We start from the raw sequence: 56,630 nt of genomic DNA on the forward strand, positions 1-56,630 counted from the left end.
GGAAGATCTTGCGGCCCAACTCCTTGACTGCGCCCGAGATACTCGTACGTTCGTCAATGTAGTTGGCGGCGGAGGCGGTGAAGCCACCGGCTTTCTTCACCCCGACGCCCTGGTCCTCAGCGGATTCGCGGGTGATTATCGTGGTCATGCTCGCTCCCAGAAGCTCGGGCCGACTGGTTCAGTGAAATCGCTTTGCGCGATCAGGTATCCCTCAGCGTCCACGGCGATCGGGAGCTGGGGTAGTGCCCGTTTGGCCGGACCGAAGATGACCTTGCAGTGGTTCTCAACGTCGAACTGCGACTGGTGGCACGGGCAAAGCAGGTGGTGCGTGTGCTGTTCATAAAGGGCAACCGGGCATCCAACGTGGGTGCATATCTTAGAATATGCCACGATGCCGTCATAGGACCAGGACTTGCGGTCTTCCGTTTCGATCAGATCGTCCGGATCCATTCGGATGAGCAGAACGGCTGCTTTCGCCTTCTCTTCCAAACGGCCGTGGCCCATTTCGGACAGGCCTTCGGGAATGACGTGGAACGACGAGCCAAGCGTGACATCCGCTGCCTTGATCGGGGTTCCGCTCGGGTCCATGGTGAGGCGAACGCCCTTTTTCCACATGGTCTCGTTGAGCAAGGCCACCGGATCCTGGTCCATCGGGCCGAGGCCACGAAACAGAACGACCGCCGGGAGCGGGAAGACGACGAGCGCGCCGATGAGGCTATTGCGAATGAGTGTGCGGCGGCCGAAGCCCGATTCCTCATTGGCCTGCTGGAAGATTTCTACGGCACGGGCCCGAACTGGCTCGGTCCCACGCACGGGGTGGCGTTCGTCAACACCCTCATGATCGCTCATGAGCGCCTTGCCCCAGTGAACAGCGCCGATACCGATGGCGAGCAACGCGAGGCTGAGGCCGAGACCAATGAAGAGGTTGTTCAGTCGAACCGACCCCGGATCCTCGGCCACGATCGGAAAGGCCATGTACGCGGCAATCGCGAAGACACTACCCACGATGGATACATAGAACAGCGTATAAACGGTGCGCTCAGCCTTGCGCTCTTCCTTGTGTTCAAGGTCGGTGATGCGCGGACGGTGCGGCGGGAATCCTGGGTTAGCCAGGGCATCCCGTGTAACGACGGCTGTGCTTGCGGCGGATGTCGCGAGCTGCGCGCCAGGCGAGTCGGCGGCGGTTACGTCCTCCGCGCCGTTATCGTCCTTGGCCATGGGTCTCCTTTGTGGGTGTAAATACTGTGCACTGTGGTGCTACGCGACGTTCAATCGGTACCGAATGAAGTGTCAAGACCGGATACCGACTCTTAGTTTGATTTTGCCGTGATCCACACGGTGAGGGCCACGATTGCGCCCAGTCCGAAGATCCAGATGAAGAGTCCTTCAGCTACCGGCCCCAGAGAACCGAGAGCTAGCCCGCCCGGTGACGGGTTGTCCTCGACGTACTTGAGATACGTGATGATGTCGCGCTTGTCTTCGGGCGAGATGTTCATGTCGTTGAAGACGGGCATGTTCTGCGGGCCGGTGATCATGGCCTCGTAGATGTGCTGGGCAGAAACGTTCTCGATGGCAGGAGCAAACTTGCCCTCGGTCAGTGCGCCACCGGCACCGGCGACGTTGTGGCACATAGCGCAGTTGATGCGGAACAGCTCAGCTCCGGTTGCGGCATCGCCGGCAGCGTCCAGCAGCTCGGCGGCGGGAATACCCGGACCGGGAGCCAGCGAGGCCACGTAGGCCGCAAGCGCTGCAGTCTGCTCGGCCGTGAACTGCACCGGCTTCTTCTGCGCTTGCGGACCCTGCATCTGCATCGGCATGCGGCCGGTGCCGACCTGGAAGTCGACCGAGGCAGCGCCGACTCCGATCAGGCTGGGACCTTCTGACGAGCCCTGAGCGCTGAGGCCGTGGCAGGTGGCGCAGTTTGCCGCAAAGAGTTTTTCACCCTGGGCGATTGTCTGCTGGGAGGAAGCATCCGTTGTCGCAACGGCAGTGCTGCTGCTGAAGGCGACATAGGCGCCTCCCGTAAAGAGCAGTCCGATGGCAATGAGCGCAACGCTGGCGAGTGGATGGCGACGCCCGGTCTTGCGTGGCCGGCGTGCGCGAGGGGTTTTGATCGTGGTCATGCTGAAGTAGTCCGCTCCCGTTTCTAGGTATGTACTTCTATTTGAGAACGTAGATGACCAGGAAGAGCCCGATCCAGACGACGTCGACGAAGTGCCAATAGTAGGAAACCACGATCGCGCTGGTGGCTTCTTTATGGCCGAAGTTCTTGACCGCGAAGCCGCGCCCAATCACAAGAAGGAAGGCCAGCAGGCCAGCGGTCACGTGAATGCCGTGGAAGCCGGTCGTGATGTAGAACGCTGAGCCGTAGGCGTTGGAGGAGAGTGAAATACCCTCCGACACCAAGGTGGCGTATTCAAACACCTGGCCGGTGACGAAGATTGCGCCGAGAGCGTAGGTCAGGAAGAACCACTCAACCATGCCCCACTCACTCGGCTTCCAGCCGGTTGAACGAGCCTGCAGCCGTTCGGCGGCGAATACTCCGAACTGGCAGGTCACCGACGACGACACCAGCACCAGAGTATTGATCAATGCGAAGGTGAAGTTGTGCTTGTCGGCCTCAAAGAGCCACAGCTCGGGGGAGGTTGAACGGAGCGTGAAGTAGATTGCGAAGAGCCCCGCGAAAAACATCACCTCGCTGCCCAACCACACAATGGTGCCTACAGCCACGCTGTTGGGCCGGTTCACGACGGGCGCACTCGCCGTCTGAGTAATTGAGGTGCTGGTCACCCTTCTATTATGGCCGATATTCCCACAGTTTTTTCTCAAACAGGCGTGCAAGTGAGAGTTTCTACCCCGTCGGGGTGGGTAAATTCAGCACTTACAGGCCGTGAATTCGGGGGAGTTGGGCCCGTTCTCCTATGATCGGAATCATGCTTGAATCGCAGTCTTGGCCCAACATATTAAATTCTCTTCTTTCCGGCAGGGACCTGAGTGTGGCAGACGCCGCCTGGAGCATGGAACGCATCATGCTCGGCGAGGCCTCTCCTTCCCAACTGGGCGCTTTTCTCGTTGCCCTTCGCGCCAAAGGGGAAACCGTCGATGAGATTGTCGGATTCCGGGATGCGATTCTTGAACAGGCCATTGTGCTGCCGGTCAATCCGATGGCACTCGACATTGTCGGGACCGGTGGTGACCAGTTCGGCACCGTGAACATCTCGACGATGGCGTCTATAGTCTGCGCAGCGGCCGGTGTTCCGGTCGTCAAACACGGCAACCGGGCCGCCAGTTCCGCATCCGGGTCATCCGATGTACTCGGCGAATTGGGCATCGATCTGTCCCGAGACGCGACCCGGGTCGCCCAGGTCTTCAAAGAAACCGGGATCACTTTCGCCTTCGCGGCTGCTTTTCATCCCGGATTCCGCCACGCGGCCCTCACCCGCAAGGAGTTGGGGATCCCCACCGTGTTCAACTATCTCGGCCCGCTGTGCAACCCGGCGCGGCCGGAGGCATCCGCTGTGGGGGTCGCCGACCTCGATCGAGTGCCGCTCTTCGTCGGCGTCTTTCAGACCCGAGGCGCGACGGCACTGGTCTTTCGCGGGGATGATGGGCTCGATGAAATGACGACCACCGGGCACAGTCACGTCTGGGAGGTCTCGCGCGGCCTCGTGACCGAACACGACATCGACCCGCGGGATCTCGGCCTGAAGCGAGCGCACATCAGCAAGCTGGTGGGCGGTTCGCCCCAGCACAACGCGGATATCGTGCACGCCGTGCTCGCCGGCGAGCCGGGCCCGATTCGTGACATCGTGCTGCTGAACGCCGCGGCCGGACTGGTTGCGTTCGACCTGGCCAATGATGCGTCGCAGGTGCAGATCGCCATCCTGGACCGTTTTCGCAGCAAATTGGCGGTGGCTGCCGAGGCGATTGATTCCGGGGCGGCCACGGCCAAGCTGGCGTCGTGGATTGCGGCGACCCAGGTCTGAGATCGGGCCGCCGCAGTTTTGGGCTGTTCGTTAGAGGACGTCCTCGTCGACCCACCCGAAGGTCTTCGTGACCGCCTTCTTCCAGTTGCGCAGCTGGCGGCTGCGTTCGGCTTCGTCCATCTGCGGCGTCCACCGGCTGTCTTCCTGCCAGTTGGTGCGCAGCTCGTCCAGGCCGCTCCAGAAACCGACGGCGAGGCCGGCAGCGTAGGCTGCGCCCAGCGCCGTCGTTTCGGCGACGACCGGTCGGACCACTGGAACACCGAGGATGTCGGCCTGGAATTGCATGAGCAGATTGTTCGCGATCATGCCGCCGTCGACCTTGATCTCGGTGAGGGGGACACCCGAGTCGGCGTTGACCGCATCGATGACCTCCCGCGTTTGAAAAGCCGTCGCCTCGAGTGCCGCTCGCGCGATGTGCCCCTTGTTCACAAACCGGGTGAGCCCGACCAGGGCCCCGCGGGCGTCTGAACGCCAGTACGGCGCGAACAGTCCCGAGAATGCGGGAACGAAATACGCTCCGCCGTTGTCGTCGACTGTTTTCGCGAGGGCCTCAATTTCTGAGGCTGAGCTGATCATGCCGAGGTTGTCGCGCATCCACTGCACCAGCGCACCGGTCACCGCGATGGAACCCTCCAGGGCGTAGTGCGGGGCGTCATCGCCGAGCTTGTACCCAAGGGTGGTCAACAGGCCGTTCTTGGAGTGCACAATTTCGGTGCCGGTGTTGAAAATCAGGAAGTTTCCGGTGCCGTAGGTGTTCTTGGCCTCGCCCTGATCGAACGCTGCCTGACCGAAGGTCGCGGCCTGCTGGTCGCCGAGGATACCGGCGACGGGGACCTCGCGCAGCAGGCTCGAGGTGTGCGCAGTGCCATAGATCTCCGACGAGGAACGGATCGACGGCAGCATTGACTTCGGAACGTCAAAGATGGCTACGATCTCATCGTCCCATTGCAGGGTTTCAAGGTCCATGAATAGCGTGCGACTGGCGTTGGTGACGTCGGTGGCGTGCACTCCGCCGTCAACGCCGCCGGTGAGGTTCCACAGGACCCAGGAATCGGTGGTGCCGAACAAAAGGTCGCCGGCATCCGCTTTGGCGCGAGCGCCCTCGACGTTTTCGAGGATCCAGACGATCTTGGTGCCGGAGAAGTAAGTCGCCAGCGGCAGCCCGACCTTCTTCTTGAACCGTTCGACCCCACCGTCAGCGGCGAGGCGGTCGACGATGGGCTGGGTGCGGGTGTCCTGCCAGACGATGGCGTTGTAGACGGGGACTCCGGTTGTCTTGTCCCAGACCACCGCGGTTTCACGTTGGTTGGTTATTCCGATGGCTTTGATATCGTGCCGGGTGAGGTTGGCCTTGGAGAGCGCCTGCCCGATCACTTCGCGGGTGTTGTCCCAGATTTCCTTCGGGTTGTGCTCGACCCAGCCGGCTTGCGGGAAAATCTGCTCGTGTTCGAGCTGCCCGGTCGACACGATCGATCCGGCCTTATCGAAGATGATGGCCCGGGAACTGGTAGTTCCCTGGTCGATGGCGAGAATGTAGTCAGTCATTGGTGCGTGTCCTCCTAGTGAGTGTGCTTGGCGTTTGCGCGTGTGCAGATCTGGTCGCACGACAACGGACCGGTCCGCGGGGACCGGCCCGTTTGTTCAGGTCAGGTGAGCAGGGGAAGGAGCGGGATAGCCACCCAGCCGGCGAGCAGACCGCCGATGACGGGCCCGACTACGGGTACCCAGGAGTAGGCCCAGTCGGAGCTGCCCTTGCCCTTGATCGGCAAGATGAAGTGCGCGATGCGCGGACCAAGGTCACGGGCCGGGTTGATGGCGTACCCGGTGGGCCCACCGAGCGAGGTACCGATGACGATGACCAACAGGGCCACGGGAAGCGCTCCGAGAGACGCCAGACCGCCGTTGGCGCCCTGCCGGTCTCCACCGAAGGCGATGACGACGAAGACCAGCACGAACGTGCCGATGATTTCCGTGACGAGGTTCCAGCCGTAGGAGCGGATGGCTGGTCCGGTGGAGAATACCCCGAGCTTGTTGGCCGGGTCGGGTTCGGCGTCGAAGTGCTGCTTGTAGGCGAGCCAGCAGGCGACAGCGCCCAGGATGGCTCCAATCAGCTGCGCCCCGATATACGCGAGCACGGACACCACGTTGACGGGGACTCCCATCCCGAATTCCTTGGCTCCGTTGGCGACGAGCCCCAGGGTAACGGCGGGGTTGAGGTGTGCCCCCGAACGGTAGGCGACCACGACTCCGGCAAACACTGCGAAGCCCCAGCCGATGGTCACCATAAGGAACCCACCGCCAAGGCCCTTATTCTTGGCCAGGGCGACGTTGGCGACGACGCCGGTTCCGAGGAGAACCAGCATTGCAGTGCCCACGACCTCCGAGACGAATACAGCTCCGATATTTTCCACGAGAACCTTTCTGATCAGGTCGGGGACGCCGAAGCTGCCCCTCTGCGGCGAGCGGTTGGCAATAACATAGCGCGCGGTGTCGTGGAGGGGAATGGGCTGGCGGGGTTCATTGGGCCCCTTTCCGGGCGTGGTTTCAGCGCGTATGGTAATTTTTGGAAGACGGCTGCCCCGGGCGGTGCTGCCCGGGCCTTGCCGTGGTCCTCTCTCTGTCGAACCGTGGCATCACCGAGTGAATGGATGGTCATGAAGAAGCTCATCAACGATCCCAAGAACGTGGTCAACGACGCCGTCGCCGGATTCGAGGCGGCGCACGGTGACATTGTGCGTATCTCGCACGATCCGGTCTACATTGTGCGTAACGATGCCCCGGTGCAGGGAAAGGTGGGAATCGTCAGCGGTGGTGGAAGCGGGCACGAACCGCTGCACGGCGGTTTCGTCGGCTACGGCATGCTGGATGCCGCGGTGCCCGGAGCTGTTTTCACCTCACCGACTCCCGACCCGATCCTCGCGGCAACCCAGGCCGTCGATGGCGGCGCCGGCGTGCTGCACATCGTGAAAAACTACACCGGGGACGTGTTGAACTTTGAGACGGCGGCCGATCTGGCATCCGCTGAGGGTATCGACGTGCGCGCGGTCATCATTAACGACGATGTCGCCGTCAAGGACTCGCTCTACACGGCAGGTCGCCGGGGCGTGGCGGGCACGGTTCTGGTCGAGAAGATCACCGGGGCCGCCGCCGAACGCGGCGATGACCTCGATGCCGTGGTTACCGTCGCCGAAAAGGTGAATTCCCGCGTGCGCACAATGGGAGTCGCGCTCACTCCCTGTGTGGTGCCGCACGCCGGGGAGCCGAGTTTCGTGCTCGCCGACGATGAGATCGAGATCGGCATTGGAATTCACGGCGAGCCGGGGCGGGAGCGGATCAAGCTCGAGCCCGCCGACGCGATCGTGGACCGGCTGCTCGGCCCGATCCTTGAAGACCTGCCCTTTGTAAGCGGCGACGAAGTACTCCTGTTCGTCAACGGCATGGGCGGTACACCGCAGATCGAGCTCTACATCGTCTTTCGCCGGGCCGCCGAAGTGCTCAAAGAGAAGGGAATCACGGTCACCCGGAGCCTCGTCGGCAACTACACGACCAGCCTCGAGATGGCGGGAACGTCCATCTCCGTTCTGAAACTCGACGACGAGCTCACGGGGCTGTGGGACGCCCCGGTGCAGACTGCGGCGCTACGGTGGGGACGGTAGAAGGAGATTCGATGACCCTGAACGATCAACCAGACTCCGTTTTCGCTGACGCCGCGCCAACGCTGGACACGGCCTGGACTGTGCGCTGGATTCGCCGGAGCGCTGAGGTGCTCGCGGCCAACCGTGCCGCCCTGAATACCCTCGACCGGGAAATCGGCGATGGCGATCACGGTGAGAATATGGATCGCGGTTTTCAGGCGATCCTGCCGAAGCTCGACGCTCTGCCCGACGAGACAACGCCCGGAGCGGTGCTGAAACTGGTCGCCACGACGTTGATCTCAACGGTTGGCGGTGCTGCCGGTCCGTTGTACGGCACGGCTTTTCTGAAGGCCTCCGGTGCTGTCGGGGACGCCGAGTGGGTGGATGCGGCCGCTCTGGTTTCCCTTCTGGCTGCAGCCCGCGACGGCATCGTGCTGCGTGGCAAAGCGGATGAGGGCGACAAGACCATGATCGACGCCTGGACACCGGCCGTGAACGCGGCGTTGTCTGCGCAAGCGGCCGGTACCGGGGTCGACGTCGTCTTGCTGGCCGCAGCGGATGCCGCAGCGCGCGGCGCGCAAGCCACCGAGCCGTTGGTGGCACGCAAGGGACGGGCGAGCTATCTCGGCGAGCGGGCGATCGGCCACCGGGATCCGGGTTCTCAGTCGACGTCGCTGCTGCTCCGCGCCGCTTTCGACGTGCTGGCGACCGCGTGATGGTCCGCGAGTGAGCGCGGCGGTATCCGCTGACCGCGTTGGCCTGGTTTTTGTCTCGCACAGCGAGAAAATCGCGGCGGGGCTGGTTGAACTTGCGCGTCAGATGGCGCCGACGGTGCAACTGGTCGCTGCGGGAGGAACGGATACCGGGGGGATCGGTACCAGCTTTGAGAAGATCAGCGACGGCATCACCGCGGCGAACGGCGGCGTCGGCGTGGTGATTCTGTGTGATCTGGGTTCGGCGATTCTGACCGCGGAAACCGCGCGTGATTTTCTTGACGATGCCGAGCAAAATCAGGTGCGAATTGTGGACGCGCCGCTGGTCGAGGGCGGGGTGGCCGCAGCCGTGGCCGCAGAGATCGGGGGAGACCTCGATGCGGTCGTGGCGGCCGCGCAGTCAGCGCTGCACCCGTCGAGTAGTACCCCAACGGCCGCTGAACAGCCCGCAGCGGCCGGGGTCTCGCGCACCGTGATCCTCGTCAACAAAGACGGATTGCATGCACGACCCGCCGCAGAATTCGTGAATCTGGTGAGCACGTTCTCGGTTCCGATCACCGTGAACGGCACGGACGCCAGCAGCCTGCTGAGCATCATGTCGCTCGGTCTGGCTCGGGGAAGCAGCGTGCAGCTGTCGTCGACTGACCAGTCGGCCGGCCCGGCAATCACCGCCCTCGCAGAACTGTTGGAATCAGGTTTCGGGGAAGAGTAGGCCAGACTCCAGAGGTTTGCCGCAAAGTCGCAGAGCGGTTACGTGCCTAATTGTCCAATTCGGCGTATCGTAATGGCATGATTCAGGACAGGAAGACCCCACGAGGCCCGGAACAGTGGGACGCGACCGATTTTCGGTCATGCCCGATCTGCTCACACGCCATGCGAGAACACGCCATCGACCATTCATCGCGAAATACCGTGGTCGACTGCCCGGTTCCGCACCCCGGAGCCTGGGACCGAGACGCTTTCGAGCCGGTCAATGAATTCGGAATGGTGATTCACCACTCGCACGCCTAAGTCGTCAGGGCGAAGTGGCGCTGAGTGGATGCTTCCGCATTCGCGGGTCTGGCCTGTGTGCACGGGGGTGCCCAGTGGGTCTGCTCATAGTCGAGGAGGCCGTGGAATGCGACCCCGGACGGTGGATCAGCCCCGGAGCACGACAAGACTGGCCGAGGAGTGACAGTCATGTCGTGGATCGTACTTATCGCGTCCGGAGTGCTGGAGGCCGTCTGGACGACCGCGCTCGGCAGGTCCGTGGGTTTCACCAAATTGTGGCCGACCGTCATTTTCGGTGCAGGGCTCGCGCTGAGCATGGGAGGCCTGGCCGGGGCAATGCGCGAAATCCTAATTGGGGAGGCTATGCCGTCGGGGTTGGCATCGGCGCACCTCTAACGGTGATCGGGGCGATGGTCAGCGGGACACCAGCATTTTCTGGCTGTAGATCGCTTTGCTTGTCGGGCTCATCGGCTGCGTCGTTGGCCTCAAGCTCGTGCACGCCCCTACCGAGGCTACACCCTCGGGGACACATCTCGAGGCGCGTCGACGAGCTCGCGCTAACCGAGGAGCTCGTCAACGTAACACCAACGCCACAATTCCCTCGGCTCGGCGCTGCACATGATGGGGTGGCCGGACTCTTGGAAATGCCTGGTCGCGTGCTGACCGACGGATGAATCGCAGCACCCCACCTTGCCGCACAGTAGGCACATCCGAAGGTGTACCGGGGTAGTGCCTTCGCGTACACAGTCGTAGCATTCCGAGTCCGGTGGCACTGGATGCTCACCGACGGCCCGTAAATGCTCGCAGCCGCCGGCGCCCAGGGGGACTCCAGCGGTGTCGGGCCGGATCGCGGCAGGAGCTTCGGCACTGAAGGTGCTGCCCGCGTCGTCAGGCGAGGTGTCCAACATAGATTCTTCAACATCGAGCATCTCAAGCACTTCGCTGATTACCTCGTGGGCGTATTCTCCCGAGCGGCGCAGTTTCAGAACCCGGGCGCGCTCCGCATCGAGCATAGCCAGCCGCAACTGTACGTAGCGTTTACTGGGAGTGCGGTCCGCGAACTCCGATCGTCCGAGGCGTTCCCAGGCCGCCCGGTTGCGTTCCTGGGTGCGGCGTTCGAGCATGTCGAGCACCTCAGGCGGATCGTCGGGCCGAGTGTGCCGCCGCAAGTTTTCTATTCCCGCAGCGGTGGCCTGATCCATTAGCGCAGCCTGGCTGAGCGCATCCGCTTTGGTATCAGGACCACGTACCCCCAGCAGGCGAACGAGCCGCGGCAAGCTCAGGCCCTGCACAACCAGGGTTCCGGCCACCACTCCTAGGGCGGCGAGAACGAGGACTGGACGGTGGGCGACGCCTTCCGGTAGGGCGAACACCGCAGCCAGGGTGACGACACCGCGCATGCCAGCCCACGACACGATGGTGGGCAACTGCCAGGGCGGTGCGGGGTCGACCTGTCGAATTTTGGGTATCAGCCGAGGGAGATAAATCGCTGGGAACACCCAAATCGGGCGCAACAGGAGAACCGCAACGAGGATGACAGCGCAAGCACCCCAGATACGCCCGGCACCGAGCGAGTCGCCTGAGGTCGCCTCAATTATCGACCGTACCTGTAATCCGATCAGAAGAAAAACGGAGTTCTCGAGCAGAAACTGCGCCGTCGCCCAGTTGCTGCGCTGACTCAATCGCGACGCGCCGCCCGGCATAGCTGGCGTTCTTGTACCGATCACGAGGCCGGCGACAACGACAGCCAACACGCCAGATGCGTTGACTCCCTCAGCAGGAATATAGGCCACAAACGGGGCTGCAAGAGACATAGACGTGTTTATGGCCACGTTGCGAACCCGTTTTCGGATCTGCAGCAGGAGCCACGCCGCGACCAAGCCGATCACTACAGCCCCACCGGCAGCAAAAGCGAGGTCTGACGCCACTTGCCAGACGGTGACGCTCCCGCCAATGGCGACGATCGCCGTGCGAAGAAGCACCAGCGCGGTCGCATCATTGACCAGCGACTCACCCTCCAAAAGGCTCACAACCCGCCGCGGGAGCCCAACTCGGCGCGCGATCGTGGTCGCCGCGACTGCATCCGGCGGAGCCACCACCGCACCCAGGGCAAATGCAGCAGCCACGGGAATTTCTGGGATCAACCACCAGACGATCAGGCCGATCGCCACGGTGCCAAAAATGACATATCCGACCGACAGCAGGCCGATAGACCGCAGGTTCGTGCGAAATTCAACCAGGGAGGTACGGATAGCGGCCGCGTACAGCAGTGGAGGAAGAATTCCCACCAACACCAGTTCCGGATCCAACTTCACCGCTGGAATAAACGGCAGATATGAGCCGATGACACCGACCACAACGAGCAGCAGTGGAACAGACAGGTTCAAGCGTCTAGCGAGTGCGCTGGCCGCGCAGACGACAACGACGAGAGTGAGAAGACCGAGTGATACGTCCATCCTTTACCGCCAAGAGTTTAAGGTGCCTGACTACGGCAAGATATGTCCAGCGGCCGTGAAGAGTCGGTACCACTCTTCGCGCGTGAGGGCGATATCAGACCCCGCGGCCGAATCGATCAGATGGTGAACGCTGGTCGTGCCGAGTACAACCTGCATGTGGGCGGGATGACGAGTGATCCAGGCTACGGCGATGGCAGCCGGGGGAGCATCGTAGGTTCGAGCAAGGTCCTCGATGACGTTGTTCAACGCGGCATAGTTTTCTCGATCGTTCAGGAAAATACCGTCGAAGAAACCCTTCTGGAACGGCGACCATGCCTGCAGGGTGATGTTGTTCAGTCGGCAGTAATCGAGAATGCCGTTGTCCCGGTCGATGGACTGGTCCAGGCCAACCATGTTGGCCGAGACGCCGGCGGCAATCAGGGGCGCATGCGTGATGCTCAACTGCACCTGGTTGACGATGAGCGGCTGGGCCACCGAGCTTTTCAATAGCTCTACCTGTCCCGGAGTGTGATTGGAGACGCCGAAATTGAGTACTTTTCCCGCATTGTGCAAAATGTTGAACGCCTCCGCGACCTCGTCGGGTTCCACCAGGGCGTCAGGGCGGTGCAGCAGCAGCATGTCGAGGTAATCGGTCTTCAACGCCGTGAGCGACTCGTCGACCGATCGAAGGATGTGCTCCCTGGAGAAGTCCCAGAAGCCCGATCGAATGCCGACCTTTGACTGGATGGCGACACGTGCCCGATCTTCTGCCGAAAACGATACGGCGTCGCCAAAACGCCGCTCACATTCGTGGGGTTCGCTGCCGTACACGTCGGCGTGATCAAAGAAATTTATGCCGGCCTCTCTGGACGCTTCAACCAAGGATCGGATCTCTTCGTCGGCCAGGGGAACGATCCGCATCAGCCCCAGAATGATGTTGGAGACCTCGAAGTGTGTATTCGGTAACGTCATTGTCTTCATACCTCCAGTCTGGGTGCAGACGGGCCAGAACAACACCCCGGTCTATTACTTTTGGAAGGGAACGCTTTCTGTGCGTCAGGCGGACCGGAGTAGGGGAAAAATCCTATATTCCGGACCTCTCATCGATCTGGGTTGCCCCGTCTCATCTAAAGTGAGGCAGAGATGGCCGGAATTTCGCCGCTACCTCATTTAGGGCAAAGGGCTGTTACGGTTGACGCCCGGTCATTGGGCATAATTTCGGGACAGTCAAACGGGCGCCGCCGCCTCCCAGCACGGTCAGAACCGCCAACTTTCGGGGGAGCGTCCGTAGGAGGTCCCACTAGCGGGCGCTCCCGTTTCGTCCCTCTGATCTCGCTCGGTGTCAGCTGAAAACATGCACCGGTAGCGACTGTCAACGATGTCTTCACGGCTCAGGAGATTGAGCGCCCAGCAGGGCACGCGTTTACACGTTGCTAGGGATAGCGTCGCTGCCGATGAGGCAATCAGCGCAGCAGCTTTCGGGAAATAAGCGGGTGGGGCGCGGCTCTCCGATATCGCTGGTGAGCGTGCCGCGAGATCGCAAGTTGAAGGTGCTGACGTTGACCACTTTTCGCGGCGTCGCTTGGAACACTTGTAGCCGAGCGCCGGTGTCAGTTAGATGGCTGGGTGCGAGTCATTCTGGTCTCGGAGCCCCTGCGCGGCACAGCCCTGACCGGCTGTCGCAGGCCGTGAATACGGCGCCATTGCAGATGCTTGTCCGCTCGGTTCACGGGGCAACCTAAACCGGGCGCGTGCTGCGCGCCGGGCGATGTGCCGCAGTGCAGCAAGCCCGTAAATCACAAAGATCACACACGTGACGGCCACGACGAGATCGCCGTAAGAAGTGCGCGCGAGGATCGACGTGAAATCCGCGAGTCCGTGAATGACTATCAGCGGCCAGATCCACGAGAAGCGGTATTGAAACGCGGCGAGAGCGAAGCCGTAGGTCGCTGAGGCGAGCACGTTCGTCAGGACGTCGTACGTTTCCCTGTCCGTGGTGGCGAAGGCGGACAGGTGTTGCAACCCGAATAGCGCTGCTGTGACCGCAACGGCAGGAATGGCGGTGAAGCTTCGGCTCAACCGACTGAGCACGACTCCACAGCTGATGAGTTCTTCATTGAATCCAACCAGGAGGAGCGTGAGAGTCCAGAGGCCGAAACCTGGTGGCTGATCCGTGAGACCGTTCGGCACTACCCGGAACACCGCCTCGGCAAACGGGACGGGAAACGGTTAACACAGTGCGCACGAAACGGCCCCAACATCGAAAAAGCTGCGGCTTGTTCAGGGCGCAGCGTGCGTATTTCGCAATACGCTCAACGTATGGACTCGCGAAGGCGGAGGAGGCCCCCGACGCGCCGATTGCTTGCAAGGTCCGTGTGATTTTGTTCGCATCAAAACTTCGCTGCTGGGAGTCTCCTCGTCGGCGTCAGTATGCCGAACACCGCCACCTCAGAGGGTTGTAAAGCTCCTGCATCGTTGGGAATACCATCAAGAATCTCGGCGATGTGAATTTCACGCCCCGGACTCGTGTCATACCTCGGTATTGACATAATGTGCATTATCGGTCATGCGCCCGGGCGTCCGAGAGGGGTGCCTGATGCGCCGTCCGCAGCTTCCACCCGGCCTGAACCCGGCTTGAATCAGCCAGGAGTCGCAGAGAACTCGCCTGACGGGGTGGGTACGAACAGCATGGTCGACCGCATCACCCCCGAACCACGGATGCCGACCGCGCCCTGGTCGCCGATACCATCTGCGTGTGCAACGCCTGGCCCGTGGTCTGCGAACCCTTCTTCCAGTGGGTATCGCAGGACTTCTTCGCTGACGCACGCCCGCCCTACGAACGATTGCGCACCCAGCTCGTCGCCGAAGTCGAGCCCTACGAGCTGATGAAACTACGGTTGTTGTATGCCAGCCACCAGGGCCTGTGCTATTTCGCACATTTGATGGGATACCGGCTCGAGCGCGATGCCGCGGTCCATCCGCTGAACGCCGCGTTCCTTCGGGCCTACATGGACGAGGAGGGCTCCCCCACACTCAAGCCGGTGCCCGGCATCGACCTCGACGCGTACAAGAGCGAGCTCATCGCGCGCTTCTCCAACCCGAGCGTGCGCGACACCGTCCCCAGGCTCTGCAACGAATCCTGCGACCGAATTCCCAAGTGGCTCGTGCCGGTGATCTTCGACCAACTCGCGGCCGGGCGTTCGATGGCCCTGTCGGCGGCCATCGTGGCGAACTGGGTCCGCTACGCCGAGGGCACGGATGAGCTGGGCCAGCCCATCGACGTCGCCGACCGTCTCAAATATCCCGTCATGCAGAACGCCGCCGGATTCGCCGCCGACCGGAATTCCTTCCTGCAGGACTGCGACCGGTTCGGCGACCTCGTCGACGAACCGACGTTTGCCCGGGCCTACGACCGGGCGCTCGAGTTGCTGCACACCGTCGGTGCGCGAGCGACTCTGGTCGAGTTGCTCGCGTAGCCGGCTGCCGGGTCAGGCGTCGACGTAGGCCGCGAGGTGTTGGCCGGTGAGTGTGGCTCGACTGGCCACAAGGTCGGCCGGCGTTCCCTCAAAGACGATTCGGCCGCCGTCGTGGCCGGCCCCTGGACCCAGGTCGATGATCCAGTCGGCGTGCGCCATCACCGCCTGATGGTGTTCAATCACGATGACCGACTTGCCCGAGTCGACGAGCCGGTCCAGCAGGCCGAGCAGATTCTCCACGTCGGCAAGGTGCAGACCGGCGGTCGGCTCATCCAGAACGTACACCTCACCCTTGTCGGCCATCTGGGTGGCGAGTTTGAGCCGCTGGCGCTCACCGCCTGACAGCGTCGGCAACGGCTGGCCGAGTCGGAGATAGCCGAGCCCCACATCGGACAGGCGCACCAGAATGGCATGAGCGGCCGGAATTCGAGACTCCCCCGCTCCGAAGAACTCCTCGGCTTCGGTCACCGACATCGCCAGCACCTCGCTGATGTCGCGTCCATTCAGGTGGAAGTCCAAAACGGATGCCTGGAACCGCTTCCCTTCGCAGACCTCGCAGGGAATGGCGACGCCGGCCATGATTCCAAGGTCGGTGTAGATGACGCCGGCGCCGTTGCAGCTCGGGCAGGCGCCCTCGGAATTAGAACTGAACAGGGCCGGTTTCACCCCGTTAACCTTCGCGAACGCCTTGCGGATCGGCTCGAGCATGCCCGTGTAGGTTGCGGGGTTGCTGCGCCTGGATCCCTTGATCGCACCCTGGTCGACTGATACCACGCCGTCCAGCCCCGAGACTGAGCCGGTGACCAGTGAGCTTTTCCCCGACCCGGCGACGCCGGTCAGCACCGTCAGCACGCCCAACGGGATGTCGACGTCGACGTTGGTCAGGTTGTGTGCGCTCGCACCGCGCACTGGCAGGACACCCGTGGGTGCACGCACGCTCGGTTTCACGGTCGCGCGATCATCCAGGTGCCGACCGGTCAGCGTGCCGCTACTACGAAGCCCGGCGAGGGAACCCTCGAAGACCACCTCGCCGCCGTTCGTTCCCGCGCCGGGGCCGAGATCGATGATGTGGTCGGCGATCTGGATCATCTCCGGCTTGTGCTCGACAACGAGCACGGTATTGCCCTTGTCGCGCAGCTGTATCAACAGCGTGTTCATACGCTGGATATCGTGTGGGTGCAGCCCGATGGTCGGTTCGTCAAAGACATAGGTGACGTCGGTGAGCGAGGATCCGAGGTGACGGATCATCTTTGTGCGCTGCGACTCACCGCCGGAGAGAGTGCCGGAAGCACGGTCGAGGGACAGATACCCCAGCCCGATCTGCACAAAGGAGTCCAACAGCAGCCGCAAGGCAGTGAGCAGGGGCGCAACGGACGATTCGTTCAGGCCGGTGACCCATTCGGCGAGGTCGCTGATCTGCATGGCACAGGCATCCGCAATGCTGATCTCGTTGATTTGCGACGACCGGGCACCCTCATTGAGTCGGGTGCCGGTGCAGTCGGGGCAGACCGTGAACGTGACCGCCCGCTCGACAAACGCGCGAATATGCGGCTGCAGGGTGTCGACGTCCTTGCTGAGCATCGATTTCTGGATCTTCGGAATCAGGCCTTCGTAGGTGAGGTTGATTCCCTCGATTTTGATCTTGGTCGGCCCCTTGTGCAGAAGGTCGGCCAGTTCCTTCTTGGTGAAATCCCTGATCGGCTTATCGGCGTCGAAGAAGCCACAACCGTTGAAAATGCGACCGTACCAGCCGTCCATGCTGTACCCGGGGATACTCAGGGCGCCACCGTTGATGGACTTGCGCTCGTCGTAAAGCGCGGTCAGGTCGATGTCGGTGACCGAACCCCGCCCCTCGCAGCGGGAACACATGCCCCCGGTGATGCTGAAGGTGCGGCGTTCCTTCACGGTCGTTCCGCCGCGTTCGATCGAGACCGCGCCCGCTCCGCTGATCGAGGCGACGTTGAACGAGTAGGCCTGCGGCGAGCCGAGGTACGGCTGACCGAGTCGGCTGAAGAGGACGCGCAGCAGCGCGTTCGCGTCGGTGGCCGTGCCGACGGTGGAACGCGCGTTGGCGCCCATCCGCTCCTGGTCGACGATGATAGCCGTCGTCAGCCCGTCGAGCACATCGACATCCGGCCTGGCCAGTGTGGGCATGAAACCCTGCACAAACGTGCTGTAGGTTTCGTTGATCATGCGCTGGGATTCGGCAGCGATGGTGCCGAACACGAGGGAGCTCTTTCCGGACCCGGACACGCCAGTGAACAGGGTCAGCCGGCGCTTGGGAATCTGAACGCTGACATTCTTGAGATTGTTTTCGCGGGCGCCCTGCACGCGGATCAGGTCATGGCTGTCTGCGACCTGGCGTTCAGCTGACGGGATGTTCGTGGTGAGGGTCTCGGTCATCTTTGCTCCTGTGATTAGTGGCACTGGGCAGGTGTCGGGCCCACCAGTCCAGAATAATCTCGAACCGTTGCAAACGGTGGCGGGGGTGACCGGTGCGGCTGAGGTCGTGGTTCTCCCCCGGAAAAACGACCAGTTCGGACTCCACTCCCCCACGTTTGAGCGCAGCGTAGTAGCGCTCGCCCTGCGACAGCGGGCAGCGCAGGTCCTGCGCTGAGTGCAGCACCAGGGTCGGGGTCGTCACCCGGCCGACCAGAAACTGTGGGCTCTGTGCCTGCAGCAGGGCGGCATCTGTACCGGCGTATTCGTCGCCGAAGAAGTCGCCGATGTCGCTCGTCCCGACGAACCCTTGCGGATCCAGAAAGCCGCGTTCCACGATGGCCGCCGCGAACCGGTGCTCGTGCGCGATCGTCCACGCGGTCAGATAGCCGCCGTAGGATCCACCCATGATACCGACACGGTGGGCGTCGAGGGTGGGCTCGGCGCTGAGAGCGCCAGCGAGAAAGTCCAGCACGTCGGCCAGGTCGAGGGTGCCCATGCGCTGGCGGATGGCGCGCCCGTGGGCCTGGCCATAACCGGATGACCCGCGCGGGTTGCAGAGAACCACCGCGTAGCCCGCGTCGACGTAGACCTGGGTCTCATCGAGGAGCGCACCGGTGTATTGAGCGAACGGTCCTCCGTGAATGGTCAGAAGCACCGGATGCGGTCCCGGCCCTGCCGGAGTGTGCACCCAGCCGTGCACCGGATAGCCGTCTCGTCCGGTGACCGTGAGCTCGATTCCGGGGATCAGTCCGGTGGCGCGCAGGGCCAAGGAAAAATCGGTGAGGCGTTTCGGCGGGGTCTCCGAAGCGTGACTGCCGGTGAGGCCCGGGTGGATGAGAACGAGGTCACCTGTCGTGCGGGCGGACTGCACCGCGACAACGACGGCGTCGCCGCAGGCATCCATTGAGGCGGCGACGGTGGCTCCGCAGTCGAGTGACTGCACCCGCCCCTCGCGCTCTACCCGTACCAGCTCGACCCGGCCACGACGACCCGTGAGCACGAGCACGGAGCCGTCCGTCAACAGACAGATTCCCCCGGTGGCATCGAGGTCGAGCAGATCCTGGTCGGTCTGGTTCGGGTCGGTCACCCGAATGGGTGCTGAACCGTCAAGCGAGACACCACTTCGGTAAAGAGCGGTCACTCGGCCGACGAAGTCTCGCCCGCTCGCGCCCACGTCGGTTGCGAGCAGCCAGAGGGTACCGTCCTCGGCAGAGGCCAGCGCCGAGATACTGAGGTTTTGGGCCGCAGGCACGACGGTGCGAAGCGGCGCGATGGTCTCGTTTGAAGCGGTATCGGTGCTGTCGCGGAGTGTGAGTTCGACCACTTCACTGCGGAGGTCGGTGTACCGTTCGGCCTGACGGGCCGAGATGGTCAGGAGCCTGGAACCGTCGGGCGAGAAGGCCAGCCCGGAATGATCGAAGTCTCCCTCGGTCAGCTGGCGGGCGACCGGTACTCCACTCGCGAAGCTGGCCGGATCCAAAAGGTCCGGTGTTGGCGCGCTACCCGGCGGGTTGCCGGACTGCGCCTGCGGTGCGTCGGTCACGGACGGCGCTACGGCGGGGGTCGGTTCGCCCCAGACATCGGGCACGACGGCGAGAAACACGTGTACGCGACGGTCACTGGTGTAGCCGACGCCGTTCGAACGATAACGCAGGGTATCGAAGCGGCGGGCCGGTTCCGAGTCGGCCGACAGACCCGCAACCGTGCCATAACGACCCTGCTCGGGGACCCGGGCCAGGAAGGCAATCCGGTCACCGTCCGGATGCCAGCGAAAGTCGCTCACGCCGAGAACCGCGTCGGTGACCGTCACGGGCTCGCCGCCGGCCGCATCAACAACGTGCAGCTGCGCGGCGCCGCCGGCATCGGCGCGCAGAAACCCGATTAGGCTGCCATCCGGAGAAAACCGGGGCGCCGAGTCACGAAAGCCGCGCGTGATGCGGCGCGGAGCCGGCTCCCCTGCCAGCGCGACGGTAAAGAGCTGGCCGACGTAATCATCCGCTGAAAAGTCGGCGTGTACCTGGGAGAACACCGCCCGCGACCCATCGGGATGGATCGTCGGGCGTGACAGTGACCCGAGTAAGGGAAGATCGGCAGCCTTCATCGCTTGGTCGCCCGCTATTCGCCGGCGAACCCGGACGTGTCGCCGACCAGGCGAGTGTTGCCGGCCGGGACCGGCGAGGTCGCGGCCAGGACGATTTCCGCTGCGAACTCGCTCACGTTGTACAGGCGACCGGCCGCCTCCTTGCGGGCGCTCAGAGCGCCAGGGTTGGACCGTTCGAGCAGCGTCGCCGTGATGGTGCCCTCGATCATGTCACCGGACACCACGACGAATCCGATACCGGACTTTTCGAGCTGGGGAATGACGGCGCGCAGGGCGTCTTCGCCGGCGCGCTTACTGCGGGCGACCGGCTCATACTCCGGCATGGTAGGTGTGGTCTTGATGAAGTGTGCCTGGTGGCTGGTGACGTAGACCACCCGGGAATCGTCACCGAGCAGGGGTACGGCGCCGTTGAGTAGATTGACCTGTGCGTCACGATTGAGCTTGATGGCGTAGTCCGCCGCCATGCCGCTCTCCATGCCGCCAGATGCGTTCATCACAAGAATGTCGAGGCCACCGAATTCGCTCGTGATGGTCGCGAACATCGCGGCGACCGATGCCGGATCGGTCAGGTCGGCACCGACGGTGATGGCGTCTCCCCCGGCGGCGCGAATGGCGTCGCGAAGCTTGTTCGCGCGTGCCTCTTTATTGCGGTAGTTGATGACGACGCGCGCTCCGGCCTCGGCGAAATAGCCGACAGTGTCGGCGCCGATGCCACGGGACGAGCCGGTGACGAGTACACGCTTGCCCTCGAGTGATCCTGCTGCAAGTGGATTGGTCACGCGTGCTCCTCAAGAATTCGGTCTGTTTGTGTCCGTGATGAAGTGTGGCCTGATCGGCCACTACCTACGCTTTCGACCTTATCAACAAGCCTCGGCCGCTCCCCCGGCGTGTTGTCGTCGGTACCTGCTAGTTTCGAGGTGAACGAAATGTGGAAGGTGTCACGCATGGTCGACCTGACCGATTATCTCTGGATTTTGTGGCTCGTGTTCATTCTCGTGGCCATCACCATCGAATTGCTGAGCCTGGAATTCACGTTCCTGATGATCTCCATCGGCAGCCTGGGCGGTTTGGCCGCCAATTTGCTCGGCCTGGACTGGTGGCTTCAGATCGTCGTTGCCGGCGGCTTGTCGGTGCTGCTGTTGCTGACGATTCGGCCGTTTTTGCTGCGCGCCCTGCGCAAGGGCGGCGATCCGGCGCTTTCCAATATCGATGCCCTGATCGGCATGAGTGGTCGTGTTCTCTCGACCGTCACCGAGACCGGCGGACTGGTGAAGCTGGCCAACGGCGAAACCTGGACTGCTCGTCTGGTGCTGCCGGGTGGCGGCACCGCAGCACCCGCTGAACCGGGCGAGCGCGTCACCGTGCATCTCATCGAAGGCTCCACCGCCATCGTCATCCCCGCCGAAAGGACCCAGAACAATGCTTGACCCCGCAGCTTTCATCGGTCAGATCTTCGTGATCGCCCTGCTCGCCGTGTTGGCGGTGTTCGTCATCGTCATTCTCGTGCGCGCCATTCGCATCATTCCGCAGGGTAACGCCGGGGTGGTCGAGCGCCTCGGCAAGTACCACAAGACGCTGCTGCCCGGTCTGAACCTGCTCGTGCCGTTCGTCGACCGGGTGCGGCCGCTGCTCGATATTCGCGAGCAGGTCGTCTCGTTTCCGCCGCAGCCCGTGATCACCGAGGACAACCTCGTGGTCTCCATCGACACCGTCGTTTATTTTCAGGTGACGGATGCCCGCGCCGCCACCTACGAGATCAACAACTACCTCGGCGCGGTCGAGCAGCTCACCACGACCACCCTTCGTAACGTGGTCGGCGGGTTGAACCTGGAAGAAGCGCTGACCAGTCGCGACAATATCAACAGCCAGCTGCGCATCGTGCTCGACGAGGCCACCGGCAAATGGGGTATCCGCGTGGGCCGAGTCGAGCTCAAGGCCATCGAGCCGCCCCACTCCATCCAGGACTCCATGGAGAAGCAGATGCGCGCCGAACGTGACCGTCGTGCGCTGATCCTCACCGCCGAGGGCACCAAACAGTCCGCCATTCTCACCGCTGAGGGCGCTCGCCAGGCGGCGATCCTCGAAGCCGAAGGTGATGCCAAAGCTGCCGTCCTGCGCGCGCAGGGTGAGGCGGAAGCCATCACCACGGTGTTCAAGGCCATTCACGATGGAGACCCCGACCCGAAGCTGCTCGCCTACCAGTACCTGCTCACACTTCCCAAGCTGGCCGAGGGCAGCGCTAACAAGCTGTGGATCGTGCCGAGCGAACTGACCGAGGCCATGAAGGGTATCGGCAGCGCCTTCGGCGCGAACGCCCACAACCCGGCAGCCGCGCCTGCCGCCTCCGCAACGCCCGCAACGCCCGCAACGCCCGCAACGCCCGCAACTCCGCAGGCCTAGGCGGTGGCCGAGAACGCCCCGTCAGTATTTCTGGACGCACCGTATCCCCGGGTCTTCGCCCACCGCGGTCTGGCGCATGAAGCGCCGGAAAACACCCTACTCGCCTTCGTGAAAGCGCTGGCGGGCGGGGCCACCCACCTCGAGACCGACGTGCACGTATCGCTCGACGGTGTGGCCGTGATCAGCCACGACCCCGATCTCACCGCCCTCGAACGGGACGTGCGCATCGACCAACTGACTATGACCGAACTGAAACGCATCAACCTGGGCTTCGGGCAATCGTTCACGTCCCTCGCCGATGCCCTCGAGGCCTTTCCGACGGCGCGGTTCAATATCGATATCAAAACGGATGCCGCCGCCGAGCCCGCCGCTCGGGCCATTCGTGACCAGCGAGCCACTCCCCGGGTTCTCGTGACCTCGTTCAACGAACCGCGCCGCCAACGGATCGTGGATCTGCTGCCCGGTGTGGTGTCGTCCGCCTCGTCACCGCTCGTGGCCCGGGCCTTAGCGGCGGCGAATTTGGGCCTTCCTGCGCTCGTTCGCCGTACCCTGGCGGGCTGCGTTGCCGTGCAGGTACCCGAGCGTGCCGGAATGATTCGTATCGTGACACCCCGTTTCATCGCGATGATGCACCGGGTGAATGTCGAGGTGCACGTGTGGACGGTGAACGACCCGGCAGACATGATTCGACTGCTTGATCTGGGTGTCGACGGCATTGTCACGGATCGCACCGATCTGGCTGTGGCGGCCCTTACTCGCCGAACCTGAGAATTACCTCCCAGAACGGGGGGTTCGGGAAGGTTAACACCCAGCTTGATGGTTTACAAATGTGAAGGCATCGTGATCGATCTGTGATCGCGAGCGAGAGGAGACCACACTATGGCTGACCGCAGTTTGCGTGGCATGAGATTAGGCGCACAAAGCCTACAGAGCGAAGAAGGCGTCACCTTCTCCCCCCGGGTACAGCACACCTACCGGTGTGAAACATGTGGGCGCGAGACGGTAATGATTTTTTCGGCCGAAGCCGAGGCACCAGACGAATGGGAATGCAAATACTGCGCACGGACGGCGACCCGACTGGTCGATTCCTTGCCGGTGATCGTTGACCACTCCGACGAGAAGATTCCTCGGACCCACTGGGACATGCTGCTGGAACGTCGCACCAGGGATGAACTCGAAGAGTTGCTCGAAGAGCGCCTCTCCGTGTTGCGCCTGCGCCGTGGTGGCCAGCAGAAGATCGGCGCTTAACCGCCGGTTCCACCCCAGACGACCCCCGCACGTGTGTGCCGGGGTCGTTGTTGGTTAACGCTGTGTTCGCGAAGCGGTGCGCGCCAAGCGGCGACGTTGGCCTCCGGCGGCGCCGAAACAGAGCGCCAGACCGGCCAGACCCAACCCGGAGACGAACCATTCAATGCCTCGCCCAGCCACCATCGCCGGCGTAATGATGTCGCTGAGCGGCACCGTTTGCACCATCGCGCCAGCCGTGAAGGTCGGCAGGCTGTCCTGAGTGTGCCCGTCGGGAGTGATGATGGCGCTCGAGCCGACCGTGGAGATGTTCACCACCGTACGACCCGTCTCGATCGCGCGCAGCCGGGCGATCGCGAGCTGCTGCACGCTCTCATCGGTGTGACCGAAATCGGCATTGTTGGTTTGAGCGAGGATGATCTGGGCCTTGTCGTCGATCATCTCGTGCACGAGTTGATCGTCGGCGATGTCGAAACAGATCGCGATCCCAGCCGGGATCCCGTTGATGTCGAAGGTATTGTCCCGGGTACCGATGCCGTAGTCCCGGCCGATGAGGTCGATCAGCTCCGGGGCGAACGGACGCCAGAAGGCGCGATCCGGCATATATTCCGCGAAGGGCACCGGGTGCACCTTGTCGTACACGTCAACGGCTCCGCGCCCGGCCTCCCAGAGCAGCGAGCTGTTGTAGAAGGTGTCTCCCGGCTTCGTGATGGTGCCGGTGATGAGCGGGGCATCCATTTCGGTGCTGACGTAGTCGAGCACCTGCGCGGCCGCTTCCGACCGGGCGGGGTCGATATCGCTCGCGTTCTCCGGCCAGACCACGAAATCGATTTTCTGGCCGATCAGCGGCAGCGTGGCCGAAACGTGGTCCTGCAGGATCTGGCCCGGAGAATATTCAGCAAAGAGCCCGGCGTCAGCGTTGCCCTGCACTGCGGCGAGGCGAACCTCACCGCTGGGGATGGTCGGCCACGCGGGCACGGCGAGCACCAGCGCAACGGCACCGACAGCGATGCCGGTGCGCAGCCTGCGCTTCAGTTCGGGTTCGCGGAGCAACTGTACGGCCAAGGCGCTTAGCCAGACCATAATGAAGCTGAGGCCCGACAGTCCCACCCAGGCCACGAGCGGGCCGAACGGACTCTCGGACTGGGAGAGCGCAACGCGGCCCCAGGCGAAGCCGCCGTAGGGCCAGACGGCGCTGATTGCCTCCCTGGCCGTCCACAACCCGGCGACGATAACCGGCACCACACCGAGGCGACCCCAGATGCTCGGCCAGACCCGAGGACCGTGCCGTAGCACGACCGCGGTGAGCCCGAGCCCAACGGCGAAGAACAGGCTCTCCAGCCCGCCGAGCGCGAACCACGGCACGAGACCGAGATACAGGGTGATCCAGTAGATGTGAATCAGCCAGAACGACAGGCCCGCGACCAGGCCAACGAGCAGTCCGGTCGCGAGGTTTCGACCGAGCAGCGCCAGGAGCATGAGCGCGACCCCGACCGGCGCGAGAAACCACCAGTCGCGATCCGGGAAACCGGCATCGAGAACCGCTCCCGCACCGGCGGCGACCAGAACGGATGCCCACAACGGCAGGCTGAACGCACGCTCACTCGCCCACATGGCGGGTTCAGGCCACCGAAGAGTAGGCGACAATGCCGCGACGGATGGCGTCCATGGCGCTCCGAGCGGTTGATCCGACCTGGGCGTCGCCGGCGATGGACAGTTGGTCAAGCAGATCGATGGTCTGTTTGGTCCAGCGCACGAAATCGCCGGCCGCCATCTCGGCCTCGTCGAGCACGTCGGCGAGCGATGCGCCGCGGGCCCACTTCCACATGGCGAGGCTGAGGCCAACGGCGAGCGGATTAGTGCCGGGGAGCTTGTGGTCACGCTCGAGGTCGTCGATGCGATTCCACAGCTCATGGGTGTCGTCCAACGCCGGGCGAAAAGGCCCCTTCGGCAGGTAGCGGGCATCGATGAGGCCCTCTTCACGTCGCGGCTCGAAGACGAGCGCGCAGGCCATCGCAGCGAGACTCGCGGCGTCGAGTTCGTTCCACAGGCCGCGGCGCAGGGATTCAGCAACCAGCAGGTCCCGTTCGGCGTAGATGCGGCGCAGAATCCGTCCGCTTTCGCTGAGCGCGATCGCACCGCTGGCATCGGATTCGAGATAGCCGTAGCCGAGCAGCACGTCGGTCACCCGGTCGAAAACGCGGGCGATCGCCCCAGTGCGTTGCGAGATTTGCTGGTTGAGGGCATCCGTCTGGCGTTTGAGCTTGAACCAGCGTTCCGCCCAGCGGGAGTGTGCCTCGCGATCTGCGCAGTGGTGGCAACCGTGGGCACGCATCTGTTTGCGGAGGCTGGCGACCTCACGCTGGCGTTTGTCGCGTTCCCCTCGCTGGGAGTTGTCGGCCTTGGTGCCCTCGCGCTCCACCTCGGTGAGACGCCGACGAATGGCCGAGTACTGCTCAAAATCTCCGAGGTGGCAGGTCATGCTGGTCTTGAACCCGGCCAGAGATTCCTCCTGCTGGCGCACGGAGCGGGCCAGATCGACGACGGCGCGGTCGGCCTGGAATTGGGCGAACGACGACTCGAGCACGCCGCGCGTTCGCGTGACCCCGAACTGGTCGATCAGATTGACGGCCATGTTGTAGGTTGGTTTGAAACTCGAATTCAGCGGATAGGTGCGCCGAGAGGCGAGCGAGGCGACGGCCTGCGGGTCGAGTCCCTGGGCCCACTGGATGACCGAGTGCCCAAGGGTGTCGATTCCGCGGCGACCGGCCCGACCGGTCAGCTGGGTGTACTCCCCCGGTGTGATCGGCACGCGCGCCTCACCGTTGAACTTCTCCAGTTTGTCGAGCACGACCGTGCGGGCAGGCATGTTGATGCCGAGGGCAAGCGTTTCGGTGGCAAAGACGGCCTTGACCAGCTTCTTCTGGAAGAGCTCCTCGACGACCTCCTTGAAGGCCGGCAGCAGACCAGCGTGGTGGGCCGCGACTCCGCGTTCGAGCCCGTCCAGCCACTCGAAGTAGCCAAGCACGCCGAGGTCTTCGTCCAGTAGGGTACGGCATCGATCGTCGACGATCTGGCGGATTTCTTCACGCTCGTGTTCCTGGGTCAGGCGTACCCCCGAACGGAGCACCTGTCGCACGGCCTGGTCGCAGCCGACCCGGCTGAAGATGAAAAAGATGGCCGGCAGCAGATGTTTACCGTCGAGCATACGCACGATGTCGCCGCGGTCCATCCGGCCGGCATCGAACTGAGGACGCTGCTTGTCATGACCCCGGTAGCCCCCGGATTGGCCGCCCTGACGACCGGAACCTCGGCCGCGCCCGCCGGCCGAACGTCCGCCGGCGTGTGCCAGACGCACGAGTTCAGGATTGACCCGATGCGTACCGATCAGTCCGGTGGAGTCGAACAGATCGAGCATATTGTTCTTGACCAGCACGTGCTGCTCGAGCGGAACTGGTCGCTCCTCAGACACGATCACGTCGGTCTCACCGCGCACTGCCTGCAGCCAATCGCCGAATTCTTCCGCGTTCGACACCGTCGCGCTGAGCGACACCATGCGCACCTGCTGTGGCAGATGGATGATCACTTCTTCCCAGACAGCTCCGCGAAAGCGGTCAGCGAGGTAGTGCACCTCGTCCATCACCACGAAGGCCAAGTCGGTCAGCAGATCGGAATCGGCGTAGAGCATGTTGCGCAGCACTTCTGTGGTCATGACCACGATGCGCGCCCCCGGGTTGACGTTGCTGTCTCCGGTAAGCAACCCGACCTGGTCAGCGCCGTACTCGGCCGCGAATTCCTGGAACTTCTGGTTGCTGAGCGCCTTCATCGGGGCCGTGTAGAACACCTTTGCACGGGACCGCTGCATCGCCAGGTAGATCGCGAATTCGGCCACGATCGTCTTGCCGGCTCCGGTCGGCGCCGCAACGAGCACGCTGTTGCCCGCCTCCAGGCACGCGCAGGCTTCACGCTGGAACGGGTCGAGGTCGAAGCCCAGGCCGCGCTCGAACCCCTGCAAGAGTGGCTGGGCGGCCCGGATGCGCGCAGCCGAGTACCGTTCGGCCGGCGATTGCGTGTGAGTCACGTGATCCTAACAATTACTGCAACGAGTCTCAGGTGAGACTAAAGCGCGAATTCTTTTTCGAAGGCGAGCACTTTTCTGGCCGCGCGCCGATCGTGCAGCCAAGCGATACCGTAGGCGGCAAAATACAACATGACCATGGGAATGGCCAGCAGGAACATTGACACCACGTCGGCGGCCGGGGTGGCGATCGCCGTGAACAGCACAATGACCAGAATCGCGATCCGCCAGGACTTGATGATCGACGCTGCGCTGATGACCCCGGCGAAGTTGAGCAGCACGATGAACACGGGCAGCACGAACGCGATACCGATCGCCACGACGAGCTTGAGCACAAAATCGAAGTAGCCCTGAGCGTTGATGAACGCCGAATCCTCCGTGGGGGCGAAACTCGTCATGAGCTCGACTACGTGCGGCAGGACGATCCAACCCGCGGCGCAGCCGGCCAGGAACAGCGGAATGGCCGTGAAGAGAAACCCGAAGGTGTATTTTTTCTCGGTTCGGGTGAGCCCCGGTACCAGAAAAGCGAAGACCTGATAGAGCCATACCGGGCTGGACACAATCAGACCGACGTAGAGCGAAATCTTCAGTTTGAGGTCGAAAGCGCTCGTGATGTCGGGGTAGTTGATCTGGGCGTTACGATGCTGGGCGTTGATGATGGCGTAAATGGGTTCACGCAGCTGATCCCAGACGAAGTCGGAGAGGAACCAACCCGCAATGGCCCCGATGAGGAGCCCGGCAGCAGCCAGGTAGAGGCGCTTGCGCAGTTCGATCAGGTGCTGCCCCAACGACATCTTTCCCGCTTTGGTCGCACTCCGCTCGGCGCGGACCATGCGGCGCTAAGGCTTCGCGGCGGGGTCGGTGGGGCCGACCGCGGTGGAGCCGGACGTCGTCGACGCGTCGTCGCCCGTGGTGCTCGTTGAGCGAGCAGGCGCGTTCGGATCGGGGTCGACCGCGTCGCTCTTGATCTCACTCTTGAAAATTTTCATCGACTGCCCCAGGCTGCGGGCGAGTCCCGGAAGCTTGGGCGCACCGAAAAGAAGCAGGACGACGACAAGGATGATCAGGAAGTGCCATCCGGTCAGGTTTTGCAGCATGAGGGTGTGTCCTCTGTGTCAGCGAGTATTGCAGCGGGCGTGGCGGTTAACGGGCGTGCCGCATCAGTTTACCCCGCACGATCCGCGCGTCGCGACGCACCTGGTTTCGGTGGGTGCGTTCTGCACGCAGTTGCTCGACCCTTCCCAGCAGCACGGCCGAATCTGCGAACACGGCCGGGATACCGACAGCAGAAGCCGCCAGCCCATCGAATTCGCCCGTGGGCAACTGACCGCGGAGCGATTCCAGCGCCTGCAGGGTGCCGCGAGCCTTCCGAAACAGCGAGAGGGCAAACCAGCTGAGCAGTGCGAGCAGTCCCAGTGTTAGACCAGTCCAGATGAGCAGCCACGACCACCACGGCATCGGCTACTCCTCCTCCGTCGGGCGCTGGCGGTCGGCGGCGTACTGGGCGAACCCGGCTGCGGCCCAGTCAGCGACCGCCTGGCGTGATTCGGCAGGTTCGAGAACGGTGACGATGCCGGCCAGGCCGGTGACCAGACGCTTGAGCGCGTGGGAATGGGCGACGCGCAGTGTGGTGCGAGTGCGTTCGCCTGATCCGACCGGCTCTGCGCGTTCGGGGCGGTAATCCGCCAGCAACGGCAGTGCCGTGGTCGGGAGCTCGAGTCGCACATCGACGTCTGTGGTCGACGCCTGAAACAGGGTATCGGGCAGAACCAGGTCGGTCGGGCGCGTGCTGCGTGGCACGTCCGTCACGCGCGGTTCGCTCATGCGGTCCAGTCGGAACGTTCGGACGGCTTCGCGGAGGTGGCACCAGCCGCGCAAGTACCAGTCGTTGTCGACGGACTCTATGCGCAGCGGGTCGACAAGCCGGTGTTCCTGGCCCCCGCGAGCGTTCAGATAGTCGAACTCAACCTGCATCTGCGTGCTGAGCGCCGTCTGGACGATGTCGCGGGTGGTGCCGGCATCGCGCTGGGCGACGGCCACCTGGGTCGGGGGCGCCGATGCGCTGCGGGTCAGCTTGGCCATCAGCGATGCGATGGCGTCGGTATCGGCATTGTCGGGCAGCGCCGACAGGTATTGTAAACCGGCGATCAACGCCGCGGCCTCGCGGGCGGAGAATCGCGGGGAATCGTCGATGGCGACCTGATGCGTGAGCACGATCCGATCGTTTGTTTCGAATTCGTCCCAGAGGATGTCAAACAGGTCGCCGTGCAGGTACTGGCGGGTCTCCCCGGGGATGCCGGACAGGGCAATGAGGCTGACCAGACCACGAACCCGTTCCGCCGACAGATCGAAGTGCTTCGCCACCTCGGTGACACTGACGCGCCCCTGATCGATAAGGTACGGAACGAGGGACAGCAGCAGCGTGAGCTGGTCGCCGGCCACCCGTGGTTGGGAAGCTGCACCCGACCGCGCGCGCAGCGACTGTGTTCGGCGGCGAGGCGTACTTCCGGACGATCCGGCGGGCCGGGGGCCCGCATGAGCGTCCCTGACGGCGAGCAGCCGATTCTCCACCGCGGTGCGCAGGGCGAGCGGACTCTCGACGACTACTTCCGGGCCAAATCCGGCCAGTTCGTCGGCGAGGATATTCAGGTCGGTGAAGTGCAGGAGGCGCTCGACTCCGGCGGACTGCTGGCCTGGGGGTACCGGGTGCTGCGCAGCCTGGCGCGCGCCGAGACGAACAGCGGCGTCGGACCCGGGTACGACGGCGATGCGGGCGATATTACCGGCCCAGAGAGCCTCGAGTTCGGCCAGGGCTCGAGCACTGTCGGTCGCACAATCGATAACCGGACCCGGAGTCGCGTTGGCGACCGCAGCCGCTGTGCTGACGACTGCGACAGCGCCGACGATGCGAGACAGCAGAAACGTGCGTGGGGCGTGAACGGCCTCATCCGTGGCGTACAGGTGCCAGCGGCCTTCGTGCTGCACGAGCGCGCGCGGAGCAACCACACGACGCGCCGGTGTGGTTTCCCCCGGCTTGAGGTACAGAAAAACCACGACCTGCGCACGGTCAAGCGCCTTGCTGAGTGGTTCGAAACTCGCATCGCGCGTGCGCAGTAAGGGCGCGTAGCCGAGTACCGGTTCGCTCGGTTCAATGCCGAGCGAGTTCAACTTCATCAGGGCACGGCGAGACTCCCCCGACAGGGATCCTTCGCGCCACACCGTGCCTGCCAGTTTCAGGAGGGACACCTCGCTGGGAGTGAAGGTCACGTCGGCGGGCAGGTCGTAGAGACCCTTCGGAATTCGATAGCGCAGAAAGTGGTTACTTCCCGGATCGTCCGGGGGCTCAATCGTCTCGAGCGGAATGCCCAGCTCACGGAGGTCGTCCTTGTCGCGTTCAAACTGGCGCTCCAGGCTCTCGTTCGAACCGGCGGGTACATAGCGCTGCCGGTAGCCCTGCACGTTCTGGAGGATGTCAGCCTTGGTCAACCCCGAATCCGTCGCCACGAGGGCCAGGACCAGGCTGAACAGTCGCTCAGGAGCCGTAATCGCCGATGGTTTGGGACCGGTTTCCTCGGTCGAATCGGGATGCAGAGGCGTCGAAGTCACTGTGTGATCCTATCGCCCGAACCAGGCGTCAGACGCGGTGGCACGGGCGCGGTGGGAACGCCACAATCAGTTGATGCCCAGAATATCGACCGAGTACACCAGCGTTGAACCAGCCGGGACCTGGCCCTGCGCCGCTGGGCCAAAGCCCAGCGCTGGCGGAACGACAACGACCAGCTGGGAGCCAACGGTTTGACCAGAAATCGCGGTGGCCAGGCCCTGCGGAAGGTCAGAAAGTGGCACTACCCGAGGCGTTCTCGTCGCCCACGTGGACTCGAAGACCTTGTCACTCGCCCACAAGAGGCCGGTGTAGTGGATCACCACGGTAGCGTCTGACGCGACCTTCTCGCCGGTTCCCTTCTTGAGCACGCCGAATTCCAGCGCTTTCGGCACATCACCGGAGGGAAGGACGATTCCAGGGGTGCCGTCGGCATCGAGGACGACGGCAGGAAGACCGTTCGCGACGGCCTGGTCGGCTCCATCTGCTCGCGGCAGGAAGGCCTTCACGATGTCAACGACGAGCACGAGAGAATCCGTCGCGCTGACGCGCAGTTGATCGTTGACGCCGATGCCGTCGTCCGGCGCGATGACGACCGCGATGCGCTCACCCACGCGCGCACAGACCAGACCGGCGACAAATCCGGGATTGGTAGCATCGCCCAGTCCGAACTCCACGGCGGTACTGCCGTCGAAAGCGCTCAGCTGCAGAGGCTCGCCGGTCGTGCCGTTGTACAGGTTCGACTCGACGGAGACCATCTGGCCGGGAACGACCTGCGGCCCTGAACCCGCGATGATTTCGGTGCGCTGCGTAGTGGATGACTTCAAGGGTGTCGGAAAGCTGATGTCCGGAACAGCGCCGAAATCACCGGTCACCGAGACCAGTTTCGACGCGGCGCCCGAGGGCGCCCCAGCGTCACAGGATGCCTGAGCAGTGCCGGGGCCGGCACACGCGGTCAGTGCCGTCATCACGAGGCCGGCGGTGATGATCAGCGCGGATGCTTTGCGCACAGGTCCTTCTTTCAGTACAGGGTGGTGCGCAGCGTGGATCTGTTGCGCGGGTGTGAGGGGTGCGGGTGCTACGGGGGCGCAGGCTTCGGCGTGGTACAACCAGAAGGGCCGGGACTCATCCTAACCGGCGTTGAGGCCTCGGGCCTTGGAAAGCTCCGCGCTGGATCCCGCGGCGCGCACGCGCTTGCGCATGACCTTCGCGCTGACGTTGCGCTCACCGAGCGCTCCCGGCGTCCAGGCTTCGACATCGGCGTCGCTGAAGTCCGTCTTCGACGGACGCCGCTTCAATTCGGGCAGGATCGTGTCGGGCGCGAGGCGACGAGCCGTGATCAGAAAACCGGTGTGGCCGATCATGCGGTGGTCGGGTCGTACCGCGAGACCTTCCACATGCCATCCGCGAATCATCGTTTCGTTGGAATCCGGATTGGTGTAAAAACCGGTACCGCGGATGGCCTCGGCCACGCGGGACAGCTGCGTCACCGTGGCGACGTAGCAGAGCAGCACTCCCCCGGGCTTGAGAGCTTCGGAGACTGCGCCCAGGCATTCCCAGGGCGCCAGCATGTCCAGGACCACCCGGTCGACGCTGTGCGACGGCATGGTGTCGGGCAGCGTCTCGGCGAGGTCGCCGAGCGTGATGGTCCAGTTCTGCGGATCATTTCCGAGGAAGGTGGCGATGTTGTCGCGGGCGACATCGGCGAATTCTTCACGCCGTTCGAAGGATGCGAGACGGCCGGCCGGTCCGATTGCGCGAAGCAGCCAGAGAGACAGTGCCCCGGAACCGACTCCGGCCTCGACGACAGTGGCACCGGGAAAGATGTCCGCCTGCGCCAGAATCTGGGCAGCGTCCTTGGGATAGATGATGGCGGCACCGCGCGGCATGCTCATCACGAAGTCCACCAGCAGCGGGCGCAGCGCGAGGTGTTCAACGCCGACGTTGTTGGTGACGACCGAGCCGTCGGGCTGCCCGATGATGTCGTCGTGCGCGAGAATGCCGCGATGGGTGTGAAAGGTCAGACCTTCCTGAAGGGTGATGGTGTTCATGCGCCCTTTGGGCCCGGTGAGTTGCACCCGGTCGCCAATGCGAAAGAGTCCACTGTATTGAATAACCTGGTTGCTGCTCATGCGAGTGGTGCGCTTTCGTTGCGGGCGAACCCGGTGGGGGCGAGAGAATGAACGGGAGCGGCCGAATCGGAACGCTCCGAGGAGTGGAACAACGCCGCAATGTCGTGGATCGTTCGCCCGTCGAGCGTCGACCAGCGCGTGTACAGGGCGCTCTCCGGCAGGTCGATCTGGTGGGGAACGGCGATGGTGATGGTGCCGGCAGCGACGGCGGATTCGACACCGGGCCCGGAATCCTCGATCGCGATGCATTCCGCCGGGTTGACGCCGAGTTGCCGGGCGGCGACCAGGTAGGGATCCGGATGCGGCTTGCTGTTTTCGACCATGTCGCCGGCGACGACAACGTCGAAGGCTGCAAAGTCGATGAGGTCGATGATCTGGCGGGCCATCCGCTCCACCGACATGGTGACGAGCGCAGTCGGCACGCCGGCCACCTTCAGCTGCTGCAGGAGCTCACGAGAACCGGGACGCCAGGGAATGCCGTGTTCGGCCAGCTGCTCCTGCACGCGGTCGGTGAGGCGCGCGACGATGGCATCCGGGGTGAGGTCCACCCCGCGCGATTGCAGGATCGCTGCCGAGTTCCACAGTCCGGACCCGACCAGCAGCATGCCGTCGTCGTGGGTCCAGACACCGCCGAATTCGGCTACCAGCTCGGTTTCCGCGCGCATCCAGTACGGTTCGGTGTCAACGATCGTGCCGTCCATGTCCCAGAGGACAGCGGCGGGGAGGGAAGCGGGCGTGGGCAGCGGCAGAGGAAAAACATTCACGGGGTTCAAGTGTAGGGCCACCGCCTATCCTTGACTGAAGGCCCTCCACGCGGAAGGCACGAGGAATTGAGGACAAACACGGTGGCTGACGGTAATGGGTTTCTGGGCGGACGGCTGCTAGTCGTTGCTTTCGAAGGCTGGAATGACGCCGGCGAGGCCGCAACGGGCGCGGTTCGCGCGCTGAAGGAACTCCTCGACGTCGAGATGATCACCGAGGTCGATCCGGAGTTGTACTTCGATTACCAGTTCAATCGGCCGACCGTGTCAACCAATGAAGATGGCGTGCGCTCGCTCGGCTGGCCGAGCGCGATCATGTACGGCCCGACGAATCCCGGTGTGGCCGGTGTGCCGCTGGCCGACGACGCGCAGCTGCGCGTCAGTGGAACGAATGCTGGCAACATCTACCTGCTGATCGGTACGGAGCCGTCGCGCAGTTGGAAGAGTTTTGCCGCGGAGATTCTCGACGCCGCCCTCGCCGCTGACGTGAGCGGCGTCGTGTTCCTCGGGGCGATGCTCGCCGATGTTCCGCATACCCGGCCCATTTCGATCTTCGTGTCGAGCGATAACGCCCAGGTGCGCGCCGAACTGCAGATCGAACGCAGTAATTACGAGGGTCCGGTTGGCATTCTCAGCGTTCTGTCGGACGCCGCGGAGACGGTGGGAATTCCCACCCTGTCGATTTGGGCATCCGTTCCCCACTACGTGCACAACGCACCGTCGCCCAAGGCGATGCTCGCTTTGATCGACAAGCTGGAAGAGGTCATCGACGTGGTGATCCCCCGGGGCGTGCTGGTAACCGAGGCCGCCGATTGGGAGAGCGGTATCGATGTGCTGGCCGGTGAGGATGAGGAGATGGCCGCGTACATCGCCCAGCTGGAGCAGGCCCGCGACACGGTCGACTCGCCGGAGGCGAGCGGCGAGGCCATCGCGCAGGAATTCGAGAAGTACCTGCGCAAGCGCGGTACCGACGGACGCGACGGACGTGCCGATGGTCGGCCAGACGGCCGCTCCGACGGGCCCGGCACCAGGCCCGACGGGCCACGGCACTAGGCCTTACAGAGCGACGCCGAGGAGAGCGCTGATGGCCTGATTGACCAGTGCGACGTCATCGAGCTCACTGGCGACCGCGTCGTCAATGAGCTGCAGGGCCTGTGGTGTGTCCAGGTCGTGGCGCAGTGCGAGGCGGAGGGCGTCGACCAGAGCGGCAGCCGAACCAGGTGTTGCTGTACTGGCGGCACGATCGGAGGCGTTCACGGCGACCGTGCCGAGCGACGCAGCACCGAACGCCGCCGACCAGGCGGACAGGCGCGCGACGGCCTCGTCCAGGAGCGCGGCGGTCCATTCCCAGTCGGTTCGGTAGTGCCGGGCCAGCAGAGCCAGCCGGATCGCGCGCGGGTCAAAATTCTGGGCACGAAGTCTCGAGACCAGTACAAGGTTGCCGAGGGACTTGCTCATCTTCTCGCCCCGGTAGGCGACCATGCCGGTGTGGCTGTAGACCCCGGCGAGCGGATGCCCGGACAGCGCCTCCGCGTGCCCGGCGCTCATATCGTGGTGCGGGAAGATCAGGTCTGATCCGCCACCCTGCACGGTGAAGTCGGTCCCGAGCTCTTTGAGGGCGATGACCGAACATTCGATGTGCCAACCGGGGCGCCCGGCGCCGACGGGCGATTCCCAGACGGGTTCGCCGGCGCGCGCCGCCTTCCAGAGCAGGGGGTCGAGGCGATCGCGCTTGCCTGCCCGGTCGGGGTCTCCCCCGCGCTCGGCGAAGAGTCGGAGCATGCTGACCGGGTCGAGGTTGCTCTCGTCGCCCAGGGTCCAGTCCGTGCTGGCTTCGGCGGCCTGAATATCGAAATAGAGGTCGGCGGCGATCGTTCCGTCGGCGCCGGCGATGGCGTCGTCGGTCGGTACCGGGTAGGCCAGTCCGGCTTGCTGCAGCAGCGCGACGGCAGCGGCGACCTCGTCAATGACCTCGGTCACGGCGACGAAGTCGTTCGGCGGAATGATGCCGAGGGCCTGCATGTCGGTGCGGAACAGATCAACCTGGGACTCGGCCAGGTCGCGCCAGTTGACGCCGGTGGCGCTCGCCCGCTCCAGGAGCGGGTCGTCGACATCCGTCACGTTCTGGGCATAGTGCACGCGAAACCCGGCGTCGATCCAGACCCGCTGCAGGGTGTCGAAGGCGAGGTAAGTGTTTGCGTGGCCGATGTGGGTGGCGTCGTACGGCGTGATGCCGCAGACGTAGAGCCGGGCTGCATCGCGTGGCTGGGCCAGCACCAGGCTGTCAGTTTTCGTATCATGGAGCCAGGGTGCACCCGACTCGCCGGGGACGGAGACAATTTCGGGTCGTTCCCATGCACGCATTGAACCAGCCTAGCTTTGATGCGGCAGTGGTTTCGCGCCCCGGCCGATCGGGCCGGGGCGTTATGGCTAGGCCGAGATGACGTTGGTGCCGAGAAGCACGAACAGCACGATGCCCAGCACGATGCGATAGATCACGAACGGCAGAAAACTCCGCTTAGAAATGTAGTTCATGAAGAACGCGATGACTCCGAGGGCGACGATGAAGGCAATGACCGTCGCGACCAATATTTCGAGCGGTCCGAAAATCTCCGGAGTACACGTCGTCGCGCCGGCCAGGCAGGGATCGGCGATGGACTTGTAGACCTGGTAGAAGCCACTACCAAGCACGGCGGGAATCGCCAGCAGGAAGGCGTAGCGGGCCGCTGCGGCGCGCTCGTAGCCGAGGAACAGCCCGGCGGTGATGGTTCCACCCGAGCGGGACACGCCGGGGATGAGCGCGAGTGCCTGGGCGAAACCATAGATTGCGCCGTGCCCGTAGGTAATGTCTCGCAGTTGGCGCCTCTTGGCACCGACGTGGTCGGCGATGCCAAGCAGGATTCCAAAGACGATGAGCATGGTTGCGGTGATCCAGAGCGAGCGCAGCACGGTCTCGATCTGGTTTTGAAACAGCAGGCCGAGCACGATGATCGGCAGCGAGCCGAGGATGATCAGCCAGCCCATGCGGGCATCCGGATCCTTGCGGGAAACCCGGCCGGTGAGGGACTTGGCCCACTGGCCGATGATGCGCACGATGTCACGCCAGAAGAAAATGACGACGGCAGCCTCGGTGCCGATCTGGGTGATGGCCGTGAACCGAGCCCCCGGGTCTTCACCGGTGCCGAGAAACTGGCCGACGATCGTGATGTGGGCACTCGACGACACCGGAAGAAATTCGGTCAACCCCTGAACGAGGCCCAGGATGATCGCATTCAGAAAGTCCACGCGCTTCGCTTTCTCAGATTTTTTTCAGCTGACGCCGACTGAGCTCAAACCCGTTGGGATCGAACCTGGTGCTAGTAACTGGAGAACAGGTCGGTCAGAACCTGCCTGCCAAACACTAATGCGTCCAGCGGCACCCGCTCATCCACTCCGTGGAACATCGCAGGAAAGTCCAAGTCGGCCGGGAGGCGAAGTGGTGCAAAACCGTAGCCCTTGATGCCGAGCGTGCTGAGCGCCTTGTTGTCGGTTCCCGCCGACAACAGGTAGGGCAACACCGGGGCTCCGGGGTCGTGGCGCTCCAGAGTGCCCACGACGGCCTCGATCAGCGGTCCGCTGAATTCGGTCTCCAAACCGATATCGCGGTGCATCGTGACGATCTCTATGTCGGAACCGACAATCTCCTGAATCTGGGCGAGTACGAGGTCTTCCTCGCCCGGCAGCGATCGAATGTCGATGAGGGCTTCGGCCATGTCCGGGATGACGTTGTGCTTGTAGCCGGCGGTCAGGCCGGTGGGGTTGGCCGTCGTGCGCAGGCTGGCCTGGATGAAACCGGAAGCCGTGCCGGTTGCCAGGGCGAGTTCGTCGGGGCCGACCCGCTGCGGATCGACATCGAGAATGCGAGCGATTTCGCCGAGCAGCTGCTCGGTCGTATCGGTCAGGCGAATCGGCCACTCGTGCCGTCCGAGTTTCGCCACGGCGCCTGCAAGTCGGGTGATGGCGTTGTTCGGGTGCATGCGGGAGCCGTGTCCGGCCTCGCCGCGCGCGACGAGCTTGACCCAGATCAGCGCCTTCTCCCCGGTTTGCAGCAGGTAGGCGCGTTTGCCGCCGAGCGTGATCGAGTAGCCACCGACCTCGCTGATGGCTTCGGCGGCTCCGTCGAACAGGTGCGGGTGTTCCTTGACCAGAAAGTGCGAACCAAGCACGCCGCCGGCCTCTTCGTCGGCGAAGAACGCGATGACGAGGTCACGCTCCGGTGCGCCTTGGGCGGCGATCACGTCTTGCAGGGACGCCAGGATCATGGCGTCCATGTTCTTCATGTCGACGGCACCACGACCCCAGAGCAGTCCGTCCTTGATGACGCCGGCGAACGGATCAACGCTCCAGTTGGCCGCGTCGGCCGGCACAACGTCGAGGTGACCATGCACGACCAGGGCGCTCCGCGACGCATCGCGGCCCTTCACCCTGGCCACCACGCTGGTTCGGCCCGGTTCGGAATCGAACAGCTCGGGCTTCAGGCCGAGGCCGCGCAGCTTCTCGGCCACGTACTCGGCGGCATCCGTTTCGCCGTTGGAGCGACCCTCACCGTAGTTCGTGGTATCGAAGCGGATGAGATCCCGCGCGATTTCGGCGGTCAGGTCGAGTTTCTGGGCGACCGCTGCGGGCGGGCTACCCACTGAATCAGCGGAAGTTGCGGCCGGGGGCACGTTCGAAAGGGAAGCCATGGTCAAACGCTACCCGTCGGCGCCGGCGCCGGTGACACAACGGGTGTTCTAATCCGTGCTAAGTTATTACCTCGGCAGCCGGTTCATCCGGAGGCCGTTTCACCCAGTCCGGGTGGCGGAATTGGTAGACGCGCTGGCTTGAGGTGCCAGTGCCCGTTAAGGGCGTGTGGGTTCAATTCCCATCTCGGACACGGAGATTTCTTTCGAGAAATCAACGAGGACTGGTTGAGACAGTTCACAGGGCCGGATCCATTGGATCCGGCCCTGTCTCGTTAACTCCGTCAGGACAGGATGTCCTTGGTCACGAAACGGCTGTAGGCCAGCGCCCCGAAAACGGCCAGGTAACCCAGCTGCACGATCGCATTCTGACCGAACGAGCCGAGGTCGAGAGGCTGCCGCAGCAGGTCGGCGAAACCGAGCCAGTAGTGGCTGAACAGCCACGGGTGCAGCCAGGACAGCTGCGGAATCACATCGAGGATCTGCGCGACCACCGAGACCACGATCGTCGCCGCCATGGCCCCGACGGGAACGTCGGTGAGCGTGGAAATGAACAGCCCGATCATCGACAGGCCCAGCAGGGACACCGTGACATAGGCCGCCACCAGCAGTGAGCGCGCGAGCGACTCGCTGACGCTGATGGTGTCGCCGGAGAGCAGCGTGACCGGGCCGACCGGGAAGAGCGCGGCCCCGATAATCGCTCCGGACACCGTGAGGGTCAGCGTCGCCACGAGGCAGAACAGGGCAGCTCCGGCATATTTGACGAGCAGGAGCCGCACACGGCCGGCCGGCGCCACCAGCAGGTAGCGCAGGGTGCCGAGGCCCGCTTCCCCGGCGATGGTATCCCCGGCGACCACACCGATGGTCAGCGGCAGGAACAGCGGGATAGCGACGACCATGGCGGTGAAGCCCACGAAAAGACCGTTCTGGGTCACTCGATCCAGAAACGGCGGTCCCTCCCCCGGGGCCAGCGCCTCCGACGACAGACGCACGGCCACAGCGAGCAGAATGGGGATGAGCGCCACGGCGACCAGCATGGCCCAGGTGCGGCGCCGACGAAACAGTACCGAGATTTCGGAGCCGAGCAGCGACCATCCGCTGCCGCGGCGCGCCGACACTACGCTCGGGCGTTCGCCCGGCAGAACCTCACTGGACGACATCGAAACCCTCCCCGGTCAGTGCGACGAAGCTTTCTTCGAGGCTCGGTTCCTCGATCGCGAAGCCGCGAATGCGCACTTCGCTGGCCACGAGAGCCGTCACGATCGCCTCCGGCAGCCAGCTCGTGCCGACGAGCGGCGCGGTTACGATCGAGTCACCATCATCAGGCGATCCCGCCTGCGGCATCAGACCGAGGTGGGTGAGCACGCGCACCGCGCCCGCGGTATCCGGGGTACGCACGCGGATCCGGGTCTCGCCGACCGCACGCAGAGCGGCCAGGGTGCCCTGGGCGACGATGCTGCCGGCGCTCATCACGGCGGCGTGCGTGCACATCTGTTCGACCTCGGCCAGCAGATGGCTGGAAACGAACACGGTCGTGCCCTCGGCGGCCAGTGAGCGCACCAAGCTGCGGACTTCCCGGGTGCCCTGGGGGTCGAGTCCGTTCGTGGGCTCATCGAGGATGAGCAGCTCCCTGGGGAGCAGCAAGGCGTTGGCGATGCCCAGCCGTTGCTTCATGCCAAGTGAATAGGCGTGCACCTTCTTGTCGGCGGCGTGGGTGAGGCCCACGCGTTCCAGGGCCAGCTGCACCCGAGCCCGGCGGGTCGCTCCTGGCGCGTACTGATCGGCGGTGTCCAGCCGCCGCAAGTTGGCCGCCCCGGAGAGAAAGGGATAGAAGGCGGGACCTTCAGCCAGGGCGCCCACGCGGGGCAGAACATCGTGCAGCCCGGCCGGCATGGTCCGACCGAGCACGGTGATCGTTCCGCTGCTGGCCTGGCTGAGGGCCAACAGCATGCGAATCGTGGTGGTCTTACCGGAACCGTTCGGACCGAGAAAACCGAAGACGGAACCGCGGGGAACGGCGAGGTCGATGCCGTTCACCGCGGTTTGGCTGCCAAACCGTTTGGTCAGCCCCCGACTCTCGATGGCGAGGCTTGGGGCGGGCGGGGTGAGCGCCGGGGTCACTCGGCGGCGGCCTGGAGCTGCGCCAATGGAACTGCCCCGGCGAAGACGCGACCGTCGGTGGCCAGGAATACCGTCAGGAGTGACGTGGTCAGTGTACGACCGCCGGCGACGGGTTCGGTGAGCTGCTCGAGCATGGGATTATCGCCCAACTCGGCCGGTACGGCGAGGGCGGGCACCTCGATGATGCTGGACCAGCCGGTGCCCGTGATGACCGGGGACCCTCCCGCTGCCGGGCTGTGGTCGCCCGTGTCGCTGGCGGCAGAGCCGTCGGGCTTGGTCGGGAAGGCCGGGGTCGTCACCGTGGCGGTAACCGGCGGCACGAAGTCGAATAGGTCAGCGTTTGGAGCGGAGAAGTCAATGGTGGTGAAGCCCACCTGCAGCGCGGGTGCGCTCTGGCCCCGGGCCTCGACGGTCACTTGCAGCGGCAGGCCGGTCTCGGAGTCCACCGCGATTGAAACGGATGCGACGAGGGTGTCGGTCGCTTTCGGCGTCAGGACCAGCTGATAGACGTTACGGCCGGCGACCCGGGCGTCGGTGCCCACCGAGACCGCTGTGCTCGGGTCAAGGTTGGCGAGGAAACGTTCGGCGACCTGAGCCGGAGATGACAGGTCGGCCGGGAGCTGTGACTCGAGTTCGGCGGCCTTCGCCTGGGCGGTGGCGGCAAGATCGGCCGGAATGCTCAGATGAGTCGCCGCGTTCGTGCTCGAGTCGTACAACCAAACGTCGCTGCCGTTGTGCACGACATCGCGCTCAGCCATCCGGTCCTTGATCTGCACGCGGGACTGGCTCTCGCCACCGACGTACACACGAAACTCGTGGGAGCCGCTGAGCAATTCGAGGGCCGTGCTCACGGCAGCGGCCGACGACGTGCCGGGCATTCCCGCGCCCAGGTCAAGACTGGGCAGGCCCAGATCAGTGGTTTGGGCGACCGTTCCGGAGAAGGTCGACACGGTGCTGTCGTTGACCAGGAGCAGAACCTGCTCGGCCGTCTTGTCGGGCAGATCGACGGCAGCACCGGCCGCAAGCGGCGCGGCGATGACCGCTGCGACGACAACGGCCGGCACGACGATGGCAGGGAGCCACTTCAATGAATTGCGGGACATGATCAACGGCCCGATGCGTTCAGATTCATACCGTGATCGTACGCCCTGCGCGGTGCCCATCGGCCACGCGATCAGCGTACTTTCAGCAGGGTCAGGTCGGTTCGGGCGGGCTCAGCGCCTCATCGGTGATGCCGATGAACTGGCTGCCGATGCCGTCACACTCGGTGCGGCCAAAACCGGCGGCCGGTTCGGGCAACTCATCGAAGCCGTGGTTGGAGCAGCTGATGTAGGTGAACGTCGGCCACCATTTCTTGGGGCGAACAGCTTCGGTGTACCCGCAGATCGTGCAGGTCAGCTGCGCCCAGACGGGCTTTTTGCCGGTGCGATTGGCTCGCGACTGCACCAGCCAGGCCGGCGGTTCGGCCTCTAGTTTGGCGAGCTGGCCCTCGCTGAGGCGTGAGGGAATTCCGTGGCGTGCCGCCATTTCCAACGGTATGTCCAGGCGCAGTGCTACTTCTCGTCGCGTAATCATCTTTGGACAACGATAGGCGCTCGGCTGGGCCCGCGCAGCATCCGCTCTCCCCTGCGGATCCGATTTCGACCGCTATGGGACAATGGCGAAATGTCTACACCTCTCTCCTCGCCCGGACTGCCCGTATCCCCGCTGGGACTGCTTCTTGACGTCGACGGTCCGATTGCGAGCCCGATCACGCGCACCATCGCAACGCCGAGCATCCTGACCGATCTGATCACCCTCGCGGCCGGACACGTGCCGATCGCGTTCATCACGGGCCGGTCAGCCGATTTTATTCGCGCGCAGGTTGTCGCGCCGCTCGTCGCGGCCGGGCTGCCGGATTCCTTTCGCATGTACGGCGTCTGCGAGAAGGGCGCGGTGTGGTTTCCGATCGGGGTGGAAGGCATGGGAGACGTGGTCATCGATCAGAGTGTTGCCCTGCCGACCGCGGTCATCGACGAGGTGCGCCAGCTCGTCGCCGACTCGTTCTCGGCCGAGATGTTCTTTGATGAGACCAAGCAGGCGATGATCTCGGTCGAACAACGTACGGACGTGAGCCACGCGAATTATCTCGCCCGCCAATCCGGCTTCAACGAGGCCGCTTTTGCCCTCCTGGTGAAACACGGGCTCGGCGTTCGCTTCGACGATCGAGAGTCGCCAGACGAATCCGGTCAGGTTCCGTTTCGGCTGGATGCCACCATCATCTCCACCGACATCGAGTCGGTCACACTCGACAAAGACCATGCCGCCAAGCGAGCCCTCGCCTACTTTGCCGAGACCGGGCCGTTGCCCCGACTCTGGCGGTCGGTGGGCGATTCCCGCAGCGACTATCGCATGGCCGATCACCTGCACGAGGCCGGCTACGACGTGTCCCACGTTGACGTGCGGCCGTCCGACGGCATTTTGGACCGGCCTTATCCGGTGATCGTGATCGGCGACCAGATCCACGATGAAGCCGGGGCGACGTTTCTGCGCTACTGGGTCGAGAAGCTGGCCCTGCCCGCCTAGGTATTCACAAAACGGATGCCGTTTTGCAGGGTACTGCGCAGCTCGAACACTTTCTCGAAGCTGCCGCGTTCCATGCCGGCCAGTCCCTCGCGCAGCACGCCAACCAGGCGCGACCGCGGGATGATGATGATCATCGGCCGTCTGCCGCGCTTCGGCAGTGAGACCGGTTCGTCGAGCGCACCATCGGGGAGAACGACGATGAGCGCGGTGAAGCGAACCTTGAGCGCTCGGCTGATGGAGCGAGCGGCGTCCTCGAACTGGTGGATCGGGCGATCCTCCTCCGGTACTTCTTCGCCGACCAGTTCGCCGCGGCGCAACTGCACCGCGCCGCCCCAGTCTTCGGAGAGCAGGCCGAACAGTCCGGCCGGGCCGAGGATGATGTGGTCGAGTTTGTCGGTCTGGCCGCCGGTGTCGATGTCATGCCAGGCGGTGAAACCGATACCGAGATTGGCCACGAGCTGGGCCGTGGCCTCCTCAGCCAGGGCCTTGGCCAGGCAGTGCCGCACGAATTTCGGGGCACTGCGAATCAACGCGGGGGCGTACGGGTCGTCGATGACCGTGCCTCGGCCGGCCCATTCGCGTACTAGATCAAGGTATCTCAGGCGAGCCTGGCCGCCTGGGTGACCGTGCATGCGGGTTTTCAGGCTGGACTTGGTGGCCGGGCCGCGGGCGGACGGGGCGGCGTAGGCATCCGCTGGAGCGGTCGGGTCTGCATCACCGAAGCGGCGGCGATCGTAGGCGGCCCGGTTCTCGGGGCTGCCGATACGTTCCCAGGCGAGCTGTACGGCATGGAATTTGGTGGCACTTCCGCCGACGTCGGGGTGGGTCTGGCGCAGCAGCAGCCGATAGGCGCGACGCAACTCATCCTCGGTCGCGGTCGGACTCACTCCCAGGACCTCGTAGGGGGTGGATGCGGCCGGGGTGTCTTGCATCCTGGGCGGGACCTTTCGTGTTCGACGACAATCGATGCGAAGTCGATCGGAAACTTACAATACCGTGCGATTCTGACACCGCGCCGAGGGTGCGCTGTACGGGTGACCGGGCCATTCTGTGCCACGATCAGCCTGTGACCATTTTCTCTAGCGTCAGTGCACCGGTACAGCACCCGACTGGTCGTCATGCTCATCGTCGGAGTCGTCGTTGGCCTCGTCGCTGGCGTACCCGGCGATTGGGCCCTCGCGGTGATCCTCGGCTGGGCGGCCGCCTGCGTGACCTACATCGGTTGGGTCTGGATCGTCATCGGGCGACAGGATGCCGCGTCGACGGCCCGCCACGCGACCCGCGAAGACCCCTCGAGGGGAGCGTCGGAATTTCTCATCCTGCTGGCCGGGCTCGCGAGCCTCGGCGCCATAGTCGTGTTGCTGCTGGGGACTTCGGCGACCTCGGGGACGCAGCGCGGGCTTCTGGCCGGTGTCGCCATTGCCAGCGTCGCGCTGTCCTGGGTTCTCGTACACACCCTCTTTACGCTGCGCTACGCCTCGCTGTATTACAGCGACTCCCCCGGCGGCATTGACTTCAATCAGACCGAACCGCCAAGGTACAGCGACTTCGCCTACCTGGCATTCACCATCGGCATGACCTATCAGGTGTCAGACACGAGCATTCAGAGCCACGCGCTGCGGATGACGACGCTGCGGCACGCGCTACTGTCGTTTCCGTTCGGATCAGTGATTCTAGCCACGCTCATCAACCTGGTGGCTGGCTTACTGCACTGAGCCGGCAGCAAGCGTGGTTTAGTTGCGTAATAGGTGGAACGGGATCGCCATGGCGAGGGCCACACACAGGATTCCGCCGATAAAAATCGGCACCATCAGCGAGGTGACCGAGAAGGCCAGGCCGAACAGCCAAAAACCGAAGACGAAGATCGCAAACGCGACGACGAAGGCGACAATGTTCATGGGTGTTCCTTTCAGGGCAGCGCCCGCGCAATTGTGCAGCCACTGATGTGAACGTACTGAGTATTCGTACTGATTCGAGCGTACCGGTTCGGGCAGAGCGCAATTACACCGAATCGTTGTCGACCGGCTCGATCAATTCGGGGCCGTTACCCGATATCGGCGCAACCTGGTAGAAGTTGAGTGATTCCACCACCTCGCGGGAGGCCGCCACGGCGGCATCGACCAGGGTCTGATCGCCCTCGGTGGCGGGATCCAGCCACTGGTCCCACCACTCCTCCGGTAGGGCGACGGGGGCGCGGTCATGGATCTGCGCGAGCGGGCCCCGCGCATCCGTTGTCAAAATAGTCGCGGACAGCACCCACCGCGCCGGATCGGTGTCAGCGGCAGCCGGATTCTTCCACCAGGAATACAGGCCGGCGAATGCGAGCGGCAGGCCATCGTCGGAGTGAATGAAATAGGGCGTTTTCACGGTGCCCTCGGTGTGCCACTCGAAGTAGCCGGTCGCCGGAACCAGGGCACGCCGCGACTTGACGCTGGTCTTGAACGTCGGTTTCTCGGCGGCGGTTTCTGCCCGAGCGTTGAAGGTGGGAAATTTCGACGTGGGTTCGGTCGCAAAAGATGGGATCAGCGACCAGCGTGCCGATTCCAGCCGGCGCACGGCCGGGTCGGTGCGTTTGGACTCGAGCACGATCGGGATCTGCTCGGTCGGCCGGATATTCCACGACGGCTCAGGAAGATTTTCCCCCTCATGCTCGACATCGAACATGGCAGCCAGATCCGGCGCCGTATCGGTAATGATGAATCGACCACACATGCCTTCAGAATACCGCGTCATGCCGGAGCGGAGAGCGTCGTCGACTAGCGTCGATGCCATGGACGATCGATACAGTGCAGACGTGCTCTCCCCCGGCTGGCGCGACGCCGGCCGCATTATCATTCCGACCCAGGAAGCCATCCGTGACCTGGTGGTGGAGGAGGTCGCCACCGGGTTCTGCGGTGCCGTCATCCGCGTGGAGAAGAAGATCGTCACCCTGGAGGATCGGCACGGCAAGCTGAGACTGTTTCCGCTCGGTTTCGGCTTTCTGATTGACGGTCGCCCCGTCACCCTAATTGCTCCGACGATGGCCGCGGCCCTAGGCCGAGTGCGCACCGCCTCGGGCTCGACCGCTGTGCCGGATGCCCCGGCCCGGGTCGCTCGCGCCAGCCGCATTTTCGTCGAGGGCCGGCACGATGCCGAACTGGTCGAAAAGGTCTGGGGTGCCGACCTGCGGATCGAGGGAGTGGTCGTTGAGTACATTGAGGGTGTCGATAACCTCGACGAGATCCTTCGAGAATTTCGTCCGGGGTCCGGGCGTCGGGTGGGCGTGCTGGTGGACCACCTCGTGCCGGGCTCGAAGGAGAGCCGCATCGCGGAAGCCGTGGCGCGCGGCCCGTATGCGGCGAGCGTGCTGGTGGTGGGGCATCCGTTCGTCGACGTCTGGCAATCGGTGAAACCGGCCCGGGTGGGCCTCACGGTGTGGCCCGATATTCCGCGCAGCATTGAGTGGAAGCACGGTATCTGCGACGCGCTCGGTTGGCCGCACGAGGAGCAGGCTGACATAGCCAGGGCCTGGCAGCGCATTCTCGGCCAGGTGCGCACGTTTGCCGACCTGGAACCGCAACTTCTCGGCCGAGTGGAACACCTGATCGACTTTGTGACAGCCGAATGACACGCCGGGATTAGTTTTTCGGAATGCTCCCGGAGCGCTGACTACCAGTGGTAGACCCGGAGTTCACCCGTTTTTTCCGGTAAACGTAACGCTTTCGTGTTAAAAAGGCAGGGAATTCCGAAACCATCCAGACATGTGGGCTAGTGTTGGACTCGAAGTTGTAGTGCTTGCACGTCTTAAACGCATTGATCGTGATTCATCTGGATCGCAGTTAGTGCGCCACATTCCTTTCGGAAGCGGACGACGAATACCGCGACGAACGGTCCCGACAGTCGGGGCCGGTCTAACACTCCTGGAGGAGTTTTACAAATGGCAACAGGTACCGTGAAATGGTTCAACGCTGAAAAGGGCTTCGGCTTTATCGCACCCGACGACGGAAGCGCCGATGTTTTCGCGCACTACTCCGCGATCGCGTCGAATGGCTACAAGTCCCTCGATGAGAACCAGAAGGTCGAGTTCGAGGTAACCCAGGGCCCCAAGGGTCCTCAGGCCGAGAACATCCGCGCCCTCTAAATAGAGCTTGCGAAGAACGCCTTCCGCTTCGGCGGGGGGCGTTCTTGTTTTAACCGGATACGGGGCCGGGCAGCTGCTGCGACCTGCCGCCCGTTACTTCACCAGGTCCTGCCAGCCGTCGCCGTCGACATACTCAAAGATGAGGTTGGTCTCGGTGTGGGCGACCGCCGGATGCTCCGCGAGGTGCTCGAGCACGAAGTCCCGCAGGTGGGACGCATCCGCTGCGGCCACGTGCAGCAGGTAGTCGTCGGCACCCGCGGTGTGGAACAACCCGATCACGCCGGGCCAGTGCGGGGCCGCGTTCCGAAAGTCGTCGATCTGCACGCGAGCGTGCTTGGCCAGCCGCACCGAGATGAGAGCCTGCAAGCTGGCACCGAGGGCAGCCAGGTCAATATTGGCCCGGTAGCCACGAATGTGGCCGAGCTGCTGCAGACGACGCAGGCGCAGCGACACGGTGGACTCGGCAACGCCGATTTCACTGGCCAGGGCTGCCCCGGAAGCCCTGGCATTGACCGACAGGGCGCGCAACAGCGCGCGGTCAACCCGATCGAGTTCTGGCTTCTTCGATTCCATCAACAGACTCCCTTATTACTAAGGAGTTTATGCGATTCCTGTCTTGGAATTGCAAGGGTCTGCAGGGTCACTTGCGCGACCGCACAGAATCTGTTTCTGTGAGGGCATGCTGCCACCGATGTCACATATTGAAACCCTCGCCGTGCATGCCGGAATGGACGGCCTCACCGAGGCGGGCGTTCACGTTCCCGGTATCGACCTGTCCACCACTAATCCGCTGCGCGGTGTGGAATCCGGCGGTGAGTCGTACGAGAATCTCGCGACCGGCGGAACCCCGGAACCCGGGGACTCAGCCGTGTACCAGCGGCTCTGGCAGCCCGGCGTCGCCCGTTTCGAAAGCGCCCTCGCAGCGTTGGAGCGGGCGGAGGGCACGGTGGCCTTCGCCACCGGAATGGCCGCTCTCACCGCGACCCTGATCGCCACGGTCACTGCCGGAAAACCGCACATCGTGGCCCTGCGACCACTGTATGGCGGGACCGATCATGTCCTGGCCAGCGGGCTGCTCAGAACGACCGTCACCTGGACAGGTCTGGCCGGAGTGACCGCCGCCATCCGCTCGGATACCGGCCTGGTCATTCTGGAGACACCGGCCAACCCGACCCTCGAACTGACCGATATTCGGGCGGTCGTCGACGCGGCCGGAGACGTGCCGGTACTGGTCGACAACACCTTCGCGACGCCCGTACTGCAGCGTCCGATCGAGTCGGGAGCAACCCTGGTGCTGCACAGCGCGACCAAATTTCTCGGCGGACACGGCGACGCGATGGGCGGGACGGTCTCCGGGTCCGAGGAGTGGATGGTGCGCCTGCGGCAGGTGCGGGCGCTCACCGGCGGCCTGCTGACCCCGTTCAATGCCTACCTCTTGCATCGCGGTTTGCGCACCCTCCCAGTGCGGGTACGCGCCCAGCAGGCGACGGCGGCGGAAGTGGCGACTCGGCTGGCCGGACACCCGGCCCTGGTGCGGGTGCTCTACCCCGGGCTCCCCGGCCAGGACCCGCAGGGACTGATCGGGCGGCAGTGCTCGGGCGCCGGATCGCTCCTCGCCCTGGATCTCGGCGGCTACGCGGCGGCCCTGCGTTTCACCGAGGCGCTCGGCCTGATCACCCACGCCGTGTCGCTCGGCGGCGTCGATTCCCTGGTGCAGCATCCGGCGTCGCTCACCCACCGACCGGTCGCGCCCGACGCCCGGCCCCCCGGCGGGATCGTGCGCATCTCCATTGGGCTGGAGCACGTCGATGACCTCATGGACGACATTCTGACCGCCCTGCTGGTGGCCCGGGTGCCGGTGGGCGCGGGCAACACCTACGGTGCGGCCATCTAGATCGGCGCAGCAGCCGCGTGACTAGCTGCGGCCGAGGCGGCGGCGCAGCAGGTCGATGCGCATCTGCAGCTGGGTGACGCTGGCCTGGGCGACGGCGGGCCCGCCACAGATGCGCCGCATCTCGGCGTGGATCATGCCGTGCGGTTCATTGGCGAGCTTCGACCACATGCCGACCAGGCTTGACAACAGCGTGCGCTGTTCCTTGAGGGTGCGGTACAGGGGCGGCGGCTCGAGCGGGGCGATTTCACCGGTCACCGGGTCTTTGCGTTTGTCGGTTGACCGTTTGGACTGTCGGGATTGGCGCTGCCGCAGCAGCTCGGAGACCTGCTCGGGCTCGAGCAGACCCGGAATGCCGATGAAGTCGAACTCCTCGTCGGTGCCCGGCTCGGCCAGCTCACCGAATTCGTCACCGTCGAACATGACCATGTCGAAGGTGGCCTGGGAATCGAGGGCCTGCCAGGTGAAATCGTCCAGGCCGAGGTCATCAGACGCTTTCTCCTCCTTGTTGGCCGCGGCGACCATGGCGTCTTCGGGGTTGTACATTCCATCGTCGCCGTCCTCCCGATTGCTGCGGTCGAGGGCATGGTCGCGTTCCAGTTCGAGCGCGTTCGCAAGGCTGAGCAGCCCGGGAACGTTCGGCAGAAAAATGGATGCCGTCTCACCGCGTCGCCGCGCCCGCACGAACCGGCCGATCGCCTGGGCGAAGTACAGCGGCGTGGCCGCGCTCGTCGCGTAGACGCCGACGGCGAGGCGCGGAACGTCGACGCCCTCCGACACCATGCGCACAGCGACCATCCAGCGGCGGGTGTTCTTGGAGAACTCGTCGATGCGGTCGCTGGCCTCCTTCTCGTCGGAGAGCACGATGGTGACCGGCTCGCCACAGATGTCCTCGAGGATGACGGCGTAGGCACGTGCGGTGGTCTGGTCGGTGGCGATAACGAGACCACCGGCATCCGGTATGCCGTGCCGCACTTCGGTCAAGCGAGAGTTGGCCGCGCGCAGCACGGACGGAATCCACTGGCCGCTCGGCTCGAGCGCGGTGCGCCAGGCCTGGCTGGTGATGTCCTTGGTGTTGCCCTCGCCGAGCTTCGCTTCCATCTCGTCGCCGGCCCTGGTACGCCACTTCATGTGCCCGGCGTAGACCATGAACATCACCGGACGAACGACGCCGTCGGCCAGGGCGCGGCCGTAGCCGTAGGCGTAGTCGCTCTGCGACATGCGGATGCCGTGTTTATCGGGCAGGTAGCTGACGAACGGGATCGGTGACGTGTCAGAGCGGAACGGGGTACCGGTGAGGGAGAGTCGCCGGGTGGCCGGCCCGAACGCCTCGCGGATGGCGTCGCCCCAGCTGAGGGCGTCTCCCCCGTGGTGGATTTCGTCGAGAATGACGAGGGTGCGGCTGGATTCGGTGAGCTGCTTGTGCAGGGCGGCCCGGGCGGCAACCTGCGCGTAGGTCACGACGACGCCGTGGTAGTGGCTGCCGTAGCTGCGGTCAGCGTTCTTGAACATGGGATCCAGACGGATGCCCGCGCGCGCCGCGGCATCCGCCCACTGGTTCTTGAGATGCTCAGTCGGCGCCACGACGGTGATGCGATCGATGGTGCGCCGGGATCGAAGTTCGGCAGCGAGTCGCAGGGCAAACGTGGTCTTGCCGGCACCCGGCGTGGCTGCGGCCAGAAAATCGCGCGGTTCGTGCACGAAATAGGCTTCCAGTGCTTCGGCCTGCCAGGCGCGCAGCTTGCCTGCGGTGCCCCAGGCCGCGCGTTCGGGGAAGGACGGCGACAGGTGTTCGGCTGCACTCGTTCCCTGTGCGGGACCGAAAACCGATGGAGTATTCACTTCCGACAAATCTACCAAAGCCCACCGACGTTCGCGTCCGCACTCAGGTTCGACGAGCGCGACAATGTTCAGACACAATGGTCTGATGACGAAGCAACAGCATCCATGGTCGCGCTACGTCGCGCTCGGCGATTCATTTACCGAGGGCATCGGCGATCCGGAACAGCAGAGCCCCGGCGGGCACCGAGGCTGGTCCGACCGGGTCGCCGAGATTCTCAGCGACGGCACGGAGGACTTCGCTTACGCCAACCTCGCCGTGCGCGGCAAACTGATTCGGCAGATTGCGGATGAGCAGATCGAGCCGGCTCTGGCGCTGCGCCCCGATCTGATCACCATCTCGGCCGGCGGCAACGACGTGATTCGCCCGGGAACCGACCCGGACGCCATCGCGGCGCGCTGTGACGACGCTATTTCCCGGTTGACCAGCGACGGCGCGACTGTCGTGCTGTTCACCGGCGCCGATGTGGGCTTCTCCCCCGTGTTTCGCAGTATCCGCGGCAAGGTCGCCATCTATAACGAAAACATTCGCGCGGTCGCCACGAAGTACGACTGCATCGTGGCGGACATGTGGCAGCTCACCGAGATTCAGGACCCACGCATGTGGGCACCCGACCGGTTGCACCTGAACGCGCTCGGGCACCACACGGTCGCTCGTATGGTATTGCAGACCCTCAACGTGAAGAATTTTCTTGCACCGAGCGAACCCGAGCCGATGCCGGGCACCACCTGGCGTCAGGCTCGCACGGAAGACCTCGCCTGGGCCAGGGAATACCTCGTTCCGTGGGTGCTGCGCCGGGTGCGCCACCAGTCCTCCGGCGACCACGTGCTGCCCAAGCGGCCCGACGCCGGCCCGTTCACGCTCCCCCCGGTCTGAGCGCCCGGGTCAGCCGGCGGCGAGTTTGCCGGGGTGCCCCATGCGCCAGGCCGGACCGGGATCGGCCAGAGTCTGGTGGAGTTCGAGCGGCACCGATACGGTCGTCGGCGTTGCCCCACCGATCGTGAACGACACCGTACCGACCTCGTCCCCGGCCCGGCCGAGCTGCACATCCTCTGCCGTCACCCCTCCGGTGATCGGCGAGTCCGACCAGACCAGCACGGATGCTGCCCGCTCGGCCACGATGTCGCTCTCGTCACCCCACTGGGTCGTATAACTGCCGAACACGGCGCCTTCCTCGGCGAGGATGACGTCGTGAAAACCGGGTTGCACGCTCTCGATCAGCGCGGCGATCGCCGAGTTGAGTTCGGAGTGCGTGTCACCGCCGAGCACCACCCCGACCAGGGTGACCGTGCTGGTGCCGACGGTGAAGTCGGTTGAGAATAACAGGCAGGCGCCGGCGACATCCGTTGTCCCGGTCTTGATACCGTCGACGCCATCGCGCCCCAGCAGCTTGTTGGTGTTGGTGATGGTTCCGATGACCGGCAAGACCGCCGAGGGGAGGGCCACGATTTCGGCGAGGGCGGGGTGGCCGACGACGAGTTTGCCGATCTCGACGAGGTCGGCCGGGCTGCTCACGCTCGACGTGGACAGGCCGCTGGTGTCGGTCACACTGGTCTGGGTCAGGGCGTTGGCGGCGAGCCAGGTCTTCGCTGCCGCCAGGTAGCCGTCGATCGATCCGAAGGCCCATACCGCGAGGGAGGCCGCGTAATTGTTGGCCGATGGCAGCAGCATCGCTTCGAAGGACTCGCGCTGGGTGAGCACCATTCCGGAGACGACCGGAGCGACCGAGCCGTTCTCGGCGATCACGTCGTAGTAGATGTCCACGTCGGCATCGGTGAACGTGATGTCCGGCCCGGCCTCGCCGGCTTCGAGCGGTTTCGCGTCCAGGATGACGAGGGCGGTGACCATTTTGGTGATGCTCGCGATCGGTACCGTGTCCTGAGCGCCGCTCGAGGCCAGAACGCCCGAGAAGCCGACCGCACCGATGGCGCTCTCGCCAAAAGCCGGCCAGGTCGGGGCAGCTACCGGCTGGGTGAGCGCTGCCGGTTGAACGAGATCGGCTGCGCTCGCCGGTACGGGGGCCAGGTTGGTGGCACCGACGTAGCCGATACCGCCCACGACTACGAGGAGAATGCTGAAGACGGCGAGCCTGCGGCGCCGGAGGAGGACACGCCGGGAGGGAGACATCCGTTCAGCCTAACTTCTTCGCTGGGTGAAACCGGTCCGGTCGCCCCCGGTGTTCACGCACGAACGCGCAGGGCGTAGAGTGCGACCGCGCTTGCCGAGGCGACGTTGAGCGAGTCGACGCCGTGCAGCATGGGAATTGTCACGACCGTGTCGGCGGCGGCCAGCGCGTGCTGGCTGAGCCCGTCGCCCTCGGCGCCGAGGATGATGGCGAGCCGTTCGGGTGTCGTCTCGGCGAACACGTCGAGCGAGACCGCGTTGTCCGCTAGCGCCAGTGCTGCCAGGCGGAAGCCGGCGGCGTGCAGCAGCGGGGTGGCCACGCTCCACTCCGGCAGTCGGGTCCACGGGACCTGCAGCACAGTGCCCATGCTCACGCGCACGCTGCGTCGATACAGTGGATCGGCACAGCGCGGCGTGATCAGCACGGCGTCGGCGCCGAGCCCGGCCACCGAACGAAAGATGGCACCGACGTTGGTGTGGTCGACGATGTCCTCGAGAATCACGATTCGGCGGGCCGTCTTGATCAGTGCTTCGACCGGTTGCAGTGCCGGCCGGTGCATGGCGGCGAGGGCTCCGCGGTGCAGGTTGTAGCCGGTGAGCTGCTCGAGCACGCTGGCCTCACCCACGTAGACGGGCACGTCAGGCCAGTCGGCCAGAAGCCGCTCGGCGTCGGGCATCCACTGTTCCTGAATCAGCAACGACCGTGGTCGGTGTCCGGCGTTCAACGCCCGGGCGATCACCTTGGGTGACTCAGCGATATACAGGCCGCCGGCCGGTTCGAGAACACGCCGGAGGGCGACATCGGTCAAACGCGAATAGTCGGCGAGACCCGGGCTGGACAGGTCGGTGATGCGGGTGATCTGCACGAAGAAGTGCCTTCCGAGATGAGTGGTTGAGCTCAAGCCTGACAGGTGGGTAGTCAAACCGGAAAACAGACGAGTTTAGACTCAAGGGACGGGCAGCTGTTTCTGCTCGCCCTGGTACGAAAGGAGCGCCGATGACCGCCGATTCGGCCCAGCCCAGCGACACGGCTGCGCACGGCACAGCAGCGGACGGCACGGTGTTGGTCGACGCGCTTGAGCCCGCCGACGCCCCCGACACCGCCGCAGCGCTGGCCTCCGCTCTCGCGCTCGATTCGGAACGGGCAGTGGATGCTGTCGCCGCTCTGCTGCGCGGCAAACGCGCCGCCGTTCTCACCGGCGCCGGCCTCAGTACCGATTCCGGAATTCCGGACTATCGCGGCGCGGGCGCACCGACGCGAACCCCGATGAACTTTCAGACCTTCGTCGCCGATGAACGGTCCCGCAAACGCTACTGGGCCGGCAGCCACCTGGGCTGGAGGGTGTTTCACCAGGCCGAACCGAACCTGGGACACCGCTCGCTCGTTCAGCTTGAGAGCGCCGGCGCCATTGCCGGAGTGATCACCCAGAATGTCGACGGCCTGCACACCCGCGCCGGTTCACGCCATGTGGTCGAGTTGCACGGTTCCCTCGACCGGGTGATCTGTCTGGCCTGCGGTCAGGCCTTCGGCCGTGACAGCATCGCGGCGCGGCTGGAAAAGGACAACCCCGTACTCCGCGACCCGGAGAGCATTCGGATCGCTCCCGACGGCGATGCCGATGTGGGGAATATCGACGACTTCGTGGTTCCGGCGTGCACGGTTTGCGGGGGAATGCTCAAGCCGAACGTCGTGTTCTTCGGCGAACTCGTTCCGACGGAAACGTTTCTGGAGGCATCCGCTTTGATCCAGAGCGCTGACGCCCTCATCGTGGCCGGGTCCTCGCTGGCGGTGAATTCCGGCATCCGCTTGGTCGAACAGGCACGCCGGCGCAAGCTGCCGATCATCGTCATCAACCGTGGCGTGACCAAGGGTGACGGGCGTGCCCTGCACAAGCTCGAGGCCGGTACCTCGGAAACCCTCGCCGCACTCGCCGAACGTCTGCTGGGCTGACCGCGCGTGTCTGCCCAGCGAAGTCCCGATCCGTCGGGTGAATCCGCGACGACCACGTTCTCGATCGTGCGGCATGGCCAGACGGACTGGAACCTGCATCACCGCATCCAGGGCAGCACGGATATCCCCCTCAACGCGACCGGGCGAGCCGAGGCCGCTGCCGCTGCCGAGCGGTTGCAGTCGCGGCGCTGGGACGCCATCGCGAGCAGCCCGCTCCTTCGCGCTTCTGAGTCCGCCCACATCATCGCGGCCGAGCTCGGACTGAGCGAACCACTCATCGTTCCCGCCCTCACCGAACGCCACCACGGGGCCATCGAAGGGCTCACCTTCGCCGAGCGTCAGCATCGCTTTCCCGATGGTGTCGTTGTTCCGGGATTAGAGACTCGGCGCGATGTCGTTGATCGGGTGCTCGCCGCCCTCGCGACCCTGGCGACCGGGCGAGCCGGGCAGCGTGTGCTCGTGCTCAGCCACGGCGGCATCATCGGCACGCTGTTGCGCCATGTCACCGAGGGTGAGCGACCCCGGCACGGCGAATTCATCGCGAACGGGTCCGTGCACGATTTTCGGTGGCAGAACGACCAGCTGCTGCTGACCCACTTCGACGCGACCACCCGGTCTCCCGGCGACCGCGGTGAGGCCGCAGCCTCCCCGGTGCTCTGACCTGTTCCTAACCGCACGGATGCCACGTGTCACGCTGGACTTGCGCCAGTGCGCGGGAGAACAGGTCTGGCCACAACTCCAGCGCTACGCAAGACGCTCGACCTGCGCCGCTGCGCGCGGGTTGCGCCTCCCGCGCAACTGCGCAGCTCCCGCGCGGCGTGAAATGCAGCTACGGAGTAGTCGGAACGGTTCCCTCGAGCACGTCGAGCAGGGTACGGGCCGACGCCGCCCAGGTAAAGCGGGCCGCCTGTTCGATCGACAGCGCGGAGCGCGTTGCCCACTCCCCCGGCTCCGCGAGATTCCGAACGGCCGCAGTAATGGCATCGGCACTGCGCGGGTCGAAGTACAGCGCCGCGTCGCCGCCGATCTCGCGAAAGATCGGAATGTCACTGACCACGACGGGGATACCCAAACTCATCGCCTCGACCAGGGGAATACCGAAGCCCTCATCGAGCGACGCGGTGACGAGGGCGGTAGCCGAGCGCACCAGGGCGTGGTAATCCTCATCGGTCACCCCGTCGTGAAAGAGCAGCCGGGCTTGCGGAGCCAGGCGGGTCAGCCGGTTTCGCTCGGTCGCCGACACCCGGCTGAGCAGGTGCAGTTCGTACTCGGGCAGGTCGGCCAGGGCCAGCACGAGAGTGT

The 56,630-nt window shown here is 64.3% G+C and carries 53 protein-coding genes, 1 tRNA gene and 2 pseudogenes (2 of these 56 running past the window's edge); 20 read left to right on the forward strand and 36 right to left on the reverse strand.

From position 1 onward, the window contains the following. The 4 genes from CXY77_RS19370 to CXY77_RS19385 all read right to left on the reverse strand — a co-directional run. Positions 1-148, reverse strand: the 5' end (the start) of a protein-coding gene (locus tag CXY77_RS19370) for a ubiquinol-cytochrome c reductase cytochrome b subunit (protein WP_092340173.1). The gene continues 1,502 nt to the left of window position 1, outside the view; the window shows 148 of its 1,650 coding nt (coding positions 1-148); the start codon lies at positions 146-148; its stop codon lies off the left edge, out of view. After that, positions 145-1,218, reverse strand: coding sequence for a ubiquinol-cytochrome c reductase iron-sulfur subunit (locus CXY77_RS19375; RefSeq protein WP_092340172.1), 1,074 nt, complete (start codon positions 1,216-1,218; stop codon positions 145-147). Before CXY77_RS19375 ends, CXY77_RS19370 begins: the two co-directional genes overlap by 4 nt. Before the next feature lie 92 nt (positions 1,219-1,310). Next, positions 1,311-2,123 carry a cytochrome c gene (locus tag CXY77_RS19380; RefSeq protein ID WP_092340171.1) on the reverse strand — a complete coding sequence of 271 codons (813 nt, stop codon included), beginning with the start codon at positions 2,121-2,123 and terminating at the stop codon, positions 1,311-1,313. Positions 2,124-2,160: 37 nt separating this feature from the next. Continuing rightward, positions 2,161-2,790: a heme-copper oxidase subunit III gene (locus tag CXY77_RS19385; protein ID WP_233197528.1), complete on the reverse strand. Its 630-nt coding sequence runs from the start codon at positions 2,788-2,790 to the stop codon at positions 2,161-2,163. A gap of 143 nt (positions 2,791-2,933) precedes the next feature. Here CXY77_RS19385 and trpD point away from each other — a divergent pair, with 143 nt between their 5' ends. Further along, entirely contained in the window at positions 2,934-3,986 is a 1,053-nt protein-coding gene (gene trpD / locus CXY77_RS19390; RefSeq protein WP_104130796.1) for an anthranilate phosphoribosyltransferase, read from the forward strand. 30 nt (positions 3,987-4,016) lie between these two features. On the opposite strand, the gene glpK is transcribed toward trpD, so the two are convergent. After that, positions 4,017-5,531: a glycerol kinase GlpK gene (gene glpK / locus CXY77_RS19395; protein ID WP_092340170.1), complete on the reverse strand. Its 1,515-nt coding sequence runs from the start codon at positions 5,529-5,531 to the stop codon at positions 4,017-4,019. A gap of 101 nt (positions 5,532-5,632) precedes the next feature. After that, on the reverse strand, positions 5,633-6,397 hold the full coding sequence (locus CXY77_RS19400; RefSeq protein ID WP_092340169.1) for an MIP/aquaporin family protein: 765 nt from the start codon (positions 6,395-6,397) through the stop codon (positions 5,633-5,635). Positions 6,398-6,640: 243 nt separating this feature from the next. Here CXY77_RS19400 and dhaK point away from each other — a divergent pair, with 243 nt between their 5' ends. The 4 genes and pseudogenes from dhaK to CXY77_RS19420 form a co-directional block, all read left to right on the forward strand. Beyond that, entirely contained in the window at positions 6,641-7,642 is a 1,002-nt protein-coding gene (gene dhaK, locus CXY77_RS19405; RefSeq protein WP_092340221.1) for a dihydroxyacetone kinase subunit DhaK, read from the forward strand. 11 nt (positions 7,643-7,653) lie between these two features. Continuing rightward, positions 7,654-8,337: a dihydroxyacetone kinase subunit DhaL gene (dhaL, locus tag CXY77_RS20815; RefSeq protein ID WP_092340168.1), complete on the forward strand. Its 684-nt coding sequence runs from the start codon at positions 7,654-7,656 to the stop codon at positions 8,335-8,337. Positions 8,338-8,347: 10 nt separating this feature from the next. After that, complete coding sequence (dhaM, locus tag CXY77_RS19415; RefSeq protein WP_233197529.1) at positions 8,348-9,046, forward strand: dihydroxyacetone kinase phosphoryl donor subunit DhaM; 699 nt, start codon at positions 8,348-8,350, stop codon at positions 9,044-9,046. Between the two features lie 467 nt (positions 9,047-9,513). Continuing rightward, positions 9,514-9,820: pseudogene (locus tag CXY77_RS19420) on the forward strand (multidrug efflux SMR transporter); the annotation flags it as partial. Between the two features lie 61 nt (positions 9,821-9,881). Here CXY77_RS19420 and CXY77_RS19425 read toward each other — a convergent pair. From CXY77_RS19425 to CXY77_RS21175, 3 genes are all read right to left on the reverse strand, one after another. Further along, complete coding sequence (locus CXY77_RS19425) at positions 9,882-11,780, reverse strand: Na+/H+ antiporter (RefSeq protein WP_092340167.1); 1,899 nt, start codon at positions 11,778-11,780, stop codon at positions 9,882-9,884. Positions 11,781-11,810: 30 nt separating this feature from the next. After that, the gene (locus CXY77_RS19430) at positions 11,811-12,740 is read right to left on the reverse strand and encodes an aldo/keto reductase family oxidoreductase (protein ID WP_104130751.1); all 930 of its coding nucleotides are present in this window, start codon (positions 12,738-12,740) and stop codon (positions 11,811-11,813) included. A 633-nt stretch (positions 12,741-13,373) separates the two neighbouring features. Next, complete coding sequence (locus CXY77_RS21175; RefSeq protein ID WP_104130752.1) at positions 13,374-13,961, reverse strand: CPBP family intramembrane glutamic endopeptidase; 588 nt, start codon at positions 13,959-13,961, stop codon at positions 13,374-13,376. 515 nt (positions 13,962-14,476) lie between these two features. On the opposite strand from CXY77_RS21175, the pseudogene CXY77_RS19440 reads away from it, so the two are divergent. After that, a pseudogene (locus tag CXY77_RS19440) lies at positions 14,477-15,235 on the forward strand (mannitol dehydrogenase family protein); the annotation flags it as partial. Positions 15,236-15,247: 12 nt separating this feature from the next. Here the strand turns inward: CXY77_RS19440 and CXY77_RS19445 are convergent. The 3 genes from CXY77_RS19445 to CXY77_RS19455 are packed head-to-tail and all read right to left on the reverse strand — an operon-like array spanning position 15,248 to position 20,557. Then, complete coding sequence (locus CXY77_RS19445) at positions 15,248-17,638, reverse strand: excinuclease ABC subunit UvrA (RefSeq protein WP_104130754.1); 2,391 nt, start codon at positions 17,636-17,638, stop codon at positions 15,248-15,250. Beyond that, on the reverse strand, positions 17,601-19,778 hold the full coding sequence (locus CXY77_RS19450; protein WP_104130755.1) for a S9 family peptidase: 2,178 nt from the start codon (positions 19,776-19,778) through the stop codon (positions 17,601-17,603). Before CXY77_RS19450 ends, CXY77_RS19445 begins: the two co-directional genes overlap by 38 nt. A 14-nt stretch (positions 19,779-19,792) precedes the next feature. Next, positions 19,793-20,557 carry an SDR family oxidoreductase gene (locus tag CXY77_RS19455; protein ID WP_104130756.1) on the reverse strand — a complete coding sequence of 255 codons (765 nt, stop codon included), beginning with the start codon at positions 20,555-20,557 and terminating at the stop codon, positions 19,793-19,795. A gap of 165 nt (positions 20,558-20,722) precedes the next feature. Between CXY77_RS19455 and CXY77_RS19460 the strand changes: the two genes are divergently transcribed. The 4 genes from CXY77_RS19460 to CXY77_RS19475 all read left to right on the forward strand — a co-directional run bounded on the left by CXY77_RS19460 (position 20,723) and on the right by CXY77_RS19475 (position 23,426). After that, complete coding sequence (locus CXY77_RS19460; RefSeq protein ID WP_104130757.1) at positions 20,723-21,205, forward strand: NfeD family protein; 483 nt, start codon at positions 20,723-20,725, stop codon at positions 21,203-21,205. Next, positions 21,198-22,178, forward strand: coding sequence for an SPFH domain-containing protein (locus CXY77_RS19465; RefSeq protein WP_104090295.1), 981 nt, complete (start codon positions 21,198-21,200; stop codon positions 22,176-22,178). Before CXY77_RS19460 ends, CXY77_RS19465 begins: the two co-directional genes overlap by 8 nt. A gap of 3 nt (positions 22,179-22,181) precedes the next feature. After that, on the forward strand, positions 22,182-22,946 hold the full coding sequence (locus CXY77_RS19470) for a glycerophosphodiester phosphodiesterase family protein (RefSeq protein WP_233197531.1): 765 nt from the start codon (positions 22,182-22,184) through the stop codon (positions 22,944-22,946). A gap of 111 nt (positions 22,947-23,057) precedes the next feature. Then, a complete protein-coding gene (locus tag CXY77_RS19475) occupies positions 23,058-23,426 on the forward strand; it encodes an RNA polymerase-binding protein RbpA (protein WP_092340159.1) in 369 nt (122 codons plus the stop codon). A gap of 54 nt (positions 23,427-23,480) precedes the next feature. On the opposite strand, the gene lnt is transcribed toward CXY77_RS19475, so the two are convergent. The 9 genes from lnt to CXY77_RS19525 form a co-directional block, all read right to left on the reverse strand. Continuing rightward, entirely contained in the window at positions 23,481-25,037 is a 1,557-nt protein-coding gene (gene lnt, locus CXY77_RS19480) for an apolipoprotein N-acyltransferase (RefSeq protein ID WP_104130758.1), read from the reverse strand. Between the two features lie 7 nt (positions 25,038-25,044). Next, positions 25,045-27,504, reverse strand: coding sequence for an RNA helicase (locus CXY77_RS19485; protein ID WP_092340157.1), 2,460 nt, complete (start codon positions 27,502-27,504; stop codon positions 25,045-25,047). A 38-nt stretch (positions 27,505-27,542) separates the two neighbouring features. Then, a complete protein-coding gene (gene tatC / locus CXY77_RS19490) occupies positions 27,543-28,295 on the reverse strand; it encodes a twin-arginine translocase subunit TatC (RefSeq protein ID WP_092340218.1) in 753 nt (250 codons plus the stop codon). A gap of 45 nt (positions 28,296-28,340) precedes the next feature. Continuing rightward, complete coding sequence (tatA, locus tag CXY77_RS20940; RefSeq protein ID WP_092340156.1) at positions 28,341-28,598, reverse strand: twin-arginine translocase TatA/TatE family subunit; 258 nt, start codon at positions 28,596-28,598, stop codon at positions 28,341-28,343. Positions 28,599-28,644: 46 nt separating this feature from the next. Continuing rightward, positions 28,645-28,959: a hypothetical protein gene (locus CXY77_RS19500; RefSeq protein WP_104090298.1), complete on the reverse strand. Its 315-nt coding sequence runs from the start codon at positions 28,957-28,959 to the stop codon at positions 28,645-28,647. Positions 28,960-28,962: 3 nt separating this feature from the next. Continuing rightward, positions 28,963-31,107, reverse strand: a complete 2,145-nt coding sequence (locus CXY77_RS21180; RefSeq protein WP_369831319.1) for a helix-turn-helix transcriptional regulator — start codon at positions 31,105-31,107, stop codon at positions 28,963-28,965. Positions 31,108-31,173: 66 nt separating this feature from the next. Beyond that, a complete protein-coding gene (locus tag CXY77_RS19515) occupies positions 31,174-32,112 on the reverse strand; it encodes an FKBP-type peptidyl-prolyl cis-trans isomerase (protein WP_092340154.1) in 939 nt (312 codons plus the stop codon). A 120-nt stretch (positions 32,113-32,232) separates the two neighbouring features. Continuing rightward, positions 32,233-33,234 carry a tRNA (adenine-N1)-methyltransferase gene (locus CXY77_RS19520; protein WP_104130759.1) on the reverse strand — a complete coding sequence of 334 codons (1,002 nt, stop codon included), beginning with the start codon at positions 33,232-33,234 and terminating at the stop codon, positions 32,233-32,235. Further along, complete coding sequence (locus CXY77_RS19525; protein ID WP_255410062.1) at positions 33,231-33,998, reverse strand: HAD family phosphatase; 768 nt, start codon at positions 33,996-33,998, stop codon at positions 33,231-33,233. The genes CXY77_RS19520 and CXY77_RS19525 overlap by 4 nt, the downstream gene beginning before the upstream one ends. An 81-nt stretch (positions 33,999-34,079) precedes the next feature. On the opposite strand from CXY77_RS19525, the gene CXY77_RS19530 reads away from it, so the two are divergent. Next, positions 34,080-35,048 carry a PAC2 family protein gene (locus CXY77_RS19530; RefSeq protein WP_092340152.1) on the forward strand — a complete coding sequence of 323 codons (969 nt, stop codon included), beginning with the start codon at positions 34,080-34,082 and terminating at the stop codon, positions 35,046-35,048. 3 nt (positions 35,049-35,051) lie between these two features. Here the strand turns inward: CXY77_RS19530 and mshC are convergent, their stop codons facing one another. From mshC to CXY77_RS19545, 3 genes are all read right to left on the reverse strand, one after another. Beyond that, positions 35,052-36,359, reverse strand: a complete 1,308-nt coding sequence (gene mshC, locus CXY77_RS19535; RefSeq protein ID WP_104130760.1) for a cysteine--1-D-myo-inosityl 2-amino-2-deoxy-alpha-D-glucopyranoside ligase — start codon at positions 36,357-36,359, stop codon at positions 35,052-35,054. 66 nt (positions 36,360-36,425) lie between these two features. Further along, on the reverse strand, positions 36,426-37,280 hold the full coding sequence (locus CXY77_RS19540; protein WP_104090301.1) for an undecaprenyl-diphosphate phosphatase: 855 nt from the start codon (positions 37,278-37,280) through the stop codon (positions 36,426-36,428). A gap of 71 nt (positions 37,281-37,351) precedes the next feature. After that, positions 37,352-38,719 carry a M20/M25/M40 family metallo-hydrolase gene (locus CXY77_RS19545; RefSeq protein WP_104090303.1) on the reverse strand — a complete coding sequence of 456 codons (1,368 nt, stop codon included), beginning with the start codon at positions 38,717-38,719 and terminating at the stop codon, positions 37,352-37,354. A gap of 106 nt (positions 38,720-38,825) precedes the next feature. Here CXY77_RS19545 and CXY77_RS19550 point away from each other — a divergent pair. Further along, a tRNA-Leu gene (locus tag CXY77_RS19550) sits at positions 38,826-38,910 on the forward strand. A 90-nt stretch (positions 38,911-39,000) separates the two neighbouring features. On the opposite strand, the gene CXY77_RS19555 is transcribed toward CXY77_RS19550, so the two are convergent. From CXY77_RS19555 to CXY77_RS19570, 4 genes are all read right to left on the reverse strand, one after another. After that, the gene (locus CXY77_RS19555; RefSeq protein WP_092340148.1) at positions 39,001-39,876 is read right to left on the reverse strand and encodes an ABC transporter permease; all 876 of its coding nucleotides are present in this window, start codon (positions 39,874-39,876) and stop codon (positions 39,001-39,003) included. Then, positions 39,863-40,837 carry an ABC transporter ATP-binding protein gene (locus CXY77_RS19560; RefSeq protein WP_104130761.1) on the reverse strand — a complete coding sequence of 325 codons (975 nt, stop codon included), beginning with the start codon at positions 40,835-40,837 and terminating at the stop codon, positions 39,863-39,865. Before CXY77_RS19560 ends, CXY77_RS19555 begins: the two co-directional genes overlap by 14 nt. After that, a complete protein-coding gene (locus CXY77_RS19565) occupies positions 40,834-41,940 on the reverse strand; it encodes an outer membrane lipoprotein carrier protein LolA (protein WP_104090522.1) in 1,107 nt (368 codons plus the stop codon). The genes CXY77_RS19560 and CXY77_RS19565 overlap by 4 nt, the downstream gene beginning before the upstream one ends. 91 nt (positions 41,941-42,031) lie before the next feature. Next, entirely contained in the window at positions 42,032-42,412 is a 381-nt protein-coding gene (locus CXY77_RS19570; RefSeq protein ID WP_092340146.1) for a hypothetical protein, read from the reverse strand. A 90-nt stretch (positions 42,413-42,502) separates the two neighbouring features. Here CXY77_RS19570 and CXY77_RS19575 point away from each other — a divergent pair, with 90 nt between their 5' ends. After that, complete coding sequence (locus CXY77_RS19575) at positions 42,503-43,402, forward strand: hypothetical protein (protein WP_104090306.1); 900 nt, start codon at positions 42,503-42,505, stop codon at positions 43,400-43,402. Here CXY77_RS19575 and CXY77_RS19580 read toward each other — a convergent pair. Further along, entirely contained in the window at positions 43,399-44,334 is a 936-nt protein-coding gene (locus CXY77_RS19580; protein ID WP_104130762.1) for a J domain-containing protein, read from the reverse strand. The genes CXY77_RS19575 and CXY77_RS19580 overlap by 4 nt on opposite strands. 156 nt (positions 44,335-44,490) lie before the next feature. Between CXY77_RS19580 and CXY77_RS19585 the strand changes: the two genes are divergently transcribed. Then, positions 44,491-45,117, forward strand: a complete 627-nt coding sequence (locus tag CXY77_RS19585; protein ID WP_233197532.1) for a DUF1345 domain-containing protein — start codon at positions 44,491-44,493, stop codon at positions 45,115-45,117. Between the two features lie 18 nt (positions 45,118-45,135). Here the strand turns inward: CXY77_RS19585 and CXY77_RS20400 are convergent, their stop codons facing one another. Together CXY77_RS20400 and CXY77_RS19590 are read right to left on the reverse strand one after the other, a co-directional pair. Next, positions 45,136-45,300 (reverse strand): hypothetical protein, encoded by a 165-nt coding sequence (locus CXY77_RS20400; RefSeq protein WP_167552421.1) that lies wholly within the window; start codon positions 45,298-45,300, stop codon positions 45,136-45,138. Between the two features lie 103 nt (positions 45,301-45,403). Further along, on the reverse strand, positions 45,404-46,174 hold the full coding sequence (locus CXY77_RS19590; protein ID WP_233197533.1) for an SOS response-associated peptidase: 771 nt from the start codon (positions 46,172-46,174) through the stop codon (positions 45,404-45,406). Between CXY77_RS19590 and CXY77_RS19595 the strand changes: the two genes are divergently transcribed. Together CXY77_RS19595 and CXY77_RS19600 are read left to right on the forward strand one after the other, a co-directional pair. Beyond that, entirely contained in the window at positions 46,173-47,009 is an 837-nt protein-coding gene (locus tag CXY77_RS19595) for a DUF3097 domain-containing protein (RefSeq protein ID WP_104090311.1), read from the forward strand. The two genes, CXY77_RS19590 and CXY77_RS19595, sit on opposite strands and share 2 nt — an antisense overlap. A 309-nt stretch (positions 47,010-47,318) precedes the next feature. Continuing rightward, positions 47,319-47,522 (forward strand): cold-shock protein, encoded by a 204-nt coding sequence (locus CXY77_RS19600; protein ID WP_035840308.1) that lies wholly within the window; start codon positions 47,319-47,321, stop codon positions 47,520-47,522. 93 nt (positions 47,523-47,615) lie between these two features. Here the strand turns inward: CXY77_RS19600 and CXY77_RS19605 are convergent, their stop codons facing one another. Continuing rightward, positions 47,616-48,095, reverse strand: a complete 480-nt coding sequence (locus tag CXY77_RS19605) for an Lrp/AsnC family transcriptional regulator (protein ID WP_092107921.1) — start codon at positions 48,093-48,095, stop codon at positions 47,616-47,618. Positions 48,096-48,213: 118 nt separating this feature from the next. On the opposite strand from CXY77_RS19605, the gene CXY77_RS19610 reads away from it, so the two are divergent. Continuing rightward, positions 48,214-49,416, forward strand: a complete 1,203-nt coding sequence (locus CXY77_RS19610) for a PLP-dependent aspartate aminotransferase family protein (RefSeq protein WP_199181956.1) — start codon at positions 48,214-48,216, stop codon at positions 49,414-49,416. A 21-nt stretch (positions 49,417-49,437) separates the two neighbouring features. Here CXY77_RS19610 and CXY77_RS19615 read toward each other — a convergent pair whose 3' ends face one another. After that, the gene (locus CXY77_RS19615) at positions 49,438-51,255 is read right to left on the reverse strand and encodes a DEAD/DEAH box helicase (protein ID WP_092340139.1); all 1,818 of its coding nucleotides are present in this window, start codon (positions 51,253-51,255) and stop codon (positions 49,438-49,440) included. 85 nt (positions 51,256-51,340) lie between these two features. On the opposite strand from CXY77_RS19615, the gene CXY77_RS19620 reads away from it, so the two are divergent. Further along, complete coding sequence (locus CXY77_RS19620) at positions 51,341-52,129, forward strand: SGNH/GDSL hydrolase family protein (protein WP_104130764.1); 789 nt, start codon at positions 51,341-51,343, stop codon at positions 52,127-52,129. A gap of 9 nt (positions 52,130-52,138) precedes the next feature. Here the strand turns inward: CXY77_RS19620 and CXY77_RS19625 are convergent, their stop codons facing one another. Beyond that, the gene (locus CXY77_RS19625) at positions 52,139-53,380 is read right to left on the reverse strand and encodes a D-alanyl-D-alanine carboxypeptidase family protein (protein WP_104130765.1); all 1,242 of its coding nucleotides are present in this window, start codon (positions 53,378-53,380) and stop codon (positions 52,139-52,141) included. Between the two features lie 53 nt (positions 53,381-53,433). Next, entirely contained in the window at positions 53,434-54,243 is an 810-nt protein-coding gene (locus CXY77_RS19630; protein ID WP_104090316.1) for an RNA methyltransferase, read from the reverse strand. A 131-nt stretch (positions 54,244-54,374) separates the two neighbouring features. Here CXY77_RS19630 and CXY77_RS19635 point away from each other — a divergent pair, with 131 nt between their 5' ends. After that, complete coding sequence (locus tag CXY77_RS19635) at positions 54,375-55,328, forward strand: Sir2 family NAD-dependent protein deacetylase (protein ID WP_104090317.1); 954 nt, start codon at positions 54,375-54,377, stop codon at positions 55,326-55,328. A gap of 6 nt (positions 55,329-55,334) precedes the next feature. Continuing rightward, a complete protein-coding gene (locus CXY77_RS19640) occupies positions 55,335-55,988 on the forward strand; it encodes a histidine phosphatase family protein (RefSeq protein WP_104130766.1) in 654 nt (217 codons plus the stop codon). 169 nt (positions 55,989-56,157) lie between these two features. On the opposite strand, the gene CXY77_RS19645 is transcribed toward CXY77_RS19640, so the two are convergent. Then, positions 56,158-56,630, reverse strand: the 3' end of a protein-coding gene (locus CXY77_RS19645; RefSeq protein ID WP_092340133.1) for a glycosyltransferase family 1 protein. Its footprint extends 601 nt past the window's final position; only the last 473 of its 1,074 coding nucleotides appear in the window; its start codon lies off the right edge, out of view; it ends in the stop codon at positions 56,158-56,160.

It is taken from the genome of Cryobacterium sp. N21, from assembly GCF_002929575.1.
GTDB lineage: Bacteria > Actinomycetota > Actinomycetes > Actinomycetales > Microbacteriaceae > Cryobacterium > Cryobacterium flavum.

Bases quoted from the DNA above. Each gene is read 5' to 3' on its own strand.
- CXY77_RS19625 (WP_104130765.1), bottom strand. From the start codon at position 53,380: ATGTCTCCCTCCCGGCGTGTCCTCCTCCGGCGCCGCAGGCTCGCCGTC.
- CXY77_RS19595 (WP_104090311.1), top strand. From the start codon at position 46,173: ATGGACGATCGATACAGTGCAGACGTGCTCTCCCCCGGCTGGCGCGAC.
- CXY77_RS19580 (WP_104130762.1), bottom strand. From the start codon at position 44,334: ATGCAAGACACCCCGGCCGCATCCACCCCCTACGAGGTCCTGGGAGTG.
- CXY77_RS19575 (WP_104090306.1), top strand. From the start codon at position 42,503: ATGTCTACACCTCTCTCCTCGCCCGGACTGCCCGTATCCCCGCTGGGA.
- glpK (WP_092340170.1), bottom strand. From the start codon at position 5,531: ATGACTGACTACATTCTCGCCATCGACCAGGGAACTACCAGTTCCCGG.
- CXY77_RS19600 (WP_035840308.1), top strand. From the start codon at position 47,319: ATGGCAACAGGTACCGTGAAATGGTTCAACGCTGAAAAGGGCTTCGGC.
- CXY77_RS19565 (WP_104090522.1), bottom strand. From the start codon at position 41,940: ATGTCCCGCAATTCATTGAAGTGGCTCCCTGCCATCGTCGTGCCGGCC.
- CXY77_RS19375 (WP_092340172.1), bottom strand. From the start codon at position 1,218: ATGGCCAAGGACGATAACGGCGCGGAGGACGTAACCGCCGCCGACTCG.
- dhaL (WP_092340168.1), top strand. From the start codon at position 7,654: ATGACCCTGAACGATCAACCAGACTCCGTTTTCGCTGACGCCGCGCCA.
- CXY77_RS19450 (WP_104130755.1), bottom strand. From the start codon at position 19,778: ATGAAGGCTGCCGATCTTCCCTTACTCGGGTCACTGTCACGCCCGACG.
- CXY77_RS19570 (WP_092340146.1), bottom strand. From the start codon at position 42,412: ATGATTACGCGACGAGAAGTAGCACTGCGCCTGGACATACCGTTGGAA.
- CXY77_RS19445 (WP_104130754.1), bottom strand. From the start codon at position 17,638: ATGACCGAGACCCTCACCACGAACATCCCGTCAGCTGAACGCCAGGTC.
- CXY77_RS19460 (WP_104130757.1), top strand. From the start codon at position 20,723: ATGGTCGACCTGACCGATTATCTCTGGATTTTGTGGCTCGTGTTCATT.
- tatA (WP_092340156.1), bottom strand. From the start codon at position 28,598: ATGCTGCAAAACCTGACCGGATGGCACTTCCTGATCATCCTTGTCGTC.
- CXY77_RS19425 (WP_092340167.1), bottom strand. From the start codon at position 11,780: ATGGACGTATCACTCGGTCTTCTCACTCTCGTCGTTGTCGTCTGCGCG.
- dhaK (WP_092340221.1), top strand. From the start codon at position 6,641: ATGAAGAAGCTCATCAACGATCCCAAGAACGTGGTCAACGACGCCGTC.
- lnt (WP_104130758.1), bottom strand. From the start codon at position 25,037: ATGTGGGCGAGTGAGCGTGCGTTCAGCCTGCCGTTGTGGGCATCCGTT.
- CXY77_RS19635 (WP_104090317.1), top strand. From the start codon at position 54,375: ATGACCGCCGATTCGGCCCAGCCCAGCGACACGGCTGCGCACGGCACA.
- CXY77_RS20400 (WP_167552421.1), bottom strand. From the start codon at position 45,300: ATGAACATTGTCGCCTTCGTCGTCGCGTTTGCGATCTTCGTCTTCGGT.
- CXY77_RS19465 (WP_104090295.1), top strand. From the start codon at position 21,198: ATGCTTGACCCCGCAGCTTTCATCGGTCAGATCTTCGTGATCGCCCTG.
- CXY77_RS19610 (WP_199181956.1), top strand. From the start codon at position 48,214: ATGTCACATATTGAAACCCTCGCCGTGCATGCCGGAATGGACGGCCTC.
- CXY77_RS19605 (WP_092107921.1), bottom strand. From the start codon at position 48,095: ATGGAATCGAAGAAGCCAGAACTCGATCGGGTTGACCGCGCGCTGTTG.
- CXY77_RS19430 (WP_104130751.1), bottom strand. From the start codon at position 12,740: ATGAAGACAATGACGTTACCGAATACACACTTCGAGGTCTCCAACATC.
- CXY77_RS19380 (WP_092340171.1), bottom strand. From the start codon at position 2,123: ATGACCACGATCAAAACCCCTCGCGCACGCCGGCCACGCAAGACCGGG.
- mshC (WP_104130760.1), bottom strand. From the start codon at position 36,359: ATGCGTGCATGGGAACGACCCGAAATTGTCTCCGTCCCCGGCGAGTCG.
- trpD (WP_104130796.1), top strand. From the start codon at position 2,934: ATGCTTGAATCGCAGTCTTGGCCCAACATATTAAATTCTCTTCTTTCC.
- CXY77_RS19590 (WP_233197533.1), bottom strand. From the start codon at position 46,174: ATGGCATCGACGCTAGTCGACGACGCTCTCCGCTCCGGCATGACGCGG.
- CXY77_RS19620 (WP_104130764.1), top strand. From the start codon at position 51,341: ATGACGAAGCAACAGCATCCATGGTCGCGCTACGTCGCGCTCGGCGAT.
- CXY77_RS19475 (WP_092340159.1), top strand. From the start codon at position 23,058: ATGGCTGACCGCAGTTTGCGTGGCATGAGATTAGGCGCACAAAGCCTA.
- CXY77_RS19520 (WP_104130759.1), bottom strand. From the start codon at position 33,234: ATGAGCAGCAACCAGGTTATTCAATACAGTGGACTCTTTCGCATTGGC.
- CXY77_RS19555 (WP_092340148.1), bottom strand. From the start codon at position 39,876: ATGTCGTCCAGTGAGGTTCTGCCGGGCGAACGCCCGAGCGTAGTGTCG.
- CXY77_RS19500 (WP_104090298.1), bottom strand. From the start codon at position 28,959: ATGCCGTGGTGGTCGTGGCTGCTCATCTGGACTGGTCTAACACTGGGA.
- tatC (WP_092340218.1), bottom strand. From the start codon at position 28,295: ATGTCGTTGGGGCAGCACCTGATCGAACTGCGCAAGCGCCTCTACCTG.
- CXY77_RS19545 (WP_104090303.1), bottom strand. From the start codon at position 38,719: ATGGCTTCCCTTTCGAACGTGCCCCCGGCCGCAACTTCCGCTGATTCA.